Annotated in this window: 53 protein-coding genes and 1 pseudogene; 17 read left to right on the forward strand and 37 right to left on the reverse strand. The window is 70.6% G+C overall.

What is annotated here, in order from left to right; genetic code table 11:
- The 7 genes and pseudogenes from HLK59_RS51105 to HLK59_RS18855 all read right to left on the reverse strand — a co-directional run.
- Nucleotides 1-1510, reverse strand: a pseudogene (locus HLK59_RS51105) (5,6-dimethylbenzimidazole synthase); the annotation flags it as partial.
- Between the two features lie 366 nt (nucleotides 1511-1876).
- Nucleotides 1877-3088 (reverse strand): precorrin-6y C5,15-methyltransferase (decarboxylating) subunit CbiE, encoded by a 1212-nt coding sequence (cbiE, locus tag HLK59_RS18830; RefSeq protein WP_171142619.1) that lies wholly within the window; start codon nucleotides 3086-3088, stop codon nucleotides 1877-1879.
- A gap of 104 nt (nucleotides 3089-3192) precedes the next feature.
- The gene (locus tag HLK59_RS18835; protein WP_171142620.1) at nucleotides 3193-3831 is read right to left on the reverse strand and encodes a GNAT family N-acetyltransferase; all 639 of its coding nucleotides are present in this window, start codon (nucleotides 3829-3831) and stop codon (nucleotides 3193-3195) included.
- A gap of 158 nt (nucleotides 3832-3989) precedes the next feature.
- Nucleotides 3990-4823 (reverse strand): MetQ/NlpA family ABC transporter substrate-binding protein, encoded by an 834-nt coding sequence (locus tag HLK59_RS18840; RefSeq protein ID WP_171142621.1) that lies wholly within the window; start codon nucleotides 4821-4823, stop codon nucleotides 3990-3992.
- 69 nt (nucleotides 4824-4892) lie between these two features.
- Nucleotides 4893-5618 (reverse strand): methionine ABC transporter permease, encoded by a 726-nt coding sequence (locus HLK59_RS18845; RefSeq protein WP_171142622.1) that lies wholly within the window; start codon nucleotides 5616-5618, stop codon nucleotides 4893-4895.
- Complete coding sequence (locus HLK59_RS18850) at nucleotides 5615-6658, reverse strand: ATP-binding cassette domain-containing protein (RefSeq protein ID WP_171142623.1); 1044 nt, start codon at nucleotides 6656-6658, stop codon at nucleotides 5615-5617. The genes HLK59_RS18845 and HLK59_RS18850 overlap by 4 nt, the downstream gene beginning before the upstream one ends.
- 321 nt (nucleotides 6659-6979) lie before the next feature.
- Complete coding sequence (locus HLK59_RS18855; RefSeq protein WP_171142624.1) at nucleotides 6980-7630, reverse strand: HAD family hydrolase; 651 nt, start codon at nucleotides 7628-7630, stop codon at nucleotides 6980-6982.
- 89 nt (nucleotides 7631-7719) lie between these two features.
- Between HLK59_RS18855 and HLK59_RS18860 the strand changes: the two genes are divergently transcribed.
- Genes HLK59_RS18860 through HLK59_RS18870 form a run of 3 tightly spaced genes read left to right on the forward strand, consistent with a single transcriptional unit; the run spans nucleotide 7720 to nucleotide 8827 of the window.
- The gene (locus tag HLK59_RS18860; RefSeq protein WP_346779766.1) at nucleotides 7720-8037 is read left to right on the forward strand and encodes a hypothetical protein; all 318 of its coding nucleotides are present in this window, start codon (nucleotides 7720-7722) and stop codon (nucleotides 8035-8037) included.
- A gap of 12 nt (nucleotides 8038-8049) precedes the next feature.
- Nucleotides 8050-8409, forward strand: a complete 360-nt coding sequence (locus HLK59_RS18865; RefSeq protein WP_171142625.1) for a hypothetical protein — start codon at nucleotides 8050-8052, stop codon at nucleotides 8407-8409.
- Nucleotides 8390-8827: a hypothetical protein gene (locus HLK59_RS18870; RefSeq protein ID WP_046261517.1), complete on the forward strand. Its 438-nt coding sequence runs from the start codon at nucleotides 8390-8392 to the stop codon at nucleotides 8825-8827. The genes HLK59_RS18865 and HLK59_RS18870 overlap by 20 nt, the downstream gene beginning before the upstream one ends.
- Before the next feature lie 7 nt (nucleotides 8828-8834).
- Here HLK59_RS18870 and HLK59_RS18875 read toward each other — a convergent pair whose 3' ends face one another.
- The 3 genes from HLK59_RS18875 to HLK59_RS18885 all read right to left on the reverse strand — a co-directional run bounded on the left by HLK59_RS18875 (nucleotide 8835) and on the right by HLK59_RS18885 (nucleotide 11123).
- Nucleotides 8835-9332, reverse strand: coding sequence for a GNAT family N-acetyltransferase (locus tag HLK59_RS18875; protein ID WP_171142626.1), 498 nt, complete (start codon nucleotides 9330-9332; stop codon nucleotides 8835-8837).
- A 46-nt stretch (nucleotides 9333-9378) separates the two neighbouring features.
- The gene (locus tag HLK59_RS18880) at nucleotides 9379-9885 is read right to left on the reverse strand and encodes a sigma-70 family RNA polymerase sigma factor (protein ID WP_171142627.1); all 507 of its coding nucleotides are present in this window, start codon (nucleotides 9883-9885) and stop codon (nucleotides 9379-9381) included.
- Between the two features lie 74 nt (nucleotides 9886-9959).
- On the reverse strand, nucleotides 9960-11123 hold the full coding sequence (locus HLK59_RS18885; protein ID WP_171142628.1) for a glycerophosphodiester phosphodiesterase: 1164 nt from the start codon (nucleotides 11121-11123) through the stop codon (nucleotides 9960-9962).
- 332 nt (nucleotides 11124-11455) lie between these two features.
- Here HLK59_RS18885 and HLK59_RS18890 point away from each other — a divergent pair, with 332 nt between their 5' ends.
- Nucleotides 11456-12130 (forward strand): lysophospholipid acyltransferase family protein, encoded by a 675-nt coding sequence (locus HLK59_RS18890; RefSeq protein WP_046261513.1) that lies wholly within the window; start codon nucleotides 11456-11458, stop codon nucleotides 12128-12130.
- A gap of 63 nt (nucleotides 12131-12193) precedes the next feature.
- Here the strand turns inward: HLK59_RS18890 and HLK59_RS18895 are convergent, their stop codons facing one another.
- The 4 genes from HLK59_RS18895 to argH form a co-directional block, all read right to left on the reverse strand.
- Nucleotides 12194-13720 (reverse strand): MFS transporter, encoded by a 1527-nt coding sequence (locus HLK59_RS18895; RefSeq protein WP_171142629.1) that lies wholly within the window; start codon nucleotides 13718-13720, stop codon nucleotides 12194-12196.
- Complete coding sequence (locus tag HLK59_RS18900) at nucleotides 13717-14268, reverse strand: TetR/AcrR family transcriptional regulator (protein WP_240982507.1); 552 nt, start codon at nucleotides 14266-14268, stop codon at nucleotides 13717-13719. The genes HLK59_RS18895 and HLK59_RS18900 overlap by 4 nt, the downstream gene beginning before the upstream one ends.
- Nucleotides 14269-14351: 83 nt before the next feature.
- The gene (locus HLK59_RS18905) at nucleotides 14352-15323 is read right to left on the reverse strand and encodes an aldo/keto reductase (protein ID WP_171142631.1); all 972 of its coding nucleotides are present in this window, start codon (nucleotides 15321-15323) and stop codon (nucleotides 14352-14354) included.
- Between the two features lie 159 nt (nucleotides 15324-15482).
- The gene (gene argH / locus HLK59_RS18910) at nucleotides 15483-16913 is read right to left on the reverse strand and encodes an argininosuccinate lyase (protein WP_171142632.1); all 1431 of its coding nucleotides are present in this window, start codon (nucleotides 16911-16913) and stop codon (nucleotides 15483-15485) included.
- Between the two features lie 213 nt (nucleotides 16914-17126).
- On the opposite strand from argH, the gene HLK59_RS18915 reads away from it, so the two are divergent.
- From HLK59_RS18915 to HLK59_RS18940, 6 genes are all read left to right on the forward strand, one after another.
- Complete coding sequence (locus HLK59_RS18915) at nucleotides 17127-17999, forward strand: hypothetical protein (RefSeq protein ID WP_171142633.1); 873 nt, start codon at nucleotides 17127-17129, stop codon at nucleotides 17997-17999.
- 121 nt (nucleotides 18000-18120) lie between these two features.
- Nucleotides 18121-18705: a pyridoxamine 5'-phosphate oxidase family protein gene (locus tag HLK59_RS18920; RefSeq protein ID WP_171142634.1), complete on the forward strand. Its 585-nt coding sequence runs from the start codon at nucleotides 18121-18123 to the stop codon at nucleotides 18703-18705.
- Nucleotides 18706-18708: 3 nt separating this feature from the next.
- The gene (locus HLK59_RS18925) at nucleotides 18709-19410 is read left to right on the forward strand and encodes a L,D-transpeptidase family protein (protein WP_171142635.1); all 702 of its coding nucleotides are present in this window, start codon (nucleotides 18709-18711) and stop codon (nucleotides 19408-19410) included.
- Between the two features lie 125 nt (nucleotides 19411-19535).
- A complete protein-coding gene (locus HLK59_RS18930; protein WP_171142636.1) occupies nucleotides 19536-20918 on the forward strand; it encodes a ferredoxin reductase family protein in 1383 nt (460 codons plus the stop codon).
- Nucleotides 20919-20973: 55 nt separating this feature from the next.
- Entirely contained in the window at nucleotides 20974-21771 is a 798-nt protein-coding gene (locus tag HLK59_RS18935; protein ID WP_171142637.1) for an FMN-binding protein, read from the forward strand.
- Nucleotides 21772-21826: 55 nt separating this feature from the next.
- Entirely contained in the window at nucleotides 21827-22531 is a 705-nt protein-coding gene (locus tag HLK59_RS18940) for an FAD:protein FMN transferase (protein ID WP_206327301.1), read from the forward strand.
- Nucleotides 22532-22546: 15 nt separating this feature from the next.
- Here HLK59_RS18940 and HLK59_RS18945 read toward each other — a convergent pair whose 3' ends face one another.
- The 6 genes from HLK59_RS18945 to HLK59_RS18970 all read right to left on the reverse strand — a co-directional run bounded on the left by HLK59_RS18945 (nucleotide 22547) and on the right by HLK59_RS18970 (nucleotide 30024).
- Nucleotides 22547-23086 (reverse strand): arginine repressor, encoded by a 540-nt coding sequence (locus tag HLK59_RS18945; RefSeq protein ID WP_171142638.1) that lies wholly within the window; start codon nucleotides 23084-23086, stop codon nucleotides 22547-22549.
- 18 nt (nucleotides 23087-23104) lie between these two features.
- Nucleotides 23105-24301 carry an acetylornithine transaminase gene (locus HLK59_RS18950; RefSeq protein ID WP_171142639.1) on the reverse strand — a complete coding sequence of 399 codons (1197 nt, stop codon included), beginning with the start codon at nucleotides 24299-24301 and terminating at the stop codon, nucleotides 23105-23107.
- On the reverse strand, nucleotides 24298-25206 hold the full coding sequence (argB, locus tag HLK59_RS18955) for an acetylglutamate kinase (RefSeq protein ID WP_171142640.1): 909 nt from the start codon (nucleotides 25204-25206) through the stop codon (nucleotides 24298-24300). The genes HLK59_RS18950 and argB overlap by 4 nt, the downstream gene beginning before the upstream one ends.
- Entirely contained in the window at nucleotides 25203-26354 is a 1152-nt protein-coding gene (gene argJ, locus HLK59_RS18960) for a bifunctional glutamate N-acetyltransferase/amino-acid acetyltransferase ArgJ (RefSeq protein ID WP_171142641.1), read from the reverse strand. The genes argB and argJ overlap by 4 nt, the downstream gene beginning before the upstream one ends.
- Complete coding sequence (argC, locus tag HLK59_RS18965; RefSeq protein ID WP_171142642.1) at nucleotides 26351-27379, reverse strand: N-acetyl-gamma-glutamyl-phosphate reductase; 1029 nt, start codon at nucleotides 27377-27379, stop codon at nucleotides 26351-26353. The genes argJ and argC overlap by 4 nt, the downstream gene beginning before the upstream one ends.
- 170 nt (nucleotides 27380-27549) lie before the next feature.
- On the reverse strand, nucleotides 27550-30024 hold the full coding sequence (locus HLK59_RS18970; protein ID WP_171142643.1) for an alpha-L-arabinofuranosidase C-terminal domain-containing protein: 2475 nt from the start codon (nucleotides 30022-30024) through the stop codon (nucleotides 27550-27552).
- A 154-nt stretch (nucleotides 30025-30178) separates the two neighbouring features.
- Between HLK59_RS18970 and HLK59_RS18975 the strand changes: the two genes are divergently transcribed.
- Nucleotides 30179-30622 (forward strand): DUF6314 family protein, encoded by a 444-nt coding sequence (locus tag HLK59_RS18975; RefSeq protein ID WP_171142644.1) that lies wholly within the window; start codon nucleotides 30179-30181, stop codon nucleotides 30620-30622.
- 91 nt (nucleotides 30623-30713) lie between these two features.
- Here the strand turns inward: HLK59_RS18975 and HLK59_RS18980 are convergent, their stop codons facing one another.
- The 3 genes from HLK59_RS18980 to HLK59_RS18990 all read right to left on the reverse strand — a co-directional run bounded on the left by HLK59_RS18980 (nucleotide 30714) and on the right by HLK59_RS18990 (nucleotide 33360).
- A complete protein-coding gene (locus HLK59_RS18980) occupies nucleotides 30714-31307 on the reverse strand; it encodes a histidine phosphatase family protein (RefSeq protein WP_171142645.1) in 594 nt (197 codons plus the stop codon).
- Between the two features lie 136 nt (nucleotides 31308-31443).
- On the reverse strand, nucleotides 31444-31869 hold the full coding sequence (locus HLK59_RS18985; RefSeq protein ID WP_171142646.1) for a GNAT family N-acetyltransferase: 426 nt from the start codon (nucleotides 31867-31869) through the stop codon (nucleotides 31444-31446).
- A 51-nt stretch (nucleotides 31870-31920) separates the two neighbouring features.
- Complete coding sequence (locus tag HLK59_RS18990; RefSeq protein ID WP_171142647.1) at nucleotides 31921-33360, reverse strand: PLP-dependent aminotransferase family protein; 1440 nt, start codon at nucleotides 33358-33360, stop codon at nucleotides 31921-31923.
- Here HLK59_RS18990 and HLK59_RS18995 point away from each other — a divergent pair.
- Nucleotides 33359-34273, forward strand: coding sequence for a DMT family transporter (locus HLK59_RS18995; protein WP_171142648.1), 915 nt, complete (start codon nucleotides 33359-33361; stop codon nucleotides 34271-34273). The genes HLK59_RS18990 and HLK59_RS18995 overlap by 2 nt on opposite strands.
- A 93-nt stretch (nucleotides 34274-34366) precedes the next feature.
- Nucleotides 34367-34561: a DUF1918 domain-containing protein gene (locus tag HLK59_RS19000; protein WP_171142649.1), complete on the forward strand. Its 195-nt coding sequence runs from the start codon at nucleotides 34367-34369 to the stop codon at nucleotides 34559-34561.
- 128 nt (nucleotides 34562-34689) lie between these two features.
- On the opposite strand, the gene HLK59_RS19005 is transcribed toward HLK59_RS19000, so the two are convergent.
- The gene (locus HLK59_RS19005) at nucleotides 34690-35946 is read right to left on the reverse strand and encodes a family 10 glycosylhydrolase (RefSeq protein WP_171142650.1); all 1257 of its coding nucleotides are present in this window, start codon (nucleotides 35944-35946) and stop codon (nucleotides 34690-34692) included.
- 168 nt (nucleotides 35947-36114) lie between these two features.
- Between HLK59_RS19005 and HLK59_RS19010 the strand changes: the two genes are divergently transcribed.
- Nucleotides 36115-36975, forward strand: a complete 861-nt coding sequence (locus tag HLK59_RS19010; RefSeq protein ID WP_171142651.1) for a 3-hydroxybutyryl-CoA dehydrogenase — start codon at nucleotides 36115-36117, stop codon at nucleotides 36973-36975.
- A 223-nt stretch (nucleotides 36976-37198) separates the two neighbouring features.
- On the forward strand, nucleotides 37199-37456 hold the full coding sequence (locus HLK59_RS19015; protein WP_171142652.1) for a hypothetical protein: 258 nt from the start codon (nucleotides 37199-37201) through the stop codon (nucleotides 37454-37456).
- 24 nt (nucleotides 37457-37480) lie between these two features.
- Here the strand turns inward: HLK59_RS19015 and HLK59_RS19020 are convergent, their stop codons facing one another.
- From HLK59_RS19020 to infC, 10 genes are all read right to left on the reverse strand, one after another.
- Nucleotides 37481-38026: an NUDIX hydrolase gene (locus HLK59_RS19020; RefSeq protein WP_171142653.1), complete on the reverse strand. Its 546-nt coding sequence runs from the start codon at nucleotides 38024-38026 to the stop codon at nucleotides 37481-37483.
- Nucleotides 38027-38133: 107 nt separating this feature from the next.
- Nucleotides 38134-39474 carry a transcriptional regulator gene (locus HLK59_RS19025; RefSeq protein WP_171142654.1) on the reverse strand — a complete coding sequence of 447 codons (1341 nt, stop codon included), beginning with the start codon at nucleotides 39472-39474 and terminating at the stop codon, nucleotides 38134-38136.
- A 285-nt stretch (nucleotides 39475-39759) separates the two neighbouring features.
- The gene (locus tag HLK59_RS19030) at nucleotides 39760-40815 is read right to left on the reverse strand and encodes a PP2C family protein-serine/threonine phosphatase (RefSeq protein ID WP_171142655.1); all 1056 of its coding nucleotides are present in this window, start codon (nucleotides 40813-40815) and stop codon (nucleotides 39760-39762) included.
- 200 nt (nucleotides 40816-41015) lie between these two features.
- Nucleotides 41016-43526, reverse strand: a complete 2511-nt coding sequence (gene pheT, locus HLK59_RS19035) for a phenylalanine--tRNA ligase subunit beta (protein WP_171142656.1) — start codon at nucleotides 43524-43526, stop codon at nucleotides 41016-41018.
- A complete protein-coding gene (pheS, locus tag HLK59_RS19040; protein WP_171142657.1) occupies nucleotides 43526-44647 on the reverse strand; it encodes a phenylalanine--tRNA ligase subunit alpha in 1122 nt (373 codons plus the stop codon). The genes pheT and pheS overlap by 1 nt, the downstream gene beginning before the upstream one ends.
- Before the next feature lie 139 nt (nucleotides 44648-44786).
- Nucleotides 44787-45923 (reverse strand): ATP-binding protein, encoded by a 1137-nt coding sequence (locus HLK59_RS19045; RefSeq protein ID WP_171142658.1) that lies wholly within the window; start codon nucleotides 45921-45923, stop codon nucleotides 44787-44789.
- 50 nt (nucleotides 45924-45973) lie between these two features.
- On the reverse strand, nucleotides 45974-46816 hold the full coding sequence (locus tag HLK59_RS19050) for an RNA methyltransferase (RefSeq protein WP_171142659.1): 843 nt from the start codon (nucleotides 46814-46816) through the stop codon (nucleotides 45974-45976).
- A 91-nt stretch (nucleotides 46817-46907) separates the two neighbouring features.
- Entirely contained in the window at nucleotides 46908-47291 is a 384-nt protein-coding gene (gene rplT, locus HLK59_RS19055; protein ID WP_171142660.1) for a 50S ribosomal protein L20, read from the reverse strand.
- Nucleotides 47292-47392: 101 nt separating this feature from the next.
- Entirely contained in the window at nucleotides 47393-47587 is a 195-nt protein-coding gene (gene rpmI, locus HLK59_RS19060) for a 50S ribosomal protein L35 (RefSeq protein ID WP_003977225.1), read from the reverse strand.
- A 112-nt stretch (nucleotides 47588-47699) separates the two neighbouring features.
- Nucleotides 47700-48380: a translation initiation factor IF-3 gene (gene infC / locus HLK59_RS19065; RefSeq protein ID WP_171142667.1), complete on the reverse strand. Its 681-nt coding sequence runs from the start codon at nucleotides 48378-48380 to the stop codon at nucleotides 47700-47702.
- Between the two features lie 371 nt (nucleotides 48381-48751).
- On the opposite strand from infC, the gene HLK59_RS19070 reads away from it, so the two are divergent.
- Nucleotides 48752-49111 (forward strand): DUF1844 domain-containing protein, encoded by a 360-nt coding sequence (locus tag HLK59_RS19070; protein ID WP_171142661.1) that lies wholly within the window; start codon nucleotides 48752-48754, stop codon nucleotides 49109-49111.
- A 3-nt stretch (nucleotides 49112-49114) separates the two neighbouring features.
- Here the strand turns inward: HLK59_RS19070 and HLK59_RS19075 are convergent, their stop codons facing one another.
- Nucleotides 49115-49843, reverse strand: coding sequence for an SseB family protein (locus HLK59_RS19075; RefSeq protein ID WP_171142662.1), 729 nt, complete (start codon nucleotides 49841-49843; stop codon nucleotides 49115-49117).
- A gap of 150 nt (nucleotides 49844-49993) precedes the next feature.
- Between HLK59_RS19075 and HLK59_RS19080 the strand changes: the two genes are divergently transcribed.
- The gene (locus HLK59_RS19080) at nucleotides 49994-50941 is read left to right on the forward strand and encodes a serine hydrolase (protein WP_171142663.1); all 948 of its coding nucleotides are present in this window, start codon (nucleotides 49994-49996) and stop codon (nucleotides 50939-50941) included.
- Between the two features lie 24 nt (nucleotides 50942-50965).
- Here the strand turns inward: HLK59_RS19080 and mycP are convergent, their stop codons facing one another.
- Entirely contained in the window at nucleotides 50966-52123 is a 1158-nt protein-coding gene (gene mycP / locus HLK59_RS19085) for a type VII secretion-associated serine protease mycosin (protein ID WP_171142668.1), read from the reverse strand.
- A gap of 5 nt (nucleotides 52124-52128) precedes the next feature.
- A complete protein-coding gene (locus HLK59_RS19090; protein WP_171142664.1) occupies nucleotides 52129-52941 on the reverse strand; it encodes a hypothetical protein in 813 nt (270 codons plus the stop codon).
- Nucleotides 52942-53399 lie beyond the last annotated feature (458 nt).

Below are 53399 nucleotides of genomic sequence, written 5' to 3' on the forward strand. Positions count from 1 at the left end.
CCGGTAGGGCGGCCTCGGGCACGTCGGGGGTGGGCGCCGCGGGCTGGTCGGCCTCGGCCACTACGGGGGCGTCCGGGTCCGGCACGACCTGGGGTTCGGTGGGCTCTGCGGGCTCGGCGTGCTCGACCAGGACAGGTGCGGGCTCGGCCACGACGACGGGCTCGGCGGGCTCGACGGGTTCGGCCACGACCACGGGCTCGGCGGGCTGGGCGACCTCCGGACCGGAGGCTTCCGGTTCCGGTACGGTCCGCGGCTCGACAAGCTCGACAGGCTCGGGCGCGAGCGGCGCCTCAGAGGTCTGCGCGAGGTCCGGCAGGGGCCCGGCAAGCGGGGTCTGATCGGCGTCGGGCACTACGGCGGGAGCCTGGGCCTGGGCGACGTCCGCCACCTCTGCCGCATCCGGCACCTGGCCGGCACCGGCAGGATCCTCGGCGACCGGGCCCTGAACCGCCTCGGGGGCAGCCACCGCGCCCAGGACCGGCTCGGCGTCCGGAACCGGAGCGACACCGACGTCCTGTCCCGCCGCACCGTCGGACTCGAAACCACCGACCTCGCCGGTCTCCGGCACGAAGCCGTCCGGCGTGTGCGCGGCGTCCGGGAACACCACCGGTCCCGGCACATTCACGTCGCCGTGAACGGCCTGGGCCTCCGGCGCGTAAGAATCTCCGGGGACACCCTCGGCACCCGGGAAGCCGTCGGCCCCCGGCACGTCGGCCACGGGAAGTCCCTCGGACCCGGGGACGCCCCCGGCTTCCGGAGCGTGCTCGGCGATCACCGCCTCGCCGTACGCCACCCCGACGTCCGGCACGCCGTCGGCGCCCACCATGACCTGCCCGGCGTACGCGTCCTCCTGAGGCTGCGGTACGCCGGTCGCGGCGACCGCCTCCGTCGCGAGGCGGGCCACGGCGGCCTGGGCCGCTCCCACCGGCTCGGGGCTCTGTTCCGGCACCGGGACAACCGTTTCGGCAGCCGGGGCCATGGTGCCCACCGGAGCCGGGGCGCCCCAAGGGGCCGCGCCCTGGGGGGACATCTCGCGCAGTGGTTGCGGGACATCGAGGTACTCGGGGCCCGCGGTGGGCGGGCCCGACTGGCGGACCGGCGCGCCCGCGGGGCCGCGGTCGGCGAGGGAGCGGACCGGGCTGGCGGAGGCGTCGGGGATGGGCGGGCCGAGGTGCAGGGGCCGGCGCGGGGTGATCGGCGGGATCGGCAGCGACGGGGCGGCCACCGGGTCGGGCGCGCGGACCGCACTGAGGTCGTGCGCGCCGCTGTCGCGGCCGGACATCTCGTGCGGGCCGGGCGCGTGGACCGTCTCGACGACCGGCTCCGGCGCCGGTGGGGCGACCTCGTTGCCCCATGCGCCTTGGGCGCCGGGCAGCAGCAACAGGTCTTCGTCCTCGGCGGTGGTCTCGGAGAGGTAGGTGTACGCACCGTGCGCGGGAACGCCCGGCTGTTCCACCATGCCTGCGTTCTCCGGCAGTCCCTCGCCCGGGACCTGGCCGGTGTCGGTCATGCGTACCCCTCGCCCATCGGTTAGTGCTTCTACGACCAGCTCACCGGGGACGGCGCACCGACCGCCCCCGCAGTGAAGAACGAGCGTGCGTGCCCAGCGGCACGAACGGCCCGCCGAGAAAGACGACAAAGCCATTAACTGGCATTGTCCCGGCCGTTCCCCCATCGCGACAGCTTGATCCGCGACGGCCCGCTGTGGACTGCGCCACGTTGCGCGTCCTCCGGTTCTGCCGTACCACACCCACCCCAAAACGGGCGCGTTTTCCGGACATTGACGAACGAAAGGCCGGTCCACCGGAGCGGTACAACAGTCGGCCAGCCTACCGCGCGCAGTACGACAACAGGATCACGGGACCAACAAATGGGGTCACGTCGCGCGGTCCGGCAGAACCCCGCTGAGCAGGAACGCTACGCTCCGCTCCTTCTCCGTCCAGGCCCGTGTGTCGAGTTCGACGGACTGGATCAGGGCGCACTCGACGTGGTAGCCGTGTTCGGTCAGGTCACGGCCGACGAGCTCGGCCTCGTCGCGGGTCATGGCGTGGGCGACGATGCCCTGCGGGCGGCGGTCGGCGACCGCGGAGACCACGGCCGCTCCCCCGCCCCCGACGCGAACGACGTCGGGCTCGGGGAAGTTCTCCAGGACGTGCGGGGCGGTGCCGCGCACGATCTGGAGCTGGACGCCGAAGCGGCGGGCGGCGGCGTCGGTGCGGCCGCAGGCGACGAGGTCCCGGTCGACGGCGATGACGGCGGCACCGGCCCGGGCGGCCTCGACGGCGAAGGCGCCGCTGCCGCAGCCGATGTCCCACACGAGGTCGCCGACGCGCGGGCCGAGGCGGGCGAGTTGGGCCGCGCGCAGCAGATCCGTCTCGCCCTCGCCGAGCGGACCGTCGTACGCCTCGGCGGGCAGTGCCCAGCCGCGCGGCCCGGCGGCCGGCTCGCGGCCGGAGATCCAGCCGCCGCCCTCCACCGCGCTCACCGGTCCGCCGATGACGATGACGACGTTCGGGTCGCGCCAGATGTGGTCGGCGGCCTTGTCGGAGGTGAGGATCGTGACCCGTTCGCCCTCGGTACCGAGTCCCTCGCAGATGACGAAGGTGCGGTGGACGCCCTCCATCAGCAGGCCGAGTTCGGCGGGCCCCGCGCCGGGTGAGGTGAGGACGGCGACCTTGGTGTGGGCGCGGCATACGTTCACCGCGCGTCGCAGGGTGCGCCGGTGTGCGACGACCACCTGTGCGTCGTCCCAGGGCATGCCGGCGCGGGCGAAGGCGGCGGCGACCGAGGAGACGGCGGGGACGACCTCGACCTCCAGGCCGAACTCGGGGGCGCGCAGGGTGCGTACGACTCCGAAGAACCCGGGGTCCCCGTCGGCGAACACGACCGCGGTGCCTCGATGTCCCGCGATCCGGCGGGCGGCCAGCGAGACGCTGCCGAGACGGATGCGTTCGGCGGTGGCCGGCACCTCGGGCAGGGCCAGGTGGTGGGGGGTGCCCGCGACCAGCGTGGCCGCGCCGAGGGCGGAACGTGCCGCGGCGGTCAGCGGCGAGCCGTCCCAGCCGATCACCGTCACCCGGTCGGCCATCTTCGTCAGTCTCCAGAGGGTTTGCGCAGGTCGTCAGGGGCGGGTTCCGTGAGGGTACCTGGTCGACCCGGCGAACACGGCGGCGGACCCCTTGGCCCTCTGGTTCAGTTCCAGTCGCCGTACGAGGTGAAACCGTCGGAGTCGGTCAGCTGCTCTCCCGCGCTCTCGACGTCCTCCGGCAGCAGGCTCCAGACGATGAAGTCGGTACGGACGTCGGTCCAGGTGCCGTCCTCGGTGCGGACATGCGCTATGCAGGCGTTGCGCAGGACGCCCTCGCTGATGCAGCCGATCTTCTGGGCGACCTGCTGGGAGGCGGTGTTGTCGGCCGCCGTGCGCAGCTCTATGCGCTCGAACTTCTGGTCCGTGAACAGCCACTGGGCGGTGGCGAGCGCCGCCTCGGAGGCGTAGCCCTCGCCGCGGGCCCAGGGGGCGATGATGTACGACAGTTCGGTGGAGCGGATGTACCAGTTCGTCTTGGTCAGCTGGACGATGCCCACCAGCCGCTGGGTGAGGAACTCCGTGACGGCGAGGTCGAGTCCGCGGCCGGCCTCGCGTTCGGTGGGCGCGTGGTCGGTGATCCAGCTGCGGGCGCCGTCCTCGCCGAAGGGCTGGGGCACGTGGGTCCAGGCGGCGACCTGCTCGTCGTTCATCATCTCGGCCAGCGCGGGCACGTCGTCCTCGTCGAGGGCACGCAGCACCAACCGCTCCGTGCTGATGGAGATGTTGGGGAAGGTGCTAGTCATGCGCCGCTCCGTAACCTTCGGAAAACCTGCAAGTCCTGCCGGGCTCCTGCTGAACTGCCCAGCATGCAGCATGAAAGCACTCAACTGCACGGCAGGGCCCACTCGGGGTGAGCGAGTGGACCCTGTGCGTGGCGATACGCGGTATACGCGCCGTCGGCTCAGAAGGACGCGATGACGGAGCCGTCGTACTTGTCCTCGATGAACTTCTTGACCTCGTCCGAGGTGAGGAGCTCGGCGAGCTTCTTCACGCGCGGGTCGTCCTCGTTGCCGTCCTTGACCGCGAGGAAGTTGCCGTACGGGTTGTCCGTCGCGGACTCCAGCACGAGGGCGTCCTTCGCGGGCGAGAGGTCGGCCTCGATGGCGTAGTTGCCGTTGATGACCGCGGCGTCGACGTCGTCCAGGGAGCGCGGGGTCTGGGCCGCCTCCAGCTCCTTGAACTCGAGGTTCTTGGGGTTCTCGGTGATGTCGGCGGGGGTCGCGTCGTTGCCCACGCCGTCCTTGAGGGTGATGATCCCGTTGGCGTCGAGCAGCTTGAGGGCGCGGGCCTCGTTGACACTGTCGTTCGGGACGGCGATCGTCGCACCGCTCTTGAGGGCGTCGGCGCTCTTCACCTTGTTCGAGTAGAGGCCGAGCGGCTCCAGGTGGACCGTCACGACGGGCACGATGTGGGTGCCGTTCTTCTTGTTGAAGTCGTCGAGGTACGGCTGGTTCTGGAAGTAGTTGGCGTCCACCGAACCGTCTTCGGTCGCCGTGTTCGGCGTGACGTAGTCCGTGAACTCCTTGACCTCCAGGTCGAGTCCCGCCTTCTTCGCCAGGTTGTCCTTGACGTAGGTGAGGATCTCGGCGTGCGGGACGGGGCTCGCGGCGACGACCAGCGGGCCGCTGGTGTCCGAGGAACCCGCGGAGTCGTTCTCCGAGCCGCAGGCGGTGAGCCCGAAGGTGAGGGCGCCGGCGGCGAGTACGGCGGTGGTGAGCTTTGCGGTGTTACGCACGAAAAGTGCCTTTCCTTTTGGGCAGAGCGTCCCCGCGGAGGGTGTGCGGGGAAGTTTTTGGGGGGTGGGTCAGACGGTCTTGGTGTCCGCCGTCGCGGCCTTCAGCAGCCGCAGCCTCGGTGCCGGACCACCGCGTCCACCGCGGCTGTGCAGCGAGCGGGCGGCGTAGTCGCCGGCGAACTGGATCAGCGAGATGACGACCGCGAGGATCGCGACGGTGATCCACATGAGCTCGGTCTCGAAGCGCTGGTAGCCGTAGCGGATGGCGATGTCGCCGAGGCCGCCGGCGCCGACGGTGCCGGCCATGGCGGAGTAGCCGATGAGGGCGACGATCGTGGTCGTGGTGCTGGCGATCAGCGAGGGCAGCGACTCCGGTACGAGGACCTTGCGGACGATCGTCCAGGTGTTGCCGCCCATCGACTGCACGGCCTCCACGAGTCCGCCGTCCACTTCGCGGACCGCCGTCTCGACCAGGCGCGCGAAGAACGGGATGGCGCCGATGGCGAGCGGCACGATCGCGGCCTCGCGGCCGATGGTCGTGCCGGTGAGGGAGCGGGTGAAGCCCATCAGCGCGACCATCAGGATGATGAACGGCATCGAGCGGGCCACGTTCACGACCTGCCCGATGACCTTCTGCGCGACGATGTTCTGGAGCAGTCCGCCGCGGTCGGTGAGGACGAGGAGGATGCCGAGCGGGAGGCCGCCGACGACGGCGATGAGGGTGGACCAGCCGACCATGTAGAGGGTGTCCCAACACGCCTGCTCCAGCAGGGGCTGCATCTCGGACCAGGTCACTTGGCACCGTCCTTCACCAGCAGGGGCTCCTGATCCGAAGCGCCCACGACATCGATCTGAAGACCCTGTTCGCGCAGGAAACCGATCGGCACGACGTTGTCCTCGTAGCGGCCGGGCAGTTCGATGCGCATCCGGCCGACCTGGAGGCCGCCGACGGTGTCGATGGCGGCGCCGAGGATCGAGATGTCGATGTTGTACGTGCGCGACAGCTGGGAGATGACCGGCTGGGTCGCGGCCTCGCCGTGGAAGGTGACGTCGATGACGGTGCGGTCGTCGCCGGTGGCCTCGCCGCCGACCGGGAAGAGCGCGGTGGCGAGCTCGGAGCCGGGGGTGGCGAGGAGTTCGCTGACCGTGCCGGACTCGACGATGCGGCCGTTCTCCATCAGGGCGGCGGAGTCGCAGATCGACTTCACGACGTCCATCTCGTGGGTGATGAGGAGGACGGTGAGGCCGAGCTGGCGGTTCAGGTCGCGCAGCAGCTGGAGGATCGAGCGGGTGGTCTCCGGGTCGAGGGCGCTGGTGGCCTCGTCGGAGAGCAGGACCTTGGGGTCGCCGGCCAGGGCGCGGGCGATGCCGACGCGCTGCTTCTGGCCGCCGGAGAGCTGGGCGGGGTAGGCCTTGGCCTTGTCGGAGAGACCGACGAGGTCGAGGAGTTCGAGGGCCTTGCGGGAGCGGTCCTTGCCGGACGTGCCGAGGATCTCGAGCGGCAGCTCGACGTTGTCCTGGACGGTCCGGGAGGACAGCAGGTTGAAGTGCTGGAAGACCATGCCGATCCGGCTGCGGGCCTGGCGCAGTTCCCGGCCGGCCCGCGGACCGCGGCCCGCGAGGGCGGTGAGGTCCTGGCCGGCGACGGTGACCGTCCCGGCCGTGGGCTTCTCCAGCAGGTTGACGCAGCGGATGAGCGAGGACTTGCCGGCACCGGACTGGCCGATGACGCCGTAGACCTCGCCTTCGCGGACGTGGAGATCGACGCCGTCGAGGGCGGTGACCTCACGGCCGCGCGAGCGGTAGACCTTGGTCAGGCCCGAGGTGGTGATCACTGGGATTCCATCACTGTCGAGTTCGTACGCGGGCGTGGGTGTGCCTTGGTACGAGAGAAACGGGTGTGCGCGGGGCAGCACGGTCGCATACGGCGGAACACGTACGGACAGGCCACGGCTGCTCGCTTCGGGGCGCGAGCCAAGGGGTGGTGCGGGGGCCCTCTAGAAGGCGCACATTCGACACATACAGCGAGCACCGGGCGTCATGGTCGCCTCGGTCGCAAGGGTGCGGCTGCTCGTCGTGGTCATGGAATCAGTAAAGCAGACGTACGGTCCTGACAAAGTGCCGCTGTCCGCATCCTGGACAGCGGCGGACGGGGCTCAGCGGCGGCCGGAGATCTCCACTCCCCCGTCGGTGACCAGTGCCGACAAGGCCGCCAGGTTGTCGACGACGAGGTCCGCTTCGAGCTCGTGGGCCCGGTGGGTTGTGGCCAATGCCACGGTGGTCATCCCGGCGGCGCGGCCGGCCCTCAGGCCCGCGGGGGCGTCCTCGAAGACCACGCAGTGCGCCGGGTCGACGCCGAGTGCGCGGGCGGCCAGGAGGTAGGGCTCGGGGTCGGGCTTGCCGCGGGTCACGTCCTCGGCGGCGACGAGGGTCTTGGGCAGGATGCCGACGGCGTCGAGCCGGGCCTCGGCGAGGCGCCGGGTGGCGGAGGTGACGACGGCCCAGCGGTCGGCGGGCAGGGAGTCGAGGAAGGCCTTCGTCCCCGGCAGGAGCTGGGCGCCGCCGTTGGGCACGTCGTCCACCTCCAGCTGCTCGATCCGCGCGACCGCCGCCGGCACGACCTCGGCGGGCAGCAGGTCGGCGGCTATCTCGGCGGCGGTACGCCCGTGCAGCTCGACCCGCGCGAACTCCTCGGCCGTGATCCCGTACTCCCCGGCCCACTGCCGCCAGCAGCGGTCCACGGAGGCGAGGGAGGAGACGAGGGTGCCGTCGTTGTCGAAGAGCAGGGCTTGTGCGTGGATCGTCATGGTCCCGACCCTACGGGGCCGCCGGGGCTTGCCGGACGGGGCCATGGGCGCCGATCATCGACGGCGTGAATCCCGAGGTGAGCGCTTTCGTGAGCGAGGGTCCGCTGCCGGACCAGGAGGCCGACGAGGACGAGATCGAGCGGCGGGCAGGGCAGTTGGAGGCGATCCCGCGGCCCGTGTCCCTGGCGGAGGCGGCGGCTCTGGCGAGCTGCTTCGGGCCGGACGACTGCTACGGCGTGGCCTGGACACTGGCCCACCTGATCGAGACCGCCCCGGGCCCGGTGCCCACCGCGCGTCCCGCTCCGGACGCCGGGGCGCACGGGCGTGTCCGGCGCCGGGCCGTCGCTGCCGGGCTGGTTCCCGACGATGGGGCCGGGGGCGGGGACATCGGGTCCTTTGGCCCGTAATAGGGTCGCTGCATGCTTGATGCCCTGACGCTTGTGATCGGCGTCGCCGCGCTGTTGCTCGCCGCGTGGTGCGGCTGGGCGGCCTACCGTGATGAGCCGACGAAGGACTGGCACTTCATCGGGATGGGTGTGGTGTCGCTGCTGGTGCTGGTGCAGCTGGTGGTCGGCATCGTGCAGCTGGCGCGGGGCGAGAAGCCGGAGCAGGGGACGACGATCTTCGTGGCGTATCTGCTGGGCGCGTTCGCCTGTGTCCCGGCCGCGGGGCTCATGTCGCTGTCGGAGCGGTCGAAGTGGGGCTCGGTGACGGCTGCCGCAGGCGCGGTGGTGCTGGCCGTTCTCGAGGTGCGGCTCTATGACATCTGGGGAGGCTGAGGTGACCGTGACGGAGGGCGAGTCGGCGAAGAACCGATTGGTCAGCGGTCCTGGCACGCTGCTGGTGTGGCTGTACGGCGTGATGGTGGTCGGCGCGGTGTCGCGCTCGATCTACCAGATCGCGACCGAGTTCGACCGGGCGCCGCTGGCCTACTCCCTGTCCGCCGTCGCGGGTCTGGTGTACGGCTTCATCACCTACACGCTGGTGCGCGGCGGGGAGACCGCCCGCAAGGCGGCGCTGGTGTGCTGCGCCGCCGAGCTGGTGGGTGTGCTGACGGTGGGCACCTGGACCCTGCTGGACCCGTCGGCGTTCCCCGACGCGACCGTCTGGTCCGACTACGGCATGGGGTACGTCTTCATCCCCGTACTGCTGCCGCTGTCGGCCATCTACTGGCTCCGTAAGGCGCGGACCGTCTGAGAGGCCCTCAGGCCGTCGCCGCGTAGGTGTCGGCCGGCTTCTCCAGGACGATCATCGGCACTCCGTCCGCGCCCTTGGACGTGCCGACCGCCTCGTAGCCCACCTTGCGGTAGAGGCGGAGGTTGCCCTCGCTGCGGTGGCCCGTGAAGAGGCGGAACCTGGTGGCGCCGCGCTCCTCGGCCAGAGCCGATTCGGCCGCGCGCAGCAGCCGTGCGCCGATGCCGTGGCCCTGGAGGCGCGGGTGGACGCAGAGCTTGCCGATGGCGGCCGAGCCGTCCTCGGTGATGCGGCCGCGTACCGAGCCGACCACCTCCTCGCCGAGCCGGGCCACGAAGACGCAGTCCGCGGCGACCTCCTCACGGACCGAGTCCAGGGTCTGGACGAGCGGATCGATGCGGTAGTTGCCGTACAACGCCGCCTCGCTCTGGAAGCACAGGTACTGAAGCCTGAAGATCTGCTCCGCGTCCTGCTCGGTCGCCACCGAGATGGTCACGCTCATGCCCATGTGCGCACGCCTCCCGCTCACCTGATCGCCATTTCGTCCCTCACTCCTATCCCCGCACTCCGCGGGCCGCAACCTCCGGTGTGAGCAATCGGCGAAGACAACCCAGGCATCTGGAACGTTCCGGACCGAGACTGCCCTGTGAGATACCCAACTCCCCCGCGATTTCCCGATAGGTGAGGTCCATCGGGGAGAGCAGCGCCTCCATCAGACTCGGGCAGCGGCCCGGCAAACGGCGTACGGCATCACGCAGCGCCCGGCCGCGGGCCGCCGTGAGGGCGAGGTGTTCGGGAGTGCGGTCCGCGTCGTCCACGGGCTCAGCCTCGTACGGTCGTTCGAGCCTGGTCGTACGACGGGTGCGGCGGGACTCCGAGCGGACCGCTCTGCGCAGCCAGCCCTGCGGGTCGGTCGGCGGGCCGTCGCTGTCGAGGCGTTCCAGGAGGCGGAGCCAGACCGCCTGTTCCAGGTCGCCCGGTTCCGTACCGGTGGCATGTGCCTCGGCGGAGGCCTCGGCGGTGAGCAGGGGGCGCAGGGTGGTCACGAGCTCGTGCGTCATATGCCTGACGACGCGGCCGCCCGGGCGGCGGGTTGCCCGGGCGGCCGGTTGTCACCCCAACCGGGGGCGCGCGCTCAGCCGTTGACGAAATCCTGGCGGGCCAGCAGGCCGGTGTCCGGGTTGTCGGTGAAGACACCGTCGATGCCCGTGGCGAAGTACGTCCGGTAGACGCCGAAGACATCGCCGTACGCGTCGGCGTCGGTGCCCTTGCGGAAGCTGGTCGGCAGGAACGGGTTCTCGTTGCGCATGGTGTACGGGTGCAGGATCAGGCCCGCCTTGTGCGCGTCCGCGACGAGGGTGGTCGGCGTGGTGAGGTTGCCGTTCGCGTCCTTCGGGATCACCAGGTCGAGGGTCGGGCCGATGCCCTGGGCGTAACCGGCGATCTCCTTGAGGCCCTTGGGCGTGATCAGGTCGGCGACCGTGCGCGGGTCACCCGTCTCGACGAAGTCCCAGGGGCGGCTGGTCGCGGCGGAGAGCAGCACGACCAGCGGGTTGCCGACCAGCCTGTTCAGGCGCTGGATGCTGGTCGGCTCGAAGGACTGGAGGATGACCGGCGCGTTCTTGCCGTCCTTGCCGTACTTGCGCAGCAGCTTCGCGACCCGCTCCTCCAGGCCCAGGCCCAGCTTGCGGAAGTACGTGGGGTGCTTGGTCTCGGGGTAGATCCAGACCTGCCTGCCCCGCTTGCGGGTCTGCTCGTCCTGCCACTTCAGGACCTCTTCGAAGGTGGGGATCTCCCAGCGGCCGTTGTAGAGCGTGTTGTGCGGACGGTTGGCCGGGATGCGCTCGATCGCGCGCAGGGTCTTCAGCTCGGCGAGCGTGAAGTCCTCGGTGAACCAGCCGGTGACGGAGACGCCGTCGAGGAGCTTGGTGATCTTGCGGTCGGCGAACTCCTTGTGGTCCGCGACGTCCGTCGTGCCGCCGATCTCCGGCTCGTGACGGCAGACGATGTGACCGTCCTTGGTGGGCACCAGGTCGCCGGCCTCCACGACATGGGCGCCCAGGTCGAGGGCGAGCTGGTACGAGCCGAGCGTGTGCTCCGGCCGGTAGCCGCTGGCGCCCCGGTGACCGATGATCGTCGGCACGGGCAGGCTCCTCACTTCTCCACCGTGCCCGGCCTCACCGGCTCTCGCGGTACCCGGCAGTCCGAGGACCGCTCCGCCCGCGCCGAGCACCGCGGCGCCCAGAAGTGCCCGCCGTCCGGTCCCGCCCGTCTGCTCGTCCGAGTTCTGCGTTCCCATGAGGGCCCTCCCTGCGTCGGCTCTTCGGTGCGGGCCGATCGTAGGTGCGTGTACATGACGGACGGGAGACCTCCGGCGGAACACGCGGGTGATGGCGGATGTCGCACCGAGGATTTGAGTTGACGACTCATCAGAGGGGGTACGCGATGTCCGTCACATCATGGCCAACGGGTTACGGGCGGTACACCGTGCGCCACCGCAGGTAAACCAGCGTCAACAGTGCGTAAGACCTCGGTGAACCCCGTGAACCCGATGTGCACGAGCACGGTGAGCGCGAGTATCGTCCTCACCTGCACAGACATATACCGATTCACTTGACACCGGAGGGTCCGTTGTCCCGCTTCGCGCTCATCAAGGCAGTGCTCGGACCGATCATGCGCCTGATGTTCCGCCCACGGGTGGAGGGTGCGGAGCACATCCCGGGGGACGGTCCGGTGATCCTCGCCGGCAACCACCTCACGTTCATCGACTCGATGATCATGCCGCTGTTCTGCGACCGCCAGGTCTTCTTCATCGGCAAGGACGAGTACGTCACCGGCAAGGGCCTCAAGGGGCGGCTGATGGCCTGGTTCTTCACGGGCTGCGGCATGATCCCGGTCGACCGGGACGGCGGGCGCGGTGGTGTCGCGGCGCTGATGACGGGGCGCCGGGTGCTGGAGGAGGGCAAGGTCTTCAGCATCTACCCGGAGGGCACGCGCTCTCCCGACGGGCGGCTGTACCGGGGGCGCACCGGGATCGCGCGGCTGGCCATGATGACGGGGGCGCCTGTCGTGCCGTTCGCCATCATCGGTACGGACAAGGTGCAGCCGGGGGGCGCCGGCATTCCGCGGCCCGGCCGGGTCACCGTGCGGTTCGGCGAGGCGATGGAGTTCTCCCGGTACGAGGGGATGGACCGGGACCGGTATGTGCTGCGGGCGGTGACGGACTCCGTGATGACCGAGGTCATGCAGCTGTCCGGTCAGGAGTACGTGGACATGTACGCGACCAAGGCCAAAGAGGCCGCGTAGCGTCTCGGCCGCAGGGCGGCGGGGGCCGGTCGCGCCGTTCTCCGCGCCCTTGAGGTGCGTCCCCTAACGGGCGTTTTCCAGGCGCTGTTCCTTCAGCAGGAACCATGCCGCCACCGCCGTTGCCAGCAGGACCACCGCGCCCAGGCCCGCCGCCAGCGACAGGCCGTCCACGAACGCCTGCCTCGCCGCGTCCAGGAGTGCTGCCGACTGCTGCGCCGGCATCCCCGCCGCCGCCTCCACCGCGCCGCCGAGCGACTCGTGCGCCCCTTGCGGTGTGCCCGCCGGGCCCGTGAAGTCGCGGTACACGCCCGTCACGATGGAGCCCAGTACGGCGATACCCAACGCCGCGCCCAGCTCGTAGGCCGTCTCCGAGACCGCCGACGCCGAGCCCGCCTGTTCCTTCGGCACGCTCGACAGGATCACGTCGGCCGTCACCGTGAACGAGAAGCCGGCGCCGACACCGACGACCAGCAGGGCCGCTCCCAGCAGCGGGTAGCCCGTCGTCCGGTCGATCACCGTCAGGGACGCCAGCGCGAGGCCGACCGCAGCGAGGCCGCCCGCGACCACCGAGCGGACCGAGAAACGGCGGGCCGCCCGGCCCGCGATCAGGCCGGCCGCCACCGCGCCGACCGCGGCGGGGAGTTCGGCCAGGCCCGCCTCCAACGGGCGCCTGCCCTGGACGAGTTGCAGGTACTGCGAGAGGAAGAACACCAGACCCGACAGGCCGAGGATGGTCAGCAGGTCGGCCAGGACCGCCGCGCTGAAGCCCCGGTTGCGGAACAGCCGCATGTCCAGCAGCGGGGTCGGCAGGGTGAGCTGGCGACGGACGAACCAGATCAGCGCACCCGCGCCCAGCAGGGCGACACCGGCGGCCTCGCCGCTCAGGCCGTGGCTGGCGGCCTCCTTGACGGCGTAGACCAGGGCGATCATGCCGACCAGGGACAGGGCCACGCTGAGCATGTCCCACGGGCCCGGGTTCGGGTTCTTCGACTCCGGCAGCAGCTTGATGCCGACGACGACCAGGACGGCCATCACGGGCAGGTTGATCAGGAAGACCGAGCCCCACCAGAAGTGTTCGAGCAGGAAGCCGCCCGCGATCGGGCCGATCGCCGTACCGGCCGAGGCGGTCGCGCCCCAGATGCCCACGGCGAGGCTGCGTTCGCGCGGGTCGTGGAAGAGGTTGCGGATCAGGGCGAGGGTCGCCGGCATCAGGGTCGCGCCCGCCACGCCCAGCAGGGCACGGGCGAAGATCATCAACTCCGGTGTCGTGGCATAGGCGTTGAGGACCGATATCGCGCCGAACGCCGTGGCGCCGACGAGGAGGATCTTCTTGCGGCCTATGCGGTCGCCGAGGCTGCCCATCGAGACGAGCAGACCGGCGATGACGAAGGAGTAGACGTCGCCGATCCAGAGGAGCTGGGTGCCGGAGGGCTTCAGGTCCTCGCTGATGTAGGGGGTCGCGAGACCGAGGACGGTCGCGTCGACGGCCACCAGCAGCACGGCGAGCACGAGGACGGACAGCGCGAGCCAACGTCCCGGGCGCTTGGTCACCGCCTCGGTCGTCGACGCCGGCTGCAGGGTGCTGGTCATGATTCCTCTCTCCGTACTGCGCCGCCGAGCAACAGCTCGACGATCATGTGGTGGAAGTCGTTGCGGGCCGCGCGGCCCTCCGACACCGCCCAGGCGCCGGAGGCCAGCAGGCCGTACAGCGCCTCGGTGAGCCAGGTCGGCGTGAGGTCGATACGGAACTCGCCCGCCGTCTGGCCGCGCTTGAACAGGGCCGCGATGCGCTCGTCGATGCGGGCCCAGCCCGCGTTCTGCTCCTCACCCTCGAACAGCTGGTTCTCGGTGTAGAGGAAGGCGAGCAGGGCGGCGGCCGGTTCGATCTCGCGTACCAGCCGGCTCACGGCGTCGCTCGCGGGGCCCTCGTCGGGGCGGGCCGCGTCCAGGGCGGCCTCGCACTCGGCGATGCTGAGCGCCTCCAGGGCGCGCACGAGCGCGTCACGCCCGGCGACGTGCCGGTGCAGGGTGGCGCGGCTGATCCCGGCGGCCTTGGCGACCTCGTCCATGGTCGCGGTGGATTTGCGGGTCAGCAGGGCAGCGGCGCTGCGCAGCACGTGGTCACGATCGACAGCCATGAGACAACCATAGCCCATGTGAGACATTGATGTCTCATCACGGGCATGGATGTCTCATGGGCACGTGTCGAATCGTGTTCCTGTCAGTGCCAGGGCAGCTGCCCGCGCCGCGCCCAGTACGCCTGCGGCTCCTCCGCGAGTTCGGCGAGGCGGGCCAGCTGCTCCTCGTCGAGGTCGACGACCGCGGCGTGCAGATTGGAGGCGAGCTGGTTGGCGGTCGCGGCACCGGAGAGGACGACACCGGCCCAGGGCCGGCACAGGACCAGGGCGAGGGCGACCGCGTCACAGCCCAGGCCGGTCTGTGCGGCCACCGCCTTCAGGGCGTCCGGCGCGTGCGGGTCCGCGAGCCTGCCGTTGGCCATGCCCTCCTTGACGATCACCGTCAGTCCGGCGTCGTGGGCCTCGGCGAGGGCGGGGGCGGCCGAGGTCTCCAGGACGTTGTAGGTGGACTGGACGGTACGGAAGAGGGGTTCGCCGTCGACCGTCACGGCGAGGGCGGCGCGGATGGCGTCGGCCTGGGCGGGTCCGCTGGTGGAGAAGCCGATGCTCACGCCCGCGGCGGCCGCCTCCGCCAGTTCGACGTGGAGGTCCTTGTCGGTGAGGGCCGGGCTGTCGGGGGTGACCGAGTGGATCTGGTAGAGGTCCAGGCGGTCGCCGAGGAGTTCGGCGGTTTCGGCGCGCTGACGGACGTAGGTCTGGACACTGTGGTCCTTGACCTCGTGCTTCTCGGCGTCGGTGGTCCAGCCCGCCGTGTAGGTGTAGCCCCACTTGCTGCCCACGACGATGTCGTCGATGTCGGGGCGGGCGTTCAGCCAGTCGGCGAGGAACTCCTCGGAGCGGCCGTAGGAGCGGGCGGCGTCGAAGTAGCGGACGCCTTGGAAGTAGGCGGCGTCGAGGAGTTCGTGGGTGCGGGTGCGGAGGGCTTCGACGCTGCGGTTCTCTCCGAGGTCGTTGTCGCGGCCGAGGTTGATGTAGCCGGGGCGGCCGACCGCTGCGAGGCCGAGTCCGATGTGGCAGGTGGGGGTTGTCGCGGTTGCCAGGCGGGCGAAGGGCATCGCGGGCTCCGTTCGGTCGGGTCCGGTGACGGTCTCCGATTAACGTAACCCGCGATGACCTTTGGGTTCGCCCAAGAGCCTGGTCGGTGCGGTGCTTTGGCGAGTGCGGGCTCGTCGTGGCTTGTCGCGCAGTTCCCCGCGCCCCTGAGTGGGCTGCTCTCAGGCCTTCTTGGCGGTTGCCCATGCATGCTGCACCGCCACGTTCGCCTTCACCTCGGCCAGCTGGACCGCCACCGCGCTCGGCGCCGTGCCGCCGCGGCCGTTGCGGGAGGCCAGCGCGCCCGGCACGTTCAGTACCGTCCGCACCTCCGGCGTCAGATGGGCGCTGATCTTCGCGAACTGCTCGTCCGTCAGGTCGCCCAGTTCCTTGCCCTCGGCCTCGGCGGCCTTGACGCACTCGCCGGCGACCTCGTGGGCGACGCGGAAGGGCACGCCCTGCTTGACCAGCCACTCGGCGATGTCGGTGGCGAGGGAGAAGCCGGCCGGGGCCAGTTCCTCCATGCGCTCGCGGTGGACGGTGAGGGTGGCCATCATGCCGGTGAAGGCGGGGAGCAGGACCTCCAGCTGGTCGCAGGAGTCGAAGACCGGCTCCTTGTCCTCCTGGAGGTCGCGGTTGTACGCCAGCGGGAGCGCCTTGAGCGTGGCCATGAGGCCCGTCAGGTTGCCGATCAGACGGCCGCTCTTGCCGCGCGCCAGTTCCGCGATGTCCGGGTTCTTCTTCTGCGGCATGATCGACGAGCCCGTGGAGAACGCGTCGTGCAGGGTCACGAAGGAGAACTCCTTCGTGTTCCAGATGATGATCTCCTCGGCGATCCGGGAGAGGTTCACTCCGATCATCGCGGTGATGAAGGCGAACTCGGCGACGAAGTCACGCGACGCCGTGCCGTCGATCGAGTTGCCGACGCTGCCGTTCTCGAAGCCGAGGTCCTTCGCCACCGCCTCCGGGTCCAGGCCCAGGGAGGAGCCGGCCAGGGCGCCCGAGCCGTACGGGGAGACCGCCGTCCGCTCGTCCCACTGACGCAGCCGCTCGGCGTCCCGGGACAGGGACTGCGCGTGCGCCAGGACATGGTGGGCGAAGAGCACCGGCTGGGCGTGCTGGAGGTGGGTGCGGCCGGGCATCGCCACGTCCGGGTGGGCCTCGGCCAGGCCGATCAGCGCGTCCTGGAGCTCGGCGATCAGGCCGCCGATGATCCGGGCGTGGTCCCGGAGGTACATCCGGAAGAGGGTCGCGACCTGGTCGTTGCGGGAGCGTCCCGCGCGGAGCTTGCCGCCGAGGTCGGGGCCGAGGCGCTCCAGGAGGCCACGCTCCAGAGCCGTGTGGACGTCCTCGTCGGCGATCGTGCCCACGAAGGAGCCGTCGGCGACATCCGCCGCGAGCTGGTCCAGGCCCGCGATCATCCGCGTCAGCTCGTCGTCCGTGAGGAGCCCCGCTTTGTGCAGCACGCGCGCGTGGGCACGCGAACCGGCGATGTCGTAGGGCGCCAGCCGCCAGTCGAAGTGGACGGACGCGGACAGCTTCGCCAGGGCCTCGGCGGGACCGTCGGCGAAACGGGCGCCCCAGAGCCGGACATCACCGCTGTTGCTGCTCACTTGCGTTGCTCCTAGAGAGGGTGTGGCGCCTTCACTGTCATGCATGAGTATGCAGTGCAATGCATGATTCGTCAATTACGGGAGGTTCGGCCGCGAATTTGAAGATCCTTTGAACATGGGTAACCGCTTACCCGTACTCCCCGCCGAACGCAGGCGCCGCGTTTTGTACACCACAGAGACGACGACACCCCCCGACCCTTGTGAGGCATCAGCATGTCCAGGGCTCTTCCGAAGTACAACAAGCGCCGCGTCGCGTTGATCGGCGGTGCCACCGCCCTCGTGCTGACCGGTGCGGTGATCGCCGGCTCCGCCCTCGCCGGGGAGACCTCCAAGAGCAACACCACGACCAACGCGCAGACCCTCGCCGACCCGGGCACCATCACCTGCCCGGACGTCGCCTCCCAGCTCCCCGCGATCCCCGCGACCGCGCAGGCCGAGGTCGACCGCAACATCGCCCTCCTCCAGACCCAGATCGACGAGGCCAACCAGCGCCTGATCGACACGGTCGGCCAGGGTGGCGCCAACTTCGTCCAGAACGCCATCCTCGGCCCGCTGGAGGACAAGCGGATCGCCGTGGTCAACCGCATCGCCACCGCCATCGGCCGCACCGCCGACCGCCCGGCGGGCCTGGAGGCTCTCGCGCCCTGCACCCTGAACGCGGGCGGCGTCGCCGACACCGGCGAGGAGGCCGGGGCGGGCGAGGAGGCGGAGGCCACTCCGAGCGAGGCGGCCTCGGAGGCGGCCGGCGCCGAGGACACGGGCAACGCCGAGGACGCGGGCGGGGCCGCCGCCGCGGGAGCCATCACCTGCCCGGACGTGGCCTCGCAGCTCCCCGCGATCCCGGCCACCGCGCAGGCCGAGGTGGACCGCAACCTGACCCTCCTGCAGACCCAGATCAGCGAGGCGAACAAGCGGCTCGTCGACACGGCCGGCCAGGGCGGACCCAACTTCGTCCAGAACGCCATCCTCGGCCCGCTGGCCGACAAGCGGACGTCGACCATCGACCGCATCGCCATCTCCATCGGCCGTACCGCCGAGAAGCCGCAGGGCCTGGATTCCCTCGCCACCTGCACGCTCACCCAGTGACGTGACAGGTGCTGTGGCCGCCCCGACTTCAGCGCCGGCCGGGGCGGCCACGGCGATGCCCGGCAAACGGATCCCAGAATTCCTTAGACAGGCGAAAGAGTCGCACCCATAATCGTTAGACATGGGAAAGACCTATGAACGCATAGACGGCAGGCTGCGCACCTTCATCGAGGCGCAGCCCATTTTCTTCACCGCGACCGCCCCCCTCTCCGGGGACGGCACGGTCAACCTCTCCCCCAAGGGCCTCAAGGGCTCCTTCGTCGTTCTGGACGAACTCACCTTCGCCTACCTGGACTTCGCGGGTTCCAACGCCGAGACGGTCGCGCATCTGCGGGAGAACGGCCGGATCACCCTGATGTGGTGCGCGTTCGAGGGCCCGCCCAACATCGTCCGGGTGCACGGCCAGGGCGAGGCGGTCCTGCGGGACGACCCTCGCTTCAAGGAACTCCTCGGCCACTTCCCGGACATCGACCCGAGCCTGCACGGACTGCGGGCGATCATCGTCGTGACGGCCCGGACGATCCGCGACTCCTGCGGCTACGCGGTGCCCTTCATGACGTACGACGAGGACCGCGATCTGCACGCCAGGCGCTTCGCGCGCGAGGACGACGAATCCCTGAGCGCCTACTTCGCCAAACGGCACATCGCCACGAGCCTGGACGGCCTACCCGGGCTGCCCTTGCCGCTGCCGCCCTCTACGGTCTGAGCCATGGGCTCCCCCGCCGTCGCCACGGCTCTCGTGACCGCGTCCCTTCTCGTGCTCGGTGCCGCACCCGGCGGCGGGCAGCCCCTGCCCGCCCGGATGGCCGACACCGGGGGCGGCACCCAGTTGATCACCGCGGTCGCCGCCCGGACCGGGTCGACCACCGGCACGCTCACCTGGTGGGATCTGCGCGACGGGCAGTGGGTGAAGGCCGGTTCGGCCAAGGCCCGGTTCGGGGCGAACGGCCTCGTCGAGGGCGCCTCGCGCAAGCAGAACACCGGCACGACACCGACGGGGCTCTACCACCTGCCGTACGCCTTCGGCATCAAGGCGGCGCCGCGCGGGACGTCGTACACGTACCGTCCCGTGCGGGAGAAGTCCTGGTGGTGCCAGGACAACGGCTCCCGCTCCTACAACCGTTGGAGCGAGCCCCGCGCGAAGGACTGCCGGGCCGCCGAGTCCGAGCATCTGATCGCGTACCCGAAGCAGTACGCCTACGCCATGGTCATCGGCTTCAACTACACCGCGCCCGTGCGCGGCCGGGGCGCCGGGATCTTCCTCCATGTCAACGGCAGCGGGGCGACGGCGGGTTGTGTGTCCGTGTCCGCGGACGCCATGCGGCGGATCCTCGACTGGGCCGACCCGGACGACGATCCGCACATCGCGATCGGCACCACGAGCGGGCGTACGGCGATCACCCGGTACTGAGGGGTTACCCCGAGTCACTCGAGTCCCCCTCGAACTCGAACGGACACTGAACACACGGACGTCGCGGCACGTACCTCTGGGCCAAGGGACCACGCCAACCCCCTTGCCCCGCTCCCGGAGGAACCGTGACCACCACGCTCGCAGGCGGCCGCGCCGCCCGCCGCCAGACGATGCGCCGCATCCGCCCGCGCCGCTCCCCGGCCGTCCCCCTGGTGATCGCCCTATGGGCGGGCGCGGCCGCGGTGCTGTGGCTGTGGTGGGACAACACCCCCTCCCTCGCGGACAACACCGCGAAGATCCTCGCCGCGGGCCGGATCACCGGTCTGCTCGCCGGTTACCTCATGGCGCTCGTGGTGCTCCAGATGGCCCGGGTGCCCGCCCTGGAACGGCGGGTGGGCTCGGACCGGGTGGCGCGCTGGCACGCCATGAGCGGCCGTTACACGATCTTCCTGGTCGCCGCGCACGTCTTCCTCACCATGTGGGCGTACGCGCTCCAGGCCGGCAAGTCGCTCGGCGACGTGGTCCAGCAGACCATCGACTCGGTCAACACCCTGCCCGACATGGGCAAGGCGGGCATCGGCACCCTGTTGCTGTTCGTCATCGCGTTCCTCTCGATCGGCGGGATCCGCCGGATCGTCGGGTACGACACCTGGTACCACATCCACCTGCTGACCTACGCGGTCGTCTACCTGACGTTCTGGCACCAGATCAGCACCGGCAACGAGTTCGCCGTGGAGCCGGCCGCGAAGACCTTCTGGTACGGGCTGTACGGCGTGGTCACGGCGCTGGTGGTCTGGTACCGGGTCCTCACCCCGATCCGTCTCAACATGCGGCACCGGATGTACGTCGAGGCGGTCATCGAGGAGACGCCGGGCATCGTCTCGGTGCTCATCGGCGGCAAGAAGCTGCACCGGATGGGCGCGCAGGCGGGGCAGTTCTTCCGCTGGCGGTTCAAGGCGCCGGGCATGCGGTTCAGCTCGCACCCGTACTCGCTGTCGGCGGCGCCCCGCCCCGACATGCTGCGGATCACGGTCAAGGCGATCGGCGACCACACCGAACGGCTGCGTGAGCTGACGCCCGGCACCAAGGTGTGGGCCGAGGGCCCGTACGGGGCCCTCACCGCCCAGCGCCGCAGCCGCGGCAAGGTGCTGCTGGTCGCGGGCGGGGTCGGCATCACGCCGATGCGGGCGCTGTTCGAGACGCTGCCCGGAGCGAGCGGCGACATCACCCTTCTCTACCGGGCCAACAGCACCCAGGACCTGGCGCTCTGGGACGAGCTGGCCGCCATCGCCGACGAGCGGGGCGCCCGGCTGATGTACGCGGTCAACAGTCCGGACGGCGAGCGGCCCGACATCTCGGCGGAGCGGCTGCAGCAGAAGCTGCCGGACATCGACGAGCACGACGTCTTCATGTGCGGGCCGCCCGGCTTCGCGCAGGGCGTGTACGAAGCACTGCGCGGCGCGGGTGTACCCGCCCGCCGCATCCATCACGAGTCGTTCGAGATGTGAGCGACGGGACCACCTTCTAGGCCTTCAGGTAGAGACTTCAGGAGCTGTTGAAGCGATGAGGAAGAGTCACCCCCTTCGGCGTGTCGTCCTGGCCGGCGTCGCCACCGTCTCCGGGATCGTGGTGCTGCTGTCCCTGAAGCCGGGGACCAGCGCGACCGACGCGTCCGCGGCCGGCGACACGGCCCCGCAGCAGAGCGCGGCGGCCCAGGAGTCCGCGCAGGGCGGCGCCCAGGCGGCCACCGGCACCGCCACCGGGGACGCCGTGGACACCCAGTACGGGGCCATCCAGGTCCGTATCACCTTCGTCAACAACAAGATCACCAAGGCCGAGACGGTCCAGCAGCCCAAGGGCGGCCAGAGCGACCAGATCACCGGCAACGCGGTGCCGAAGCTCAACGCGGCGACGCTCGCCAAGCAGAGTGCGCAGATCGACACCGTGTCCGGGGCGACCTACACCAGCGAGGGCTACAAGAAGTCGCTCCAGTCGGCCATCGACAAGGGGAACGCGGCGGCCGCGGCGGGGGCGTCCTCGCCGTCACCGTCGCCGTCGAAGAGCGCGGGCAATGCCCAGGCGGCGGCCCCCAAGACGGTCACCGGCACCGTCTCCCAGACCCAGTACGGTCCCGTCCAGGTCCGGATCACCGTCACCAACGGCAAGATCACCAAGGCCGAGGCGGTCAAGCAGCCCACCGGGGGCCAGAGCGACCAGGTCAACGGCAACGCCATCCCGAAGCTCAACCAGGCGGCGGTGGCGGCGGGCGACGCCGACATCGACGCGGTGTCGGGCGCGACCTACACGAGCGCCGGCTACAAGCAGTCCCTGCAGTCGGCGCTGGACCAGGCCGGTGGCTGACACCGTGGCCGAACCGGCAGAAGCTCCCGCCGCGGTGCGTCACACGGAGGAGGTCATGGGGACCGTCTTCTCCTTCGACGTCCGCGGCGGGGATCAGGCCGCCGTCGAGGCGGCCCTGGCGAAGGCGGTCGCGGGTCTGCACCGCGCCGACGCCGTCTTCAGCACGTACCGCGACGACAGCCAGATCTCCCGGCTGGTCCGCGGTGAACTGACGGTCGACGACTGCGACCCGGAGGTCGCCGAGGTCCTGGACCTGGGCGCCAAGGCCGAGGAGGCGAGCGACGGCTGGTTCAGCCTGCGCTACGAGGGCCACCTCGACCCGACGGGCATCGTCAAGGGCTGGGCCGTGGAACGCGCGGCACGCTCCCTCTCGGCGGCCGGCGCGACCGGGGTGAGCCTCAACGGCGGCGGGGACGTACAGCTGCTGGGGACGCCACGGCCGCTGCGGCCGGGGGGCCTGGCGGCGGTGGTGTCGGCGGCGGGTACGAGCGAACTGGCCGTGGCGACATCCGGTACGGCCGAGCGCGGCGCCCATATCGTCGACCCCCGTACCGGCCGCTCGGCGGTCACGGACCTGGTGGCGGTGACGGTGGTGGCGCCGAGCGTGACATGGGCGGACTGCTGGGCCACGGCAGCCTTCGCGATGGGTTCGCGGGAGGGACTGCGCTGGCTGGAGGCGCTGCCCGACGTGGAGGCGCTCCTGATCACGGCGGGCGACGAGGTGAGATGCACAGGAGGCCTGGCATCTCGCCTCGGCTGAGGGGCCGCGCCCGCTTCAGTGCCCGTTCTGGGCCAGCCGCAGCAGATGCTCGGCCAGCGCCTGACCTCCCACCGGATCCCGGCTGATCAGCATCAACGTGTCGTCACCCGCGATCGTCCCGAGAATGTCGTGCAGCTCGGCCTGATCGATCGCCGACGCCAGGAACTGCGCGGCACCGGGCGGCGTCCGCAGCACGACGAGGTTCGCGGAGGCCTCCGCGGAGATCAGCAGCTCCTGCGACAACCGCCGCATCCGCTCTTCCTTCGCCGACTCCCCCAGCGGTGCCCGAGGGGTCCGGAAACCCCCCTCGCTCGGCACCGCGTAGATCAGGTCCCCGTCGGTGTTACGGATCTTCACCGCGTTCAGCTCGTCCAGGTCCCGGGAGAGCGTCGCCTGGGTGACGCTCAGCCCGTCGTCGGACAGCAGCTTCGCCAACTGGCTCTGCGAACGGACCGGTTGCCGGTTGAGGATGTCCACGATCCGGCGGTGCCGTGCGGTGCGGGTCTGCGGCACGGCAGGCCCATGGGTCTGCTCGTGATCCTGCGCCTGGCTCATCGTCGTCTCATTTCCGGATCATCCGTCCCCGTTGGCCACGTCCAGGATGCCGGGCAGCGCCTGGAGCAGCGCCGCCACCTCGTCGTCGCCGAGGTTCAGCGGCGGCATCAGCCGTACGACATCGGGGGCGGGCGCGTTCACCAGGAAACCGGCGTCCTGAGCCGCCTGCTGCGCCTGGGGCGCGAGCGGCTCGGTGAGCACGATACCCAGGAGGAGGCCGGAGCCCCGGACGTGGGCGATCAACGGGTGCCCCAGTGACTCGATTCCGTCGCGCAGCGCACCGCTCTGCCGCTTGACGTTGTCGAGCAGCCCCTCGTTCGCGATGGTGTCGAGCACGGCGAGTCCGGCGGCGCAGGCGACCGGGTTGCCGCCGAAGGTCGTCCCGTGGTGGCCGGGCTGGAGCAGTTCGGCGGCCCGGCCGAAGGCGACGGTCGCACCGAGCGGCAGGCCACCGCCGAGCTGCTTGGCGAGGGTGACGACGTCCGGCAGGACGCCCTCGTGGGCCTGGTACTCGAACCAGTGGCCGGTCCGGCCGATACCGGTCTGCACCTCGTCCAGCACCAGCAGCGCGCCCTTGGCCGCCGTGATCGCCCGGGCCGCCTTGAGGTAGCCGGCGGGCGGCACGATCACCCCGTTCTCGCCCTGGATCGGCTCGATGACGACGAGGGCGGTCTCCTCGGTGACCGCGGCGGCGAGCGCCTGCGCGTCCCCGAACGGCACGTGCGTGACATCGCCGGGCAGCGGCAGGAAGGGTTCCTGCTTGGCGGGCTGGCCGGTGAGGGCGAGGGCGCCCATGGTCCGGCCGTGGAAGCCGCCGCTGGTGGCGACCATGTGGGTCCGCCCGGTCAGCCGGCCGATCTTGAAGGCGGCCTCGTTGGCCTCGGCGCCGGAGTTGCAGAAGAAGACCTTGCCGTCCCGGCCGAAGAGCTGGAGCAGCCGTTCGGCGAGGGCGACGGTGGGCTCGGCCATGAAGAAGTTGGAGATGTGGCCGATCTCGGCGATCTGCCTGCTGACGGCCTCGACGATCGCCGGGTGGGCGTGGCCGAGCGCGTTGGTGGCGATACCGCCGACGAAGTCGTAGTACCGCTTGCCCTCGGTGTCCCAGACCTCGAGGCCGGCGCCGCGGACGAGGGGCAGCCGGGGGGTGCCGTAGTTGTTCATGAGCGAGCCCTGCCACCGCTGGGTGAGCTCTGCGTTGGTCGCGGTGCCGGTCATTCCCCATCCCCCTTGTCGGCGTCCGGCACGACCATCGTGCCGATGCCTTCGTCCGTGAAGATCTCCAGCAGGATCGAGTGCTGGACCCGTCCGTCGATGACCCGGGCCGTGGTGACGCCGTTGCGTACGGCGTGCAGACAGCCCTCCATCTTCGGGACCATGCCGGAGCTCAACTCCGGGAGCAGCTTCTCCAGTTGGGAAGCCGTGAGGCGGCTGATCACCTCGTCGCTGTTCGGCCAGTCCTCGTAGAGACCCTCGACGTCCGTGAGGACCATGAGGGTTTCGGCGCCCAGCGCAGCAGCGAGTGCCGCAGCCGCCGTATCAGCATTGACGTTGTAGACATGTCCGTCGTCCTGGCTACGGGCGATCGACGAGACGACCGGGATGCGGCCGTCGGCGAGCAGTGCCTCGATCGCGCCCGTGTCGATCGCGGTGATCTCGCCCACCCGTCCGATGTCGACCAACTCGCCGTCGATCTCGGGCTGGTGCTTGGTGGCGGTGATGGTGTGCGCGTCCTCGCCGGTGAGTCCCACGGCGAGCGGTCCGTGCTGGTTGAGGAGCCCGACGAGCTCGCGCTGCACCTGTCCGGCGAGCACCATCCGTACGACGTCCATGGCGTCCTCGGTGGTGACGCGCAGGCCGGCCTTGAACTCGCTGACGATGCCGTGCTGGTCGAGGGCGGCGCTGATCTGGGGGCCGCCGCCGTGCACGACGACCGGCTTGAGGCCTGCGTGGTGCAGGAAGACGACGTCCTGGGCGAAGGCGGCCTTCAGGTCCTCGTCGATCATGGCGTTGCCGCCGAACTTGATGACGACCGTCCTGCCGTTGTGCCGGGTCAGCCAGGGCAGCGCCTCGATGAGGATCTGCGCCTTCGGCAGTGCCTTGTGCTTCCTGGTCTCGCTCATGAGGAGTACGCGCTGTTCTCGTGGACGTAGTCGGCGGTGAGGTCGTTGGTCCAGATGGTGGCGGTCTCGGAGCCCGCGGCCAGGTCGGCGACGATGTGCACCTCGCGGTAGCGCATGTCGACCTTGTCGCGGTCCTCGCCGACCCCGCCGTTCTTGCAGACCCAGACGCCGTTGATGGCGACGTTGAGCCGGTCCGGTTCGAAGGCGGCCCGCGTGGTGCCGATCGCGGAGAGCACGCGGCCCCAGTTGGGGTCCTCGCCGTGGAGGGCGCACTTGAGGAGGTTGTTGCGGGCGATGGAGCGGCCCACCTCGACGGCGTCGGCCTCGGTCGCGGCGTTGACCACCTCGATCCTGATGTCCTTGCTGGCGCCCTCGGCGTCCCGGATGAGCTGCTGTCCGAGGTCGTCGCAGACGGCCCGTACGGCCTCGGCGAACTCCGCGTACTGCGGGGTGACCTCGGCGGCGCCGGAGGCGAGCAGCAGCACGGTGTCGTTGGTGGACATGCAGCCGTCGGAGTCGACGCGGTCGAAGGTCGTGTGCGTGGCGGCGCGCAGCGCCTTGTCCAGTACGTCGCTGTCGACGTCGGCGTCGGTGGTGAGGACGACGAGCATGGTGGCGAGGCCGGGGGCGAGCATGCCCGCGCCCTTGGCCATGCCGCCCACGGTCCAGCCGTCCTTGGTGACGACGGACGTCTTGTGGACGGTGTCGGTGGTCTTGATGGCGATGGCGGCCTTCTCACCACCGTGCTCGCTCAGAGCCTCGGCGGCCGTGGCGACACCCGGCAGCAGCTTGTCCATGGGGAGCAGTACGCCGATGAGGCCGGTGGAGGCGACGGCCACCTCGCCCGCGCCGACACCGAGGACGTCGGCGACCTTCTCGGCGGTGGCGTGCGTGTCCTGGAAGCCCTTGGGGCCCGTACAGGCGTTGGCGCCACCGGAGTTGAGGACGACGGCCGTCAGCTGACCGCTCTTGAGCACCTGCTCGGACCACAGGACCGGCGCGGCCTTCACACGGTTGGAGGTGAAGACGCCCGCGGCGGCGCGGCGCGGCCCGGTGTTGACCACGAGGGCCAGGTCCGGGTTGCCGTTCTCCTTGATCCCGGCGGCGATGCCCGCCGCCTGGAATCCCTTGGCTGCCGTGACGCTCACGGTGCGACTCCGATCGTGGAAAGCCCGGTGGACTCGTCGAGTCCGAGGGCGATGTTCATGCTCTGTACGGCACCGCCCGCGGTGCCCTTGGTCAGGTTGTCGATGGCGCTGATGGCGATGATGCGGCTGGCGGCCTCGTCGTACGCGACCTGGATCTGAACGGCGTTGGAACCATGGACGGACGCCGTGGCGGGCCACTGTCCCTCGGGGAGGAGGTGGACGAAGGGCTCGTCGGCGAGGGCCTTCTCGTAGGCGGCGCGGACGGACTCGGCGGTGACGCCGGGCTTCGCCTTGGCGGAGCAGGTGGCGAGGATGCCCCGGGACATCGGCGCGAGGGTCGGCGTGAAGGAGACGGACACCCGCTCCCCCGCCGCCCCACTGAGGTTCTGGATCATCTCGGGCGTGTGCCGGTGGCCGCCGCCGACGCCGTACGGCGACATGGAGCCCATGACCTCGGAGCCCAGCAGATGGGCCTTGGGCGCCTTGCCCGCGCCGGAGGTCCCGGAGGCGGCGACGATCACGGCCTCGTGCTCGGCGAGTCCGGCGACGTACGCCGGGAAGAGCGCCAGCGACACGGCGGTCGGATAGCAACCGGGTACCGCGATGCGCTTGGACCCCTCCAGCGCGGCGCGGGCACCCGGCAGTTCGGGGAGGCCGTACGGCCAGGTGCCGGCGTGCGGGGAACCGTAGAACTTCTCCCAGTCGGCGGCGTCCTTCAGCCGGAAGTCGGCGCCCATGTCGACGACGAGGACGTCCGGGCCGAGCTGCTCGGCGACGGCGGCGGACTGGCCGTGCGGCAGGGCGAGGAAGACGACGTCATGACCGGCGAGGACGTCGGCCGTGGTCTCCTGGAGGACGCGGTCGGCCAGCGGCAGCAGGTGCGGCTGGAGCGCGCCCAGCTTCTGCCCGGCGTTGGAGTTGCCGGTCAGGGCGCCGATCTCGACCTCGGGGTGCGCCAGGAGCAGCCGCAGGACTTCGCCGCCCGCGTACCCACTCGCTCCGGCCACTGCCGCACGTACCGCCATGGAATCCTCCTCTTGGATGGCATGACTATACGTTTCGATGCACGTTTATGCAATCTCGACGGGCTGCCACTCCCGGAGCGGCCGCACAGGGCGCGGGAGGTGCCCGGCGGTCCCGTCGGCGGACATGGCCATGCGCCGGTGAACCGCATTCACCGGCGCATGGCACGGGACTACCTCTGCTTGATCCTGAGGAACGTGACCGAGTTCGCCGGGAAGGTGTACGAGAACTCGTCGGCGACCCCGTCGAACGTGGACTTCACCGGGGCGACCGGTGTCGCGGTCTCCGTGTTCAGTGCGTTCGGGTCGGCCGTCAGGGTGGTGACGCGGGCCTTGGACGCGACCCTGGCGCCGCCCAGGTCGATCGCCGTGCGGGCGGCGGTGGACTGGGCGTTGACGACCTTGACGATCAGGTCGCCGGTCTTCTTGTCCTTGGTGACGACCTGCCGGAACGGCTCGGCCGGCTTGTCGTCGGTGAAGCTGCCCCATTCCTGGCCGTCGAGGTAGAGGGTGACCTGGCGGCCCCGCACCTTGATGTCGATGTCGTAGGCGCGGCCCGTCTCGACCGACCCGGCCTTGGAGACCAGCGTCGACTTGCCGCCGTCCACGGCCTGCTCGACGGCGGACAGGGTGTTGTTCCAGCCACCGAGGTTCCACCAGTAGTAGTTGCCGGTGTCCTTGACGCCGAAGGCGACGAGGAAGCCCTCCTTGCCGGCCTTCTTGGTGGCCTTCACGTGCAGGTCGTAGTCGTGCCAGCCGGTGTCGCCGGCCGAGACCATGGTGTTCTCGGCGGCCACGTCGGTCTGCGTGTACTGCCCGTCCTGGACGCTCCAGCTGCCACCGCCGGTGTGGGTCCACTGAGAGGCGTCACCGGAGAAGTCGTCGCTCAGCAGGGAGGTGCCGTCGGCGCCCGTCACCTTCACATCGTCGTACGACGCCGTGGTCGCCCAGGTGGAGAGGCCGACCGCACCGGTGATGGGGCCCGTCAGCGACGGTGTCCCGGTCGCCGTGGAGGGCACCACGCGGTCGCCGACGTTGGTCATGAAGAGTTTCTGGACCTCGTAGTTGGCGGAGTTCCAGGACGCGTGGTTGTTGAACCAGACGAGGTCCGGCTGCCACTGGACGTAGTCCTCGTTGGCGAACAGCGGTGCGTAGGAGGCGAGTTTGACGACGTCCGCGTTGCGCTCCAGGCCGGTCATGAAGGCCGCTTCGGCGAGACCGTTCTTGAAGGCGTTGCCCCAGGAGGCGTACTCGCCGAGGAAGACCTTCGGGCCGCTGCGGTCGTAGGAGTCGTAGCGGTCGTTGTTCTGGAGGAACCACTGCGTGCTGTTGTAGTAGTGCTCGTCGACCATGTCGACCTTGGCGTCCTTGTTGAGCTGCCAGGCGGTGTCGAAGGTCGAACCGGCGTCGTCCGGGCCGGAGTTGGAGATGACGGTGATGTCCGGGTACTTGGCCGCGATGGCGGCGCGGAACTCCTTGAACCGGGCGAAGAACTCGACCGGGAGGTTCTCCTCGTTGCCGACCTCGATGTGGGTGAGGTGGAAGGGCTTGGGGTGGCCCATCCGGGCGCGCTTCTTGCCCCAGGTCGAGGTGACCGGGCCGTTGGCGAACTCGATGAGGTCGAGGGTGTCCTGGATGTGCCGCTTGAGCAGCGCCTCGTCGTCGACGGCCTTGTTCTGGCCGCAGCCGGTCACCAGGGCGGGGACGACGGGCAGCGGCATGGCGCCGATGTCCTCGGAGAGACGGAAGTACTCGTAGTAGCCGAGGCCGTAACTCTGGTTGTAGCCCCAGAAGTTGGAGTTGGTGGCGCGCTCCTCGACCGGGCCGATGGTGTCCTTCCACTGGTAGGAGCGCTTGCGCTGGTAGCCGGAGGCCTCGCTGTAGTCCTCCATCGAGCCGGTGTTGACCAGGCAGCCGCCGGGGAAGCGCACGAAGCCCGGGTGGAGGGCGGCGATCTTCTCGGCGAGGTCCTTGCGCAGGCCGTTCGCCTGGTGCTTGTAGGTGTCGCGCGGGAAGAGCGAGACCATGTCGAGGGCGGCCGCGGCCGAGGAGGCCACGGTCAGACGGCCGTCACTGCTGGTGCGGGTGGCGGTGAAGGTCGCCTTGTACTTGGCCCAGCCGCCCTTCGCGGCGACCTGGCGTGCGGTGGCGAGGCCGCCGTCGGCGTCCTGGAGCGAGACCGTGAGGGTCGTGCCGCTCTCGGCGCGGGCCCACACGGAGAAGTCGTACTTCTTGCCCTCCTCGACATGGACACCGGTGTTGTATCCGGCGTTGGTCACGGTCGAACCGGCGCCCAGGGAGAGGTAGTTGCGGTTGCGCGCGTTGAGCCGGCCGTCGTCGTTCACGACCTGTCCGGTGCCGTCGACGGTCCACGAGGTGAGGGGGGTGTACGAGCGGTTGTCGTCGGTGGAGTACTCGAAGGACCGGTTCTGGACGAGCTCGGCGTACAGGCCTCCGTCGGCGGCCCGGTTGATGTCCTCGAAGAAGACGCCGTACATCGTGTCGTCGATCTTCGCGCCCTTGGCGGCGGGGTCGACGGTGATGGTGTAGTCGGTGGCGTCCTCGGCATGGGCCGGGGCCGTGACGAGACCGGCCGTCACCAGGAACGCGGTGGCGGCGAGGCCGAATCTCCAGCGGGTGCGTGACATGGATACTCCGCGGCTCGATCGGGGGAGCTGTTCAGATGGTCGAGATGTTCGAGATATCAGACGCTGATCAACACTTCGAACGGCAAGATAGGGAGGGGAATTCGCGAGCGTCAACGGGTCGCGCGGTACCGAAAGTGTCGGAAGGGAAGAGCGGATGGGCGGGTTCTGGCCAGTACCGGAGGTACTGACGTATCTGGCCGGGAGCTGGCGGGCCGAGCGTTCCGTGCGAGACCTGGCGAGCGGGGCGACCGGGCACTTCTCGGGCACGACGGTTTTCGGCCCATGGGACGGCGACGGGCTGCTGCACCGGGAATCCGGCACCTTCACCTGGCAGGGCATCTCCCGCCCCGCCGAGCGCACCCTGCGTTTCCTGCCCGGGACCTCGGCGGGCGAGGCCGACGTCCGCTTCGCCGACGGCCGCTTCTTCCACGACCTGGACCTGACCTCGGGCCACCACATCGCCGACCACCCCTGCGCGGCGGACCTCTACCGCGGGGAGTTCACCGTCCTCGACGAGCGGCACTGGCGGACGGTGTGGCGGGTGGGCGGCCCCGCCAAGGACCTCGTCCTCACGACCTCGTACACGCGCGGGACCTGACCACTACAGGTAAGGGACGTGACCACTACAAGTGCGGGACCTGACCACTACAGGTGCGAGACCCGACCACTACAGGTACGGGACCTGACCGCTAAAGGTGCGGGACCTGTGCCTGGGCCCCGTCGAAGCGCAGGTTCCAGCGGCCCGCGCGGCCGGTGACGGTGGTGGTCGACAGGGGGCGGACGTCGATGTTCCAGTACGTCGACGGCGGTGCCTTCAGGGCGTAGACCAGCGCGGCGCGGACCACCGAGGGCTCGGCGACGGCGACGATACGACCACTGTCGCCCACGGGCCGGGTGTCGAGCCAGCCGCCGACCCTGCCGATGAAGGCGAGCAGCGACTCGCCGCCGTGCGGGGTGCCGCGCGGGTCGGCGAGCCAGGCGTCCACCGCCTCCGGTTCGCGCGCCATCGCCTCGCCCAGCGTCAGCCCGCGCCAGCGGCCCATGTCGCAGTCCCGCAGGGCGAGTTGCACGAGCGGGGCATAGCCGAGGGCGTCCCCGGTCGCGCGGCTGCGTGGAGTCGGTGAGCAGTAGCGCAGTTCCGCGGCGGCCAGCGGCAGCAACTCCCCCGCGGCGCGCTGTACCTCGTCCCAGCCGGCCTGGTCGAGCGGCCGGTCGTCCTCGAAGCGCTCCGCGAGCAGCGGGGAGCTGCGGGCGGCGGCGACGAATGTGACCCGAAGTGGCATGCGGCGATGGTGAGTGGAGAAAGTACGCAGGTCAAGAGGTGTTACCCGGGAGTTACGCAGGGTTGGCAAAACCTTACTGCAAGGTCAGGACCTGCCGGACAACTCACCCGAAACGAGGGTCTCCGGCAGAGGGGCCCTAGTAGAGGTGCACCATCCACTGGTCCGGGTTCGCGAGCGGCGCGAACCCGGCCTTCTCGTACACCCCGTGCGCGTCACGCGTGGCGAGCAGGACGCGGCGCAGTCCGTCGGGCCGCAGCTCCTCGCGCACGGCCTCGACGAGGGCGGTCCCGATCCCCTTGCCCCGCACGGACGGATCGACGTACACATCGCACAGCCACGCGAACGTCGCCCGGTCGGTGACGATCCGGGCGTACGCCACCTGCTCCCCCGAAGCCGTCTCATAGACCCCGAAGTTGAGCGACCCCTCGATCGCCCGGTCCTGCTTCTCCCTGGACCGGCCGATCGCCCAGTACGCGTCGGTGGAGAGCCAGTGATGGACACGGGCGGCGTCGACGCGGTCGGGGTCGGTGGAGATCTCGTAGCCAGCGGCAAGGTCGTTCATACGGAGATCCTCGCAGGGCGACGAAGTCCGGCGCGAACGGTTTCCCGCCCCTCACAGCGCCTCGTCGCAGGCCGCCCGCAACCGTCGTACCCCTTCCGCGATCTCCCCCACCCCCGCCACCGCCGCGAAACTCAACCGCACATGCCCCGCAGGCGGCTCCGCGCTGAAGTACGGGCGGCCCGGGGTGATCGCGACGCCTGCACGGAGGGCGGCCGCCGTGAGCGCGGCCTCTCCTCCCCCAGAACCGTCCGGCAGGCGCAGCCAGAGGTGGTAGCCGCCCGACGGGACGTGCGGGAGGGCGAGTTCGGGGAGCCGGCGGGCGAGCGCCGTCGTCATGGTGTCCCGGCGGGTCTTCAGGTCGGTGGAGATCGAACGCAGATGGCGCGGCCAGGCGGCCGAGCCCACGAGTTCCAGCGCCGCCTCCTGCAGGGGGCGGGGCACGAAGAAGGTGTCGACGACCTGGATGGCCCGCAGTCGCTCCAGCACCGGGCCGCGTGCCGCCAGCGCGCACACCCGGAAGCTCGGCGAGGTCGCCTTGGTCAGCGAGCACACATGGACGACGACCCCGTCGGCGTCCTCGGCGGCCAGCGGACGCGGCAGTTCGCCCGCGTCCGCGTGCACGAGCCGTCGTACGAAGTCGTCCTCGACGACGAACGCGCCGGCCTCGCGCGCGATGCGCAGCACCTCGCCCCGGCGTTCGGGGGCGAGCACGGCACCGGTCGGGTTCTGGAACAGCGGCTGGCAGACGAACACCCGGGCACCGGTGGCCCGGAAGGCGTCGGCCAGCAGCTCCGGCCTGACCCCGTCCGCGTCGACCGGGACGGGCACCGGCCGCAGCCCCGCGGCCCGGGCGATCGCCAGCATGCCGGGATAGGTGGGCGACTCGACGAGCACCGGCGCCCCGGGAGAGGCCAGCGCACGCAGCGCGATGGTCAGCGCCGACTGTCCGCCGGCGGCGATCAGCACCTCCGCCGCCGTGACCGAGCCGCCGATGCTCCGCGCGAACCACGACCGCAGTTCGGTGAGCCCCTCCATGGGCGGCCGGCCCCAGGCACCGGGACGGCGTGCGGCACGGGAGAGCGCGGCGGCGAGCGCCTGCTCGGGCTGGAGCGAGGGGTGCAGATAGCCACCGGTGAACTCGATCACCTCGGGCGGCGGCTCGGTCAGCGAGACCAGGACACCGCTCGCGTCCACCGAGCGCGGCACGAGCTCGGTGGCGGCGTCCGCGCTCAGCGCCACCTCCTGCCAGGAGGTGTCCCCGGCGGGGGTGGTCGTCGTACGCGCCTGCGCGCGGAACGCGCCCGCTCCCGGCCGGGTGACGACGAGCCCCTCGGCGGCCAGCTGCGCGAACGCCCGCGACACGGTCACCGGGCTCACCCGGTAGCGCTCGACGAGGGCCCGACTGGACGGGAGCTTTCCACCAGGAGAGTAGCGGTTCAGCTCCATCCGCAGCCGTTCCGCCAGTTCATCCACACTGCTACGCTCTTGCATGAGAGTACAGAGTAGCGCTACCACCCCCACCACGATAGCGGTCGACACCCCGCCCGCCAGGGCGACCGGCACCCTTCTCGCCGCCCTCGGGGTCGTCGCCTTCTCCCTCACCTTCCCCGCGACCGCGTGGGGCCTGGAGGGCTTCGGGCCCTGGTCACTGGTCGGCACGCGGTCCGTCCTCGCCGCCCTGATCGCCGGCGCGTGTCTGCTGGCCCTGCGCGTCCCGGTTCCGGACCGGCGGCACTGGGTGGGGCTCGCGATCGTCGCGGCCGGGGTCGTCGTCGGCTTCCCGCTGCTCACGACCCTCGCGCTACAGACCTCGACCACGTCTCACGCCGCCGTCGTGGTCGGTCTGCTCCCGCTCACCACCGCACTGTGCTCCGCCCTGCGCATGGGCACCCGCCCGTCCCGCACCTTCTGGACGGCCGCCCTCGCGGGCGCGGCCGCGGTCCTCGCCTTCACCGTGCAGCAGAGCGGCGGTACCCTCACCTCCGCCGACCTCTACCTCTGCGGCGCCCTGCTGGTGTGCGCGGCCGGCTACACCGAGGGCGGCCGGCTGGCCAAGGTCATACCTGGCTGGCAGGTCATCGGCTGGGCGCTGGTGCTGTGCCTGCCGTTCACCGTGCCCGCGGCCGTGCTGGCCCTGGCGTACGAACCCGTGGACCTCACCGCGCACAGCGTGATCGGACTGCTGTGGGTAGCGGCGGGCTCGCAGTTCCTCGGTCTGGTCGTCTGGTACCGGGGCATGGCCGTGATCGGTATCCCCAAGGCCAGCCAGTTGCAGTTGGCCCAGCCCCTGCTCACACTGGTGTGGTCGGTGCTGCTGCTGGGTGAGCACCTGACGGTGGCCGCTCCGCTGACGGCCGCGGCGGTGCTCGTCTGCATCGCCGTCACCCAGCGGGCGCGGGGCTGAGCGGCGCGCACGGGCCGGTCCCAACCGGGCCCCCGCGCCGTAAACTCAAGGCCACGGACCGCTGCTCCCGCACCTCGTGAGGAGGACCGACAGATGCGTGCAACCGTGGGCGACCAGCTTGTGCAGCACGGCAGGGTGGTCGGACAGCACGACAAGATCGGCGAGATCGTCGAAGTGATGGGGCAGGGGGGCAACCCCCCGTACCGCGTCCGCTTCGAGGACGGGCACGTGGGCGTGTGCTCACCCGGCCCCGACACCGAGATCCGTCACAAGGACACCGCGCACTAGGGCCTGTCGACGCGGAGCGTCGGCGACCGACGACAACGCGGCTGGGGGTCCCCCCACGCCTTTGAGGCAGTGGGGGAGTGCGTGCCAGGGCCCGCGACGCCGAGCTGATCCAAACGACAGGCCCTGGGTCAGCGTGAGGACCTCGCCGGCTGCTGGTAGTGGTCGGCGACCACGCGTGCCATCGCACCGATGGGATCCGCCGACACCTCCTTGGCCGCGAAGAAGACATGCCCGCACAGCTCCGGGTGGTCCTTGGCCAGGGTGAGATGCCGGGACAGTTCGGCGGGGTCCTGCCAGGCGGCCGGCTGAGCCGGATCCCCCGCCTTGTAGAGGGCCTCGCCCAGATACAGCTTCGTCCTGCTCCCCCGCGCCACCTCGGCCCACCAGGGCGCCAGCGTCGCGTAGTCGGCGGCGGCGAAGCCGATGTTCCAGTAGAGCTGCGGCACGAGGTAGTCGATCCAGCCCTCCCGGACCCACTTGCGGGTGTCGGCGTAGTTGTCGTCGTACGACTGCACGCCCGCCCGTGTGCTGGAACCGAGCGGATCGGTGGCCACATTGCGCCACACCCCGAAGGGGCTGATGCCGAACCGGGTGGTGGGCCGGATCTCCCGGATGCGGGCCGCGGTCTCCAGCACCAGCCGGTCGATGTTGTCCCGCCGCCAGTCGGCCCGGGTGTCGAAGCCGCCGCCGTACTCGTCGTAGGCCGCGTCGTCGTCGAAGGTCTGGCCCGCCACCGGGTACGGATAGAAGTAGTCGTCGAAGTGGACCCCGTCCACCGGGTACTTCTCCACCGCGTCCAGGATCGCGTCCTGCACGAAGGAACGGACCTCGGGCAGCCCGGGGTTGTAGTAGAGCTTCCCGCCGTACCTCACCACCCACTCCGGGTGCCGGCGGGCCGGGTGGGAGGCGACCAGCTTCGCCGGGTCCGTCTGGAGGGCAATGCGATACGGGTTGAACCAGGCGTGCAGCTCCAGGCCCCGGTGGTGCGCCTCGCGCACGGCCGTGCCGAGCGGATCCCAGCCGGGGGCCTTGCCCTGGGTGCCGGTGAGGTACTGCGACCAGGGCTCGTACGGCGAGGGCCAGAGCGCGTCCGCGGTGGGCCGTACCTGGAGCATCACCGTGTTCAGACGGTCCGCCACCGCCCTGTCGAGGTGCGCGATCAGCTCGGCGCGCTGCTGGGCGGCGGTCAGTCCGGTCCTGGAGGGCCAGTCACGGTTGGCCACACTGGCGATCCAGACGCCCCGCATCTCGCGGACCGCGCGGGGGCGGCGGGCGAGCGCGGCCGGTGCTGCCGGTGCTGCCGGTGCTGCCGACGCACTGCCCGACGCGGTCGTGAGCGTGGAAATCGCGGCCAGCCCGAACGCCCGACGTGACAAACGCCCCATCTGTTGCACCCCGAAACACGGCGGATCCGCCCGACCGCGGACCGTTCGCGCCCAGGATGCCCGACCCCGCCGATCGATCATCGATACTTTCCAGTAACGTGCACGAACGGAGCAGGGCATCTCCACAAAGAGGCCCCGCACAGTCCGTAGACCAGCGAAAGGGACGATGTGAGCGACATCGAGCGCGTCGGAGTGGTGGGCTGCGGCCAGATGGGAGCGGGCATCGCCGAGGTGTGCGCCCGTTCCGGACTGGACGTGAAGGTCGCCGAGACCACGGGCGAGGCCCTGGAGATCGGCCGGACCCGGCTGTTCAACTCGCTGACGAAGGCCGCCGAACGCGGCAAGATCAGCGAGGAGGAGCGCGACGCGACCCTGGCGCGCCTGTCGTTCACCACCGACCTCGGCGAGTTCTCCGACCGTGATCTGGTGATCGAGGCCGTCGTCGAGAACGAGCAGGTCAAGACCGAGATCTTCCAGGTGCTCGACCAGGTCATGACCCGGCCGGACGCGATCCTCGCCTCCAACACCTCCTCCATCCCCCTGGTGAAGCTGGCGGTCGCCACCTCGCGCCCCGACCATGTCGTCGGCATCCACTTCTTCAACCCGGCCCCGGTGCAGAAGCTCGTCGAGCTGATCCCGGCGCTCACCACCTCCGAGGGCACGATCAGCCGCGCCCAGGCCTTCGCCGAGAAGCTGCTCGGCAAGCACGCGATCCGCGCCCAGGACCGCTCCGGCTTCGTGGTCAACGCGCTGCTCGTGCCGTATCTGCTCTCCGCCATCCGGATGTTCGAGTCGGGCATCGCGGGCCGCGAGGACATCGACAACGGCATGGAGATGGGCTGCGCCCACCCGATGGGTCCGCTGAAGCTGTCGGACCTGATCGGTCTGGACACGATCGTCTCCATCGCCAACTCGATGTACGACGAGTACAAGGAGCCGCTGTACGCCGCTCCCCCGCTGCTCCAGCGCATGGTCGACGCCGGCCGTCTGGGCCGCAAGAGCGGCTCCGGCTTCTACACCTACGGCTGACTCCTCTCCGCGTCGTGCACAGTGCCCATTCCAGGGTGCCGATGACACAGTGCGACGAACACGGGCCCGGCACTCTTAGGAGCGCCGGGCCCGCCGTATTCACACACCGTGTGCGCGCCGGGCCCGCATATGCCTGTCGCACACGCTCCCCACGCGTCCACCAGGGGAGTTGACTCCTCATGCGCATGCAAGGGATGTGACGACTACGGAAAGGAGCGGACCAGTGACCGCCGACCCGGAGCATCCCGTGGTCCATGGAGAACTCGCAGAGTTACGCCGCCGACTCGATGTCGCCTACGCGCGTGTCGAGGGAGGGCTCAATCTGCTCAGCCATCGCACGGAGGAGACGGACAAGGAACTGGACGACCTCAGCGCACGCATCGTCGTACTGGAGCACGCCCGTTGGCCGCTGCCCGCCGTCGCGGCCGTGACGGCCGTGGGCGCACTGATCGCGACGGTCTGGCAGGCCGTCGGACACTAGGGCACGGGACGCGGTGGGGGGAAGTCAGGGCAAAGCGTCCTGCCCGAGCCTGAGATGGTGCAGCAGGAGCAGCGCGGCCGCCATGTTGGCGGCCGGGACCTCGCCGCGGGCGACCATGTCGGGGACGAGCTTGAGGGGGACCCATTCCCGGCGGTCCGACTCGAAGTCGTCCACGGGATGTCCGACGTACTCGCCCTCCTCGGCCCAGTAGACGTGGTGCCGGGCGTCGGTGAGCCCGTTGGACGGTTCCACGCTCATGAGGTGGTGCAGAGGTCCCGGTCGCCAGCCGGTCTCTTCCTCGAGTTCCCTGGCGGCCGCGCACGCGATGTCCTCGCCGTCCTCGACGACGCCCGCGGCCAGTTCCCACCCCCAACTGTCGGTGATGAAGCGGTGGCGCCACAGGAGGAGGACTTCATTGGCCTCGTTCACCACCGTGGCCACGGCGACGGGCCGCAGCCGTATCAAAAAGTGATCGAGGTGCCGACCGTCCGGCAGCTCGACATCCGCGAGGTTGACGCTGAACCAGCGGTTTTCATACACAGTTTGTTCGTTCTGTTTCGTCCACTGCACGGTTCTGCCACCTTCCGCTGAGTAAGTGGCAATATCGCAGCAGGAGCAGTTCGGCAGCAGACGCAGAACTACCTCTCACAGCTGCGGCGCAGTGTGATGTCAGGGGTTCACAGCGGTACGCGCAGGGCTCCGTCGATCAGTTCGGCTGCCTCGGTCGTGCCCGCGCAGCCGCTGCGGACCAGGTGTTCGCGCACCGCGCGGAGTCTGTCGCGCAGGCGCTGCGACTCCATTCCGCGGGCCTGTTCGGCCATCTGCACCGCGGTGGCCACCGCCTTGTCGGCGTTGCCCTGACGCAGCTCGATCGTGCTGAGCATCGCGAGCCGGTGCACCCGGCCCCGGTCGTGGGCCGGATTGTCGACGGCCACCGAGGCATGCTCCCGCGCCGCCACCAGTTCGCCGAGGCTGAGCAGCGCCTCCGCCACCTGGACATTGACCAACCCCGGCTGGACATAGCCGGTTTCGTCGGGTTCGTATCCACGCCGGATGCGTTCGGCGGCCTGCTCGGCACGCCGGATGCAGGACAGCGCGCTCGTGCCGTCGCCGAGGTGTGCGTACGCCTTCGCCTGCATCGCGTACAGGTCGGAGGCGAGCGCCGGGGTGATGTGCTTGCCCGCGGCACGCAGCGCGGCCTCCGCGAAGGCGACGGCCTGCCGGTTCTCCCGCATGAACAGCGACTGGTTGACGAGGAGCGCGATCACATAGGCGCCAAGTCCCCTGTCCCCACTGGCCTTCGCCAGGCGCAGCGCCTGGTGGAAGTACCGCTGGGCGAGGCCGTGCGCGTCGGAGTCGTAGGCGCAGATCCCGGCGACGGCCACCAACCCGCCCGTGGCCCGGTGCAGTTGACGGCCGGTCTCGTCGGTGTAGCTGCCGCGCAGCAGCGGGGCGGCCTCGGCGTTGAGGAAGCCGACGATCCGGGTGCGGGTCGCGATGCCGCCGGCCTTGCGGTACATCTGCTCGTAGTGCGTCCGGGCGGCGCGCAGCATCTCCAGGTCACCGGCGGTGACCCGGTGCCGCCCGCCACGCGACACGTCGACGTCCTCGGGCGGGTTCTCCCACTCCCACACCGGCATGACGGCGGGCGTGCCGGTGACCGCGGGGGCGCCCAGTATGTGCGGCCGCTGCTGCTCGTCGGAGCGCCACAGGGCGGTGGCCCGCTCCACGAACCCGGACAGCGAGGTGCCGTGCGGGGCGGCGGGCTCACCGGGGACGCCGAGGCCGATGTCGTCGAGGTTGACCGTGCGGTGCAGCCGGGCGGCGAGCACCTCGCAGATCAGGTCGGGCACCTGGCCGCGGGGGCGCTGGCCCTTCAACCACCGTGCCACGGCGGTGTGTTCGTACCGGAGCGCGAGCCCGCGCGCACGTCCGGCCTGGTTCACGTGTGCGGCCAACCCCGCGTGCGAGATCCCCGCTTCGTCCAGGATCGCGTCGAGCAGAGTGTTGGGCTGCATATATGCCCCCCGGGTGGCTCGGTGCCGACCGTGCCGTCAGAGTAGTGGGTGTGGGTTCACACGGGGTGTGAACGGAGTGCCCGAATCCGTAGCGTGCGCGCACTGTCGCGGAGAGTTTCCAGCCGGTTGACTGAAATGCCTCGCAAGAGGCCGGCCGGGCCGCCGGCTCCCCCTCGTACAGTGCGGCGGCCCGAATCCGCGCCGTCCGCCCAGCTGCCTGCCCGACACTCCGTGGCGGGGCGGACGGCTCCGCCGGTGTGGCCGAGCGACTCAACACCGTTGTGCTCAGAGGTGCGTTGTCGTCTGCGGGTACGTGGTGGCTGGTCGCGCCCGCGCGGCGGAGCCGCTGATGTCACCGCCCCGCGCCCCTGAGGCCCGATGGAGTTGCCGATCGTTTCGCAGTACGAGTAAGGCGACGTCGTCGGTCGGGGATCCCTCCGCGTGGCGCAGCAGGCCCGCGAAGACCGAGCCCAGTACCGCCTGGGGGTTCTCGCCCGCGGCCTTCGCCAGCGCCCCCGGCAGCGAGAAGAACCGGCCATGAGCGTCTCTGGCGTCCTCCGCTCCGTCCGTGTGGAGGACCAGGGTCTCGCCGGGGAGGAGGAAACCGCACTGCATGGGCTGTAGTTCCGGCGGCAGCGGGAACGGCCCGAGCGGAGGGAGGGGGTCCGCTCGGGTCAGGGTGTCCACCCGGGGTCCGCTGAGCAGATACGGCCACGGGTGGCCGCAGTTCAGTGCGCACACGTCGCCGTCCCGGCCGATCTCCAGGAGCAGTACGGTGACGAACTCCTCGGCGACCGGGTCGTCGTCCCGGGCCCGCTCGCGCAGGTGTCTGCCCAGCGCGCGCTCCAACCGGCGCAGCACACCGCCGAGTTCGGGCTCGTCATGGACGGCCTCGCGGAAGCTGCCGAGTACGGCGGCGACGGTACCGAGCGCGGCGAGGCCATGCCCGCGGACGTCGCCCATGACGACCCGTACGCCATGCTCGGTGGCGATCACCTCGTACAGGTCTCCGCCGACGGAGGCGCCACTGTCCGCGGAGAGCTGGGCGGCGGCGATGTCCAGGCCGTCGATACGCGGCGGGAGCGGTCGCAGCAGGGCACTCTGCGCGGCACCGGCGACCTGCCGGATCTGCCGGAGTTCACGCAGCAGCGCGTGCCGGACGTGGAGTATCAGCCCGGTGCCGACGGCGAAGAACACGGCGCTGGTCGCGAGGCGTGCCTCGAAACCGGTCTGCTGGGCGAGCGGGCAGGTCAGCTTGTACGTGACCGCCACGGCACCCCACGCGGTGGGTAACCCCAGCGAGAGCACCCTGCGGGGAACCCGACCCCTGATACGGATCATGCCGATGGCCCCCCAATAGGCCCAGACAGCACAGAAGGACCGACCCCTAGAGGCCGGTCCGATTCTGTCGACAGCATGACCCGGAAGGACCAGATCACCAGCAAACGTCACCCTATTGAGTGAGGTGACTGCAATGCGCGCCTCAGGGGCGCGGGGAACTGCGCAACCAGCCACAGCTCACCCGCACCCGGCACACGGCCTCAGCCGCGCAGGACCGCTCCCGTACGCTCCCCGGCAAGCGCAACAGCCGCATCCCGCGCGGCCGAAGCCTCGTCCACGGTCAGCGTCCGGTCCACGGCCCGGAACCGCAGCGCGTACGCCAGCGACTTCTTGCCCTCACCGAGCTGATCGGCGTTCTCGTACACGTCGAACAGCCGGATCGCCTCAAGGAGTTCACCCGCCCCCTCACGCAGCGCGGCCTCGACATCGCGGTGCGGCACGAACTGGTCCACGACCAGCGCGACATCCTGCGTGGCGACCGGGAACGTCGAGATGCCCGGCGCCTGAGGCGTGTCGTCGCCGACGGCCTCCAGCGCGTCCAGGTCCAGCTCCATCGCGGCGGTACGCGCGGGCAGCCCGAACGCCTTCACCACGCGCGGGTGCAGCTCACCGGCGTGCCCGACGACCTTCTCGACGCCCTCGGCGACGACCACGAGCTCGGCGCACCGCCCAGGGTGCCACGGCCCGTACTGCCCACCGCGGACGACCAGTTCGGCACCGGCCTCACGGGCGACGGCCCGCGCCGCCTCGATCGCGTCGGCCCAGTCCGCCGGACGGCCCTTGCCCCACCAGCCGGCCTGCTCACGGGCGCCCGCGAGAACGGCGGCCACATGGCGCGGCTGCGCGGGCAGCACGGCGTTGAGCGAGGCGAGTTCCTCGTCGGTGGGACGCCGGTCGACGGGCAGCGAGACGGCGACACCCTGCTCCTCACGCGGCTGGAACACCAGACCCGTCTCGAAGAGCGCGAGGTCGTGCGAGCCCCGCCCGTCATTGCGCCGCAGTGCACCCAGCAGACCCGGCAGCAGCGACGTACGGAGCGCGGGCTCCTCGTCGTTGAGCGGGTTGGTCAGCTTGACGACACGGCGGGCCGGGTCGTCGGCCTCCAGGAGGAGCTGGTCGAAGACCTGCTCGCCGAGGAAGGGGTAGTTCGGCGCCTCGACGAACCCGGCACCGGCCAGTGCCCGGCCGACGCGGCGGTGCAGCCGCTGCCGGTGGGTGAGACCGCGGCCCGACGGGGGCTTGGGCAGCGTGGAGGGCAGGTTCTCGTAGCCCTCCAGGCGGATGACCTCTTCGGCCAGGTCGTTGACCTCGGTGAGGTCGGGACGCCAGGACGGCACGGTGACGATCAGCTCGTCCTGCCCGTACACGTCGCAGCCGACCTGCTGGAGACGGCGTACGACGGTCTCGCGGCCGTACTCGACACCCGCGACCCTGTCCGGGTGGTCGGCCGCGACGGCGATGGTGTGCGGCGCGGACGGCGTGGCGACCTCGGTGACACCGGCGTCGGCGGTGCCGCCCGCGAGGAGGACGAGGAGGTCGACCGTGCGCTGCGCGGCAGCGGCGGCGGCAGCGGGGTCGACGCCGCGCTCGAAGCGCCGGGACGCCTCGGAGGACAGCTTGTGGCGACGGGCCGTACGCGCGATCGACACCGCGTCGAAGTGCGCGGCCTCGATGACCACGTCGGTCGTGCCCTCGCCCTCCTGGTGGTCGGCGATCTCCGTGTTGGCGCCGCCCATGACACCGGCGAGGCCGATCGGGCCACGGTCGTCGGTGATGACCAGGTCCTCGGCGTGCAGCTTCCGCTTGGCACCATCGAGGGTGACGATCTCCTCGCCCTCGCCGGCCCGGCGGACACCGATGGTGCCCTGGACCAGCCCGCGGTCGTAGGCGTGCAGCGGCTGACCGAGCTCCATCATCACGTAGTTGGTGATGTCGACGGCCAGCGAGATCGGGCGCATGCCGACCTTCTGGAGCCGCCGCTGGAGCCAGAGCGGGGAGCGGGCCTCGGGGCTGAGTCCGCTCACCGTACGGGCCGTGAAGCGGTCGCAGCCGAGCGGCTCGGAGACCTGCACGGGGTAGCCGTACGCGTTCGGGCCCGGGACGTCCAGGAGCGCCGGGTCGCGCAGCGGCAGGCCGTAGGCGATGGCGGTCTCGCGGGCGACACCGCGGATGGAGAGGCAGTCGCCGCGGTTGGCGGTGACGGCGATGTCCAGGACCTCGTCGACCAGTTCGAGGAGCTCGATGGCGTCCTTGCCGACCTCGGTCTCCGGGGGCAGCACGATGATGCCGTGGCTGCCGTCGTCGCCCATGCCCAGCTCGTCGCCGGAGCAGATCATGCCGTGGGAGGTCTTGCCGTACGTCTTGCGCGCGGAGATCGAGAAGCCGCCCGGCAGGGTGGCGCCGGGGAGGACCACGACGACCTTGTCGCCGACGGCGAAGTTGCGGGCGCCGCAGACGATCTCCTGGGGCTCACCGGTGCCGTTGGCCTGGCCCACGTTGACCGTGCAGAAGCGGATGGGCTTCTTGAACTCGGTCAGCTCCTCGATGGTCAGCACCTGGCCGACGACGAGGGGGCCCTTGAGGTCGGCACCGAGGTGCTCGACGGTCTCGACCTCAAGGCCTGCCGAAATGAGCTTGGCCTGGACGTCACGGCCGGTTTCGGTCGCCGGCAGGTCGACGTACTCCCGCAGCCAAGAAAGCGGGACCCGCATCAGATCTCCATCCCGAACGGCCGGGTGAACCGGACGTCACCCTCGACCATGTCTCGCATGTCTTCGACGTTGTGGCGGAACATCAGCATCCGCTCGATGCCGAACCCGAAGGCGAACCCGCTGTACTTCTCCGGGTCGACGCCACAGGCGGTCAGCACCTTGGGGTTGACCATGCCGCAGCCGCCGAGCTCGATCCAGCCCTCGCTGGAGCAGGTGCGGCAGGGGCGGTCGGGGTTGCCGACGGACTCGCCGCGGCAGACGTAGCAGACCATGTCCATCTCGGCGGACGGCTCGGTGAACGGGAAGAAGTTCGGCCGCAGCCGGGTCTTCATGCCCTCGCCGAACAGGGCCTGGACCATGTGGTCCATGGTGCCCTTGAGGTCGGCCATGGTGAGGCCCTCGTCGACGGCCAGCAGTTCGACCTGGCGGAAGACCGGGGTGTGCGTGGCGTCGAGCTCGTCGGTGCGGTAGACGACACCGGGACAGATCACGTAGACCGGCAGCTCGCGGTCGAGCAGCGAGCGGATCTGCACGGGCGAGGTGTGGGTGCGCAGCACGACGCCGGACTCGGTGCCGCCTTCGGGGCCCTGCACGAAGAAGGTGTCGGCCTCACCGCGGGCCGGGTGGTCCGGGCCGATGTTGAGGGCGTCGAAGTTGAACCACTCGGCCTCGACCTGCGGGCCCTCGGCGACCTCGTAGCCCATGGCCACGAAGACGTCCTCGATGCGCTCCGACAGGGTGGTGAGCGGGTGGCGGGCGCCGGCCGGTACGCGGTCGTACGGCAGCGTGACGTCCACCGACTCCTCGACCAGGACACGCGCGTCGCGCTCGGCCTCCAGCTCGGTCTGCCGCCCGGCCAGCGCCTTGTTCACGGCGCCGCGGGCCTGTCCGACGAGCTTTCCGGCGGCGGCCTTGGCCTGCGGGGGCAGGGCGCCGATCTCGCGGTTGGCGAGGGCCAGCGGCGAGGTGCCGCCGGTGTGGGCGACCTTGGCCTCCTGGAGCGCGTCGAGGGAGTCCGCGGCGGCGAAGGCGGCGAGCGCCTCGTCCCGCATGCGCTCGATCTCTTCTGGCTTCAACGCCTCGACCTCTACAGGGTCGTACGACTTGTTCGGTGCCGACATCTCTTCCCGTGCTTCCGATTGGCTGGCTGAAGGTCCCCGTCACCGACTCACACAGAGGTCAGAGGGCCGTCCCTGGGACACAAAGGTGCCAAAGGCCGAGTCTAACGGGGTGGGGGTGGACGAATGCGCCCGTGGGCCGCTAGGCGAGATACGCCGGCGCCGCCACGGGCAACATAAATCGGAACTCCGCGCCGCCCTCGGGGGCGCGGCCGACGGTGATGGTGCCGCCGTGGGCTTCGACGATGCCCTTGACGATGTACAGCCCGAGGCCCGTGCCGCCGCGCTTGCTGCCCCGCCAGAAGCGGGTGAAGACGCGGTTCATGGACTCCTCCGGGATGCCGGACCCTTCGTCGCTCACCGTGACCGACGTACCGGCGTCCTCCCCTTCCCGGGGTGACGCCGAGGCCGTGATGTCAATCGTGACCGTTCCCTCGCCGTGGCGCACGGCATTTTCGAGCAGGTTGCTGAGCACCTGGTCGATCTTGTCGGGGTCGGCCCACAGCATGGGCAGGGGTTGCTCGATGCGCAGCAGGAACCGGTCGGCGGTCTGCCCGGCGGCGACGTACGCCTGGATGTGCCGCCCGACCGCGGCCCCGATGTCGACGGGCTGGCGGCGCACCTCCAGTCGTCCGGAGTCGATGCGCGAGATGTCGAGCAGCTCGGCGATGAGCCGGGTGACCCGGTCGGCGTCGGCGTCGACGGTCTCCAGCATCAGCCGCTTCTGGTCGTCGGTGAACCGTTCCCACTTCGCGAGCAGGGTGGCGGTGAAGCCCTTGACGGAGGTGAGCGGCGAGCGCAGTTCGTGGGCGACGGTGGCGATCAGCTCGGCGTGACTGCGCTCGGTGCGGCGCCGGGCCTCGGTGTCACGCAGGCACACGACGACACGGTGGACCGGCCCGGTGGGCTCGGTGCGCACGTACCGCGCGGAGACGAGGACCTCGCGTCCGCCGGGAAGGAGGAGGTTGCGCTCGGGCTGCCGTCGGCGGATGGCGAGGCCCCCGTAGGGATCCGTCACCTGCCACCAGCGTCGCCCTTCCAGGTCCTCCAACGGCAGGGCCTTGTCGAGCCGCTGTCCGAGGGCCTCGGCGGCGGGGACGGCGGTGATGCGCTCGGCGGCGGCGTTGAAGCAGACGACCCGGCCGTGCTCGTCGGCGACGACCAGTCCGTCGGGCAGGAGGTCGGGGTCGATGCCGAGCCCGGCAAGGTCACCGGCGCCGGACGCGGACCCCTGCCGCACGTCCCGTGCTCCCGGTGCGCTGCTCGTGCCGACGCTCATATCCCCGTACCCCACCTCTTCGACGGAGGGCCCCCGAGCTGGTCACCCTACTAGCTCTCGGTGACGGAGCGGCACCCTCCGGAGGCGCGCTGTGCACGGGCCGACGCGTAGAGACATACGGCCGCGGCGGTCGCCAGGTTCAGGCTCTCGGCCTTCCCGTGGATCGGGACGCGCACGACGGCGTCCGCGAGCGCGCGGGTCTCCTCCGGGAGCCCCCACGCCTCGTTCCCGAAGACCCAGGCGGTCGGCCCGCCCATGGTCCCCTTGTCGAGCTCGTCGTCGAGGTCGTCGGTCCCGGCCCCGTCGGCGGCGAGGATCCGCACCCCGGCGTCCTTGAGCCCCTGGACCGCCTGCTCCACGGGGACGCCGACGGCGACGGGGAGATGGAAGAGGGAGCCCACGGAGGCCCGTACGGCCTTGGGGTTGTAGAGATCCACGGACGCGTCGGTCAGGACGACGGCCTCGGCCCCGGCGGCGTCCGCGCACCGCAGGACGGTCCCGGCGTTCCCGGGGTCCCGGACGTTGGCGAGCACGGCGACGAGCTGGGGGCGGGCGGCGAGGATCTCCTCGAAGGGGGTGTCGAGGAACCGGCACACGCCGACGAGCCCCTGCGGGGTGACGGTGGTGGAGATGTCGGCGATGACGTCCTCGGAGGCGAGGTGCACGCGCGCTTCGACGGCGCGGGCCTCCCCGATGATCTCGGCGTACCGCTCGGCGGCCTCGACGGTGGCGAACAACTCCACCAGGCCGTGCCCGGCGGCCTCCCGCACGGCCTGCGGCCCCTCGGCCAGGAACAGCCGCTCCTTGCCCCGGAAGTTCCGCCTGGCGAGCCGCCGGGCGGCCAGGACCCGCGGGGAACGGGGGGAGATCAGCTCAGGGGGTGCGGGGTGCATGAGGCTCACTTTCAGAACTACACAACAGGACCCGCAAGCCCGAAGGCCTGCGGGTCCCTCATGTCACGTCGGCACTGGGCCGGCGCTTGCGTCACGCGGCCTTCGGCGCGTTGACGTCGGCCGGCAGAGCCTTCTGCGCGACCTCGACCAGCGCGGCGAACGCGGTGGCGTCGTTGACGGCCAGCTCGGCCAGGATCTTGCGGTCGACCTCGATGTTCGCCGCGTTCAGACCCTGGATGAGGCGGTTGTACGTCATGCCGTTCTGGCGGGCCGCAGCGTTGATGCGCTGGATCCACAGCCGACGGAAGTCACCCTTGCGCTTCTTGCGGTCGTTGTAGTTGTAGACCAGCGAGTGGGTGACCTGCTCCTTGGCCTTGCGGTACAGGCGCGAACGCTGACCGCGGTAGCCGGAGGCCGCCTCGAGGATCGCCCGGCGCTTCTTGTGGGCGTTGACTGCCCGCTTGACGCGTGCCACTTGTTAACTCCTTGTAGCGGGGCCGTGGTTGGACTCACACGGCCCGGAATCGAATAGGTCCCGGTCCAGACGTACGGCGCTCAGTCAGGGCGCCGCGTACGTCACTTGCCGAGAAGCTTCTTGATCTTCGCGGCGTCGCCCGGGGCCATCTCGGCGTTGCCGGTGAGGCGGCGCGTCACGCGGGACGACTTGTGCTCGAGCAGGTGGCGCTTGCCGGCGCGCTCGCGGAGCACCTTGCCGGAGCCGGTGATCTTGAAGCGCTTGCTGGCACCGCTGTGCGACTTGTTCTTCGGCATAGCGCCGTTCTCTCCTCTGGGTGGCGCTCCGGTGCCCGGTCGTGAAACCGGGCACACGGTGGAGCGTCGCTCTTGTATCGGTTACGTCCTGTGGGACTCGCGTCCCCCGGGATCACGCCTCGGCAGGGGCCTCGGCGGGAGCCTCGACAGCGGCCTCGGCAACCTCGGCGTCCGCGTTCACGGCGTCGGGGTCCGCGGCGTTCTGCGACTTGCCGGGGTTGGCCTTCGCTTCAGCCTTGCGGGCTTCCTGCGCCTGGCGGGCCTCGGCCATCGCCTCGGTCTTCTTCTTGTGCGGACCGAGAACCATGATCATGTTTCGGCCGTCCTGCTTCGGGTTCGACTCCACGAACCCGAGGTCCTCGACGTCCGTCGCGAGACGCTGAAGCAGTCGGTAGCCGAGCTCCGGCCGGGACTGCTCGCGACCACGGAACATGATCGTGATCTTGACCTTGTCGCCCTGCTTGAGGAACCGGACGACGTGACCCTTCTTGGTGTCATAGTCGTGCGGGTCGATCTTCGGCCGGAGCTTCATCTCCTTGATGACCGTGTGCGCCTGGTTCTTGCGCGCCTCACGGGCCTTCATGGCCGACTCGTACTTGAACTTCCCGTAGTCCATGAGCTTGCACACGGGCGGACGGGCGTTCGCCGCGACCTCGACCAGGTCCAGGTCGTACTCCTGCGCAAGCTCCAGTGCCTTGGCCAGCGGGACGATGCCCACCTGCTCGCCACTGGGACCGACAAGTCGCACCTCGGGAACGCGAATCCGGTCGTTGATGCGGGGCTCGGCGCTGATGGATCCTCCTCGGTTAGCACCACACAGCCGTCTGGCGGACGGCCGCGTTTGTCTCTTTTCGACAGACCTAACCGCGCCGAAGCACAAAAAATGCCCCGGACGATCACAAGACGGGGCTCCAAAACACTGCCGGAGCACCGCCGCGATGATCGCGGGGCGCACATTCGGGCGGCTCCATCGTCCGTACGGAACGATGGTGGCCGCCTGACCGGGGTGACCCGCCGTCCCGGGGGACGGTCAGGTGGGAGATCGGAGCCTCCACTTGTGGGCCGGGCACGCGAATGTCCAGCCGGTCGTCAAACAGGTTAGCAGGATCGCTTGACAAGGACCAATTGGAGGAACGGCCTCACGAACCGCCTATCGTGTGGGCCATGAGTGACACCCCTCCTGAGTCCCCCGCCGACTTCGACGAGATGACCCGCGACATCGCCGAGGTCCCCGCGGTCGAGGTGATCGTGACGGTCGCCGTCAACCTGATGAGCGCCGCCGCCGTGAAGCTCGGTCTGACCGAAGAGGGCGACAAGTACAAGGACCTGGACGAGGCCCGCAAGCTGATCCACGCCCTGGCCGGCCTCCTCGACGGCAGCGCGACCGAGATCAGCTCCTTCCACGCGGCCCCGCTGCGCGACGGCCTGAAGTCCCTCCAGCTCGCGTTCCGCGAGGCCTCGCTCGTCCCGGACGAGCCGGGCCAGGGCCCGGGCGAGAAGTACACGGGCCCGGTCTACGGCTAACCCCTACCGCACGTACAAGGGCTCGCCCGGAGGCGTCGCCCCGGCCGGCAGCAGTGCCAGGTCGAGGCCGCGCACCAGGCGGGCCCTCAGTGTCTCGTCGGCGGCGAGGCGGCGCGCGACCGCGTGGACACCGGCGTCGTGCGGGACGACGGGGTCGAGGACCAGGGCGAGGGTGCCGTCCCCCTGGCCGGGCCCGAGGTAGGCCCGCTCCACCGCGCGCACGTCGGCGACGGCGGCCCGCACCGCCGCCACGACCGCGGGGTCGGACAGCGGGTCCGTCGTCGTACGCCCCTCGGCGAGGGCGAGCAGCGCGGGACCGGTCAACTCGAACGGCACGGGTCCGGCCAGGTCCAGTACGACCGTGTCCGCCTTCTCGTGCGCGGCGGCCTGGAGCGCCTGGTGCAGGGGTACGGCGACGGGGCGGGCCGCCGGGTCCCAGAGCACCAGCGAGTCGGTGGACGTGAAGGCGGGCAGGGCGGTGCGGCCGCCGGCCTTCAGGGTGGGCACTGCCATGTCGCTGGTCTTCTCGCGGCGCAGTCCGTTCTCGTCCTCCTCGACCTCGCCGAGCACGGCCACGACGGGGACGAGCAGCCGGGCACCCTTCAGCGCCTCCAGGACGGGGCCCACGGCGGCGCGGTCCTCGGCCCAGGCGGCCAGCGCCGCGCTCAGCCGGGGGTCGGCACCGCCGTCGTCGTCGGAGAAGCCGGGGTCGGGAATGTTCTTGTTCGCCACGGTCACCGACCCTATAGGGGGGATGCTGCTGGGCTTGTGCGGCCCCGGAAACCTCTCCGTGACCGTCTTCACCGGAATCTCAGATTTCCCTGACACACATCTAACTTTCGTCTAACGGCCCACACAGTCGGCGGCCCGACCATCACGGTCATGGAGTCCTCCAGAGTCCGCCGAAGCCGTCGCTCGCGCCCGTCCCGGCGGCGCCCCCTGATGTACACCGCCCTCGCCTCCGTCGCGATCGTCGGCGCCACGGCCGGAGGGACCGTGTACATGAAGGCGCAGGCGCACTCCGCCACTCCCTCCGTATCCTCGGCCCCGTCGCCGGCCTCGGCGGCGGGGAGCCAGGAGGCATCGGTGGAGCCCGTGACGCAGCCGACGGTGGACTACGACAAGCTGCTGGCCGACGCCATGGAGTCGGTGACCGTGCCGGACGACGCGGACGTGTCGGTCGCCGTGCTCGACCTGGACTCCGGGGAGAGCGCCACGTACGGGGACGCCGCCTTCGACACGGCGAGCATCGTCAAGGTCGACATCCTGGCGGCGCTGCTGCTCCAGGCCCAGGACGAGGACCGGCATCTCACGGCGGCCGAGAAGTCGTACGCCACCACGATGATCGAGAACAGCGACAACGTCTCCGCGTCCGCGCTGTGGCGGATCATCGGCAAGGCGGAGGGGCTGGACGCGGCGAACGAGCGGCTCGGGCTGACGTCCACCGAGGGCGGCGACGGGATGCTGTGGGGGCTGACCCAGACCACGGCGGCGGATCAACTCACTTTGCTCCAGCAGGTGTTCGGGGACGACTCGGCGCTCAGCTCGGCTTCTCAGGAGTATGTGCAGGGGCTGATGGGTCAGATAGCCGCCGACCAGCACTGGGGGGTGTCGGCCGCCGCCGAGGGGTCCGCGTGGGCGCTGAAGAACGGGTGGCTGCCGCGGTCCACGACCGGGCTGTGGGACATCAACAGCGTGGGGCGGGTCACGGCGTCGGACGGGAACGAGTACCTGGTCGCGGTTGTGTCGAACGGCAACGCGACGAAGGAGAAGGGGATTTCGCTCGTGGAGTCGGCTGCGAAGACCGCGGTGGCCGTTTTCACGGGGTGAGAGCCCCACGGGGTGAGGGCCCTCTCAGGGGGTTTCCCTTCTGCCCCGCCACAGGACCACCGCCGCGATCAGCAGGACTCCGCCCGCGCCCCCTGCCAGGGGAGCCGCCCAGCTCGACGTGTCGTCTTCCTCCTTGGCCGTGTCCGGGCCCGAGCCGAAGTACTTCTCGCCGTAGGACGCCGCCTGCAGTCCCTCCGGCTTCAGCTTGGCCGCTGCCGCGATCGCGGCGGCCGGGTCGACCATGCCGTAGCCGCGGGAGTCGTCGCGGCCGCCGACGGGGGCGTCGCGGGCCGTGTCCTCCAGGAGCTTCTTGATCTGGGCCGGGGTCAGGCCGGGGTGGGCCGCCTCGATCAGGGCGACGGCTCCTGAGACGAAGGCCGCGGCGGCGCTGGTGCCCCAGCCCTCGTAGTACTTGTGGTCGGGGTCGGCGATGACGACCTTGTCGCCGGGGGCGCTGACCGTGGAGTACCAGCGGCGGGTGGAGAAGGCGGCGCGGGTGCCGTACCGGTCGACGGCGGTCGCGGCGATGACGCCCGGGTAGGCGGCCGGGTAGGAGATGTGGTCGCCCTTCTCGCCGCCGTTGCCGGCCGAGGCGACGACCACGGAGCCCTTCTTCAGGGCGTACTGGACGGCCTCGTCCTCGGCGGGTTCGGGGTGGGCGGACTTGGAGTCGTCGCCCAGGGAGAGGTTGATGACGTCGGCGCCGTGGTCGGCGGCCCAGCGGATGCCTTCGGCGAGGGCGTTGCCGCGGGTGTTGCGGGCCTTGCCGCGGGCCGAGTCGCCGTCCTCCAGGATGACGCGGACGGGGAGGATCTTGGCCTCGGGGGCGATGCCCATGACGCCGTCGGCGTTGCCGATCCCGTGTCCGTGGCCGGCGATGATGCCGGCCATCGCGGTGCCGTGGCGGGCCCAGGCGCGGTCGCCGCGGCTCGCTCCGAAGCCGACCATGTCCTTTCCTTCGAGGACGTTGCCGACGAGGTCGGGGTGGTCGTCCTCGACGCCGGTGTCGAGGACGGCGACGGTGATGCCCTTGCCCTTGGTGGTCTGCCAGGCCTCCTGGGTGTGCATGGCGTCGAGGGCCCACTGCTGGGCGCGTATGCCGTCGGCGTGCGCGGCGGTGGGCGGTACGAGGGCGAGGGAGGCGGCGAGCAGGGCGCTGAGGAGGCCGGCACGGCGGGTCATGGCGTTCACGACGGCTTCTCCGTGGCCGAGCTGACGGTCCTGCGGAAGCCGCGTTCGATGCGGTCGACGAGGCCCTTCGACTCGTGGCCGAGCCCGGCCTGGGCGATGTCGGTGGTGGCGCCGGACGCCATGGCCTTCTCGGCGGGCTCCGGCTCGTCGACGGTACGGCCGTCGGCCCAGCCGGAGACGGCGTAGGCGACGACGGGGGCGTCGGTGAGGACGGAGACGGCCCACGAGGCGCGCTGCTTCGGGCCGAAGCCGGCGGCCGCGGTGTTCTTGGCGGCGTAGGTCCGGGGCATGAGGTCGCTCCGGTCGCCGAGCTTCTCCTTGCCGAACCGGGTGTCGAGGGCGGTCATGCCGGCGGCGTCGGCCTTGGTGAAGAGGAGTCCGACGGTGGTGACGTAGCTCTGGGTGGCGTCGGTGTAGGTGGCGCGGAGCAGCCGCTGGCAGCCGACGGGGGCGAGTGCCTTGCGCAGCAGGGGGTCGAAGGCGTCCTTGCAGCCGCTGTCGGGGGCGACGGCGATCCGCGTCCAGGTCCGGTCGGCGCCGCCGGGGCCCGCGCCCTGTCCCTGGAGGGTGGGCGGGAAGAGCTGGTCGACCGGGACGCCGTGCCACATCCCCGCGGCCGCGGCGAAGCTGTTCGCGGCTCCGGCCGCGGCGGAGTCCCCGACGAGCCAACTCCCGGTCGCGGCACCGCCGATGAGTCCGAGACCGAGCACGAGACAGACGGCCACACCGGCGGCCCGCAGCCCGCCCCGCCCTCCGAGCACCCGCGGCCGCGCCTGCTCGTCGTACCCCTCGGGCTGCCCGAACGACACGACGGGCCGCCCGGATCCAGGGGTGTCACCGGGTGCCAGGGGGGCGCTCCAGGAGAGGGAGGGATCGGGCTCCCGGGAGGACGGGCTCCCCGCGGGGGGTGCGGTGCGGCCAAGAGGACCGGCGGGCGCCGGGACCGACCGCTGGCCGGCCAGGGACGGGTCACCGTGGAAAGCCGACCGGCCGAAGGCCTCGGCGGCCGTGGGAGCCGGACGGGAACCGGGCCTGGGCGGCATACCCGCCGAAGCACCGGACGGCGCCCCCGGACCGGGTACGGACTGTCTCTGATAGACATCTCCGAGCCCACGAGAAGCCTGAGCAACGCGTTTGCTGTCTTCTGCTTGAAAAAAAAAAACAACTACCAGCTCATGTCACGCTAGCGATCGAGACAGAAAGAAGAGACCATCGCAGATCACCATAAACCACACGATACTATGGCTGACTAACACACAACCAAAGA

Origin of the sequence: Streptomyces sp. S3(2020), assembly GCF_013044505.1 — a bacterium.
GTDB lineage: Bacteria > Actinomycetota > Actinomycetes > Streptomycetales > Streptomycetaceae > Streptomyces.

Bases quoted from the DNA above. Each gene is read 5' to 3' on its own strand.
- cbiE (WP_171142619.1), bottom strand. From the start codon at position 3,088: ATGGCCGACCGGGTGACGGTGATCGGCTGGGACGGCTCGCCGCTGACC.
- HLK59_RS18835 (WP_171142620.1), bottom strand. From the start codon at position 3,831: ATGACTAGCACCTTCCCCAACATCTCCATCAGCACGGAGCGGTTGGTG.
- HLK59_RS18855 (WP_171142624.1), bottom strand. From the start codon at position 7,630: ATGACGATCCACGCACAAGCCCTGCTCTTCGACAACGACGGCACCCTC.
- HLK59_RS18865 (WP_171142625.1), top strand. From the start codon at position 8,050: ATGCTTGATGCCCTGACGCTTGTGATCGGCGTCGCCGCGCTGTTGCTC.
- HLK59_RS18870 (WP_046261517.1), top strand. From the start codon at position 8,390: ATGACATCTGGGGAGGCTGAGGTGACCGTGACGGAGGGCGAGTCGGCG.
- HLK59_RS18875 (WP_171142626.1), bottom strand. From the start codon at position 9,332: ATGGGCATGAGCGTGACCATCTCGGTGGCGACCGAGCAGGACGCGGAG.
- HLK59_RS18880 (WP_171142627.1), bottom strand. From the start codon at position 9,885: ATGACGCACGAGCTCGTGACCACCCTGCGCCCCCTGCTCACCGCCGAG.
- HLK59_RS18885 (WP_171142628.1), bottom strand. From the start codon at position 11,123: ATGGGAACGCAGAACTCGGACGAGCAGACGGGCGGGACCGGACGGCGG.
- HLK59_RS18895 (WP_171142629.1), bottom strand. From the start codon at position 13,720: ATGACCAGCACCCTGCAGCCGGCGTCGACGACCGAGGCGGTGACCAAG.
- HLK59_RS18900 (WP_240982507.1), bottom strand. From the start codon at position 14,268: ATGGCTGTCGATCGTGACCACGTGCTGCGCAGCGCCGCTGCCCTGCTG.
- HLK59_RS18905 (WP_171142631.1), bottom strand. From the start codon at position 15,323: ATGCCCTTCGCCCGCCTGGCAACCGCGACAACCCCCACCTGCCACATC.
- HLK59_RS18915 (WP_171142633.1), top strand. From the start codon at position 17,127: ATGTCCAGGGCTCTTCCGAAGTACAACAAGCGCCGCGTCGCGTTGATC.
- HLK59_RS18920 (WP_171142634.1), top strand. From the start codon at position 18,121: ATGGGAAAGACCTATGAACGCATAGACGGCAGGCTGCGCACCTTCATC.
- HLK59_RS18925 (WP_171142635.1), top strand. From the start codon at position 18,709: ATGGGCTCCCCCGCCGTCGCCACGGCTCTCGTGACCGCGTCCCTTCTC.
- HLK59_RS18935 (WP_171142637.1), top strand. From the start codon at position 20,974: ATGAGGAAGAGTCACCCCCTTCGGCGTGTCGTCCTGGCCGGCGTCGCC.
- HLK59_RS18940 (WP_206327301.1), top strand. From the start codon at position 21,827: ATGGGGACCGTCTTCTCCTTCGACGTCCGCGGCGGGGATCAGGCCGCC.
- HLK59_RS18945 (WP_171142638.1), bottom strand. From the start codon at position 23,086: ATGAGCCAGGCGCAGGATCACGAGCAGACCCATGGGCCTGCCGTGCCG.
- HLK59_RS18950 (WP_171142639.1), bottom strand. From the start codon at position 24,301: ATGACCGGCACCGCGACCAACGCAGAGCTCACCCAGCGGTGGCAGGGC.
- argB (WP_171142640.1), bottom strand. From the start codon at position 25,206: ATGAGCGAGACCAGGAAGCACAAGGCACTGCCGAAGGCGCAGATCCTC.
- argC (WP_171142642.1), bottom strand. From the start codon at position 27,379: ATGGCGGTACGTGCGGCAGTGGCCGGAGCGAGTGGGTACGCGGGCGGC.
- HLK59_RS18970 (WP_171142643.1), bottom strand. From the start codon at position 30,024: ATGTCACGCACCCGCTGGAGATTCGGCCTCGCCGCCACCGCGTTCCTG.
- HLK59_RS18975 (WP_171142644.1), top strand. From the start codon at position 30,179: ATGGGCGGGTTCTGGCCAGTACCGGAGGTACTGACGTATCTGGCCGGG.
- HLK59_RS18980 (WP_171142645.1), bottom strand. From the start codon at position 31,307: ATGCCACTTCGGGTCACATTCGTCGCCGCCGCCCGCAGCTCCCCGCTG.
- HLK59_RS18985 (WP_171142646.1), bottom strand. From the start codon at position 31,869: ATGAACGACCTTGCCGCTGGCTACGAGATCTCCACCGACCCCGACCGC.
- HLK59_RS18995 (WP_171142648.1), top strand. From the start codon at position 33,359: ATGAGAGTACAGAGTAGCGCTACCACCCCCACCACGATAGCGGTCGAC.
- HLK59_RS18990 (WP_171142647.1), bottom strand. From the start codon at position 33,360: ATGCAAGAGCGTAGCAGTGTGGATGAACTGGCGGAACGGCTGCGGATG.
- HLK59_RS19000 (WP_171142649.1), top strand. From the start codon at position 34,367: ATGCGTGCAACCGTGGGCGACCAGCTTGTGCAGCACGGCAGGGTGGTC.
- HLK59_RS19005 (WP_171142650.1), bottom strand. From the start codon at position 35,946: ATGGGGCGTTTGTCACGTCGGGCGTTCGGGCTGGCCGCGATTTCCACG.
- HLK59_RS19025 (WP_171142654.1), bottom strand. From the start codon at position 39,474: ATGCAGCCCAACACTCTGCTCGACGCGATCCTGGACGAAGCGGGGATC.
- HLK59_RS19030 (WP_171142655.1), bottom strand. From the start codon at position 40,815: ATGATCCGTATCAGGGGTCGGGTTCCCCGCAGGGTGCTCTCGCTGGGG.
- pheT (WP_171142656.1), bottom strand. From the start codon at position 43,526: ATGCGGGTCCCGCTTTCTTGGCTGCGGGAGTACGTCGACCTGCCGGCG.
- pheS (WP_171142657.1), bottom strand. From the start codon at position 44,647: ATGTCGGCACCGAACAAGTCGTACGACCCTGTAGAGGTCGAGGCGTTG.
- HLK59_RS19045 (WP_171142658.1), bottom strand. From the start codon at position 45,923: ATGAGCGTCGGCACGAGCAGCGCACCGGGAGCACGGGACGTGCGGCAG.
- HLK59_RS19050 (WP_171142659.1), bottom strand. From the start codon at position 46,816: ATGCACCCCGCACCCCCTGAGCTGATCTCCCCCCGTTCCCCGCGGGTC.
- rpmI (WP_003977225.1), bottom strand. From the start codon at position 47,587: ATGCCGAAGAACAAGTCGCACAGCGGTGCCAGCAAGCGCTTCAAGATC.
- HLK59_RS19070 (WP_171142661.1), top strand. From the start codon at position 48,752: ATGAGTGACACCCCTCCTGAGTCCCCCGCCGACTTCGACGAGATGACC.
- HLK59_RS19080 (WP_171142663.1), top strand. From the start codon at position 49,994: ATGGAGTCCTCCAGAGTCCGCCGAAGCCGTCGCTCGCGCCCGTCCCGG.
- mycP (WP_171142668.1), bottom strand. From the start codon at position 52,123: ATGACCCGCCGTGCCGGCCTCCTCAGCGCCCTGCTCGCCGCCTCCCTC.